Origin of the sequence: Pseudomonas sp. KUIN-1 (genome assembly GCF_009176725.1) — a bacterium.
GTDB classification, from domain to species: domain Bacteria; phylum Pseudomonadota; class Gammaproteobacteria; order Pseudomonadales; family Pseudomonadaceae; genus Aquipseudomonas; species Aquipseudomonas fragariae.
On the sequence record NZ_AP020337.1, the window covers coordinates 4,243,372 to 4,301,042 of the forward strand.

Below are 57,671 nucleotides of genomic sequence, written 5' to 3' on the forward strand. Positions count from 1 at the left end.
AGAGGCTTGCGTCGACCTTACAGCTCCGGATCTTCCGCGCCTGCGTAGATTTCCGAGTCCTTGTACAGATCATGCATGTGCCGCACCAGCACCATGATCACCGCGGCCACCGGCAGGGCCAGCAGAATGCCGGTAAAACCGAACAGCTCGCCACCCGCCAGAATCGCGAAGATGACCGCGACCGGGTGCAGGCCGATGCGATCACCGACCAGCAACGGCGTCAGCACCATCCCTTCGAGGGCCTGACCGATCATGAACACCGCCACGATCCCCATCATCGGGTACAGGTCACCGCCAAACTGGAACAGCCCGGCCACCAGCGCCGAACCGATACCGATCACGAACCCCATATAAGGCACGATGGCCGCCAGACCGGCAATCACGCCGATCAGCAGGCCCAGCTCCAGCCCGACCAGCATCAGACCGGCCGCGTAGATCACGCCAAGGCCGACCATCACCAGCAACTGACCGCGTATGAACGCGCCGAGCACTTCGTGGCACTCGCCCGCCAGCTTGACGATCTGAGCTTCACGCTGACGCGGCAGCAGGCCGCGGATCTTGCCGGTCATGATGTCCCAGTCACGCAGCAGGTAGAAACACACCACGGGAATCAGTACCAGGTTGGTCAGCCAGCCGATCAGCGCCAGGCTGGAAGCCGTCGCCTGGGACAGCACGATAGAGACGATGTCCCCGGCCTGGCCCATATGCTCGGAGATGGCGGCCTTGATCTTGTCGAACTTCCAGAACCCGTCTGCCAGCCCGAACTTGGCCTGGACCCATGGCAACGCCGCGTGTTGCAGCCAGTCGAGAATCTGCGGCGCCAGCTCGTAGAGCCGGAACAACTGCTTGGCCAGCATCGGCACCAGAATCAGCAGTAACGCCATCAGCACCAGCGTGAACAGCCCGAACACGACTACGACGCTCAGGGTTCTGGACAGTCCGGCGCGCTCCAGGCGATCCACCAGCGGATCGCCCATATAGGCCAGTAGCAGCGCCACCAGAAAAGGAGTGAGGATCGGGTGCAACAGCACCACGAATGCGACCAGCAAGGCCAGGCCGCCGATCCAGAACCAACGCCGCATATCAGTCATCAACATCCCTCAAGCCAATGGAAAAGCGTTCTTGCCGGGTTACCAGCGGAAATAAAGTTGTGGCGCGGACGCCGGAACAATCATCGGTGCGGGCGCAGGTGCCGGAACAGCAGCGGCTCCATTGGCTGGCGCAACCGGCGCAGTCGCATCGACAGGCGCAGCAGGCGGCGTTGCGGTAGCGGCTGCTTCGGCTGCAGGCACTTCCTGCAGCTTGGCCAGCGACAACTGCGAGCGTAGCTGATCAGTGCTGCCACTGACCTCAAACACCACTTTATCGCCTTCGACAGAACTCAGACGCACGCCGAACGGTTCGAGTAACTGAAGCAGTTGCGCATAGCGCTCCAGCGTCATGCCCTGAACCTGGATCAGCATGCCGGTCGACGCTCCCGGCTTGGCAACGAAGCGCGGCGCCAGACGCTCGCTTACCGACAGCAGCACAGCATCGGCCAGCGCCTCGGAGCTGGCGCCGGTCGCGCTGCCCTGTTCACGCTGATCACCCAGCCACAAGCGCCATTTGCCCTGCCACTGACCGCCATCTTCCTTAGCATGCACAGCCAGTATCGCGTCGGCGCCATAGCGCTCGGAGGCTTCCTTGAGCGGTGCAGGATCAGTGCCCTCCAGGGTCTTCGCATTACCGATGCCCTGCTCGCTCAAATCAGCCAGCGGCAGACGCAGCGGCAGTCCGCGGTGCTGAGCGGCCTGGCGCAAGGGTTCGGCGGCGGCCTGACCGTCGCCGACCAGATTCGAGCCTTCCACCGAATCATTCAGCCACCAGCCGAGAATCGACGGACGATTGCTGCCCCAGATCGACAGACCCGCATCGCGCAACGCGCGTTCGGTGGTTGCCGGATCGAAGTCGACCAGCAGGGTCTCCGGCGGTCCGGCCTCGTAACCGTACTGGCTGATGATCTGCTGCGGGTCCTTGCGCAGCGCGGCGATGGCCGAACCCTGCACGGCCTTGGCGTCGCCGGTCAGGCGCAGCACCAGGGTGTCGACGGCGGCCTGCGTGGCCCGCGTGCGCTCATCGGGCGACTGGCCATTGACCGGTTCGCGGACCTGATAAAGGTTGCTGACCGTCTCGGCAAGGCTGGGAAGGCTGATCAGGGACAGACAGCCGATTAGAAGAATTCTGGAAAAACGCATGGACAGTTCCCGAACGGAAAAAAGTGAAAAGAAGCTGTTTCAGCAGGTATGCAAGTCTGGGACAGACGTGAGCCCACCCATCATTCAGTTCGCGCATAAAGTACACCTTAAACGTCCAGGCTCGCACTCACAGGCCGCCGGGTTGAGTTTATTTGGTGCAACACCGCCCTGTTGTCGGCGCAAGGATGGCCCCTGATGAGCAAGCCTGATAAAATCGCGCGCCTTCGCAGACCGGCAATCGCCATGGCCCCAACATTACCACCGCATGACAGCGCGGTGCTGAACGGGCCCTAACGCAGCGGTCGATACCTCCGAATCCCCCCTAAAGGCCTGGATTTTCTATGAGCAAGCAACCCTCCCTGAGCTATAAAGACGCCGGTGTAGACATCGACGCCGGTGAAGCATTGGTCGAACGCATCAAGAGCGTCGCCAAGCGCACCAAGCGTCCGGAAGTCATGGGCGGCCTGGGAGGCTTCGGCGCCCTCTGCGAAATCCCGGCCGGCTACAAGCAACCGGTTCTGGTTTCCGGCACTGACGGCGTGGGTACCAAGCTGCGTCTGGCGCTGAACCTGAACAAGCACGACACCATCGGCATCGATCTGGTCGCCATGTGCGTCAATGACCTGGTGGTCTGTGGTGCAGAACCGCTGTTCTTCCTCGATTACTACGCCACCGGCAAGCTCAACGTCGACACCGCCGCTCAGGTCGTCACCGGCATCGGCGCCGGCTGCGAACTGGCCGGTTGCTCGCTGGTGGGTGGTGAAACCGCTGAAATGCCGGGCATGTACGAAGGCGAAGACTACGACCTGGCAGGCTTCTGCGTCGGCGTGGTGGAAAAGGCCGAGATCATCGACGGCTCGAAAGTCGCTGCCGGTGACGCCCTGCTCGCCCTGCCATCGTCCGGCCCGCACTCCAACGGCTACTCGCTGATCCGCAAGATCATCGAGGTGGCAGGTGCCGATATCGAAAACATCCAGCTGGACGGCAAACCGCTGACCGAACTGCTGATGGCACCGACCCGCATCTACGTGAAGCCGCTGCTCAAGCTGATCAAGGAAACCGGCGCGGTCAAGGCCATGGCCCACATCACCGGTGGCGGCCTGCTCGACAACATCCCACGCGTACTGCCGCAAGGCGCTCAGGCTGTGGTCGACGTCGCCAGCTGGCAGCGTCCGGCTGTGTTCGACTGGCTGCAGCAGCAAGGCAACGTTGCGGAAAACGAGATGCACCGCGTGCTGAACTGCGGCGTGGGCATGGTCATCTGCGTCGCTCAGGAGCACGTCGAAGCGGCCCTGAAAGTACTGCGTGACGCAGGCGAGCAGCCTTGGGTGATCGGCCAGATCGCCAGCGCTGCCGAAGGCGCCGCACAAGTAGAGCTGAAAAACCTCAAGGCGCATTGATGCCAGCCATCTGCGAAGTCGTGGTGCTGCTGTCCGGCACCGGCGGCAACCTGCAAGCGATGATCGACAGCTTCAAGGACGGGGCCAGCCCCGTCCGCATCCGCGCGGTGATATCCAACCGCGCAGATGCGTTCGGCCTGCAACGCGCCCGGGACGCAGGCATCGAAACCTGCGTACTGGATCACACCGCGTACGACGGCCGTGAGGCCTTCGATGCAGCGCTGATCGAACGGATCGACGCCTTTCAGCCACAGTTGGTGGTACTGGCCGGGTTCATGCGCATTCTCAGCGCGGGGTTCGTTCGCCACTATCATGGCCGTCTGCTGAATATCCACCCTTCCCTGCTGCCGCGTTACAAAGGCTTGCACACGCACAAGCGTGCGCTGGAGGCCGGCGACGCCGAGCATGGCTGCAGCGTGCATTTCGTTACCGAGGAACTCGATGGCGGCCCACTGGTCGTACAGGCAGTTATTTCGGTACAGTTGCACGACACGCCCGCAACGCTCGCGCAACGGGTCCATGTTCAAGAGCACCGTATTTACCCACTGGCCATTCGCTGGTTTGCCGAAGGCCGACTGAGCCTTGGTGAACAAGGTGCGTTACTCGATAGCCAGTTACTCCCGGCCAGCGGCCATCTGATTCGACATTAGGAGATACTATGCGTCGCGCTCTGCTCTTCGCTTTCGCTCTGCTCGCATTGCCTGCCGTACAGGCCGCAGACCTTCAACCCTTCTCCGCCAGCTACACCGCCGACTGGAAACAACTGCCCATGAGCGGCACGGCTGAACGCAGCCTGGAAGCCGGCGCCAATGGCACCTGGACCCTGAGCTTCAAGGCCTCGATGATGATCGCCAGCCTGACTGAAGTCAGCACGCTGAAGGTCGACAAGGACACCCTGCTGCCGCAGACCTACAACTTCGAGCGCAGCGGCCTGGGCAAATCCAAGAAGGTCGATCTGGCGTTCGACTGGAACACCAAGTTCGTCACCGGCACCGACCGTGGCGATGCGATCAAGCTGCCGCTCAACCGTGGCATCCTCGACAAGTCCACCTACCAGCTGGCGTTGCAACATGACATCGCTGAGGGCAAGAAGAGCATGAGCTATCAGGTTGTCGACGGTGATGAAGTGGACACCTACGACTTCCGCGTGCTGGGATCGGAAAAAGTCACCACCAAGACGGGCCAGGTCGATGCGATCAAGGTCGAGCGCGTACGTGACCCGACGCAAAGCAAGCGCACCACCGTGCTGTGGTTCGCCAAGGATTGGGATTACCTGCTGGTCCGCCTGCAACAGGTCGAAACCGACGGCAAGGAATACAACATCGTCTTGCTGGACGGCACCGTCAACGGCAAGGCCGTCAAAGGCAGCTGATTGCCCTGACCGCCCGCACCACAGAGCCCCGCTTTTCAGCGGGGCTTTTTATTGGCTGAAGGCATGCGACGCACGATAGTTACGATCATCGTTCCTCACGCTCCAGCGTGGGAATGCAGGCCTCGACGCTCTGCGTCGTCAATGAGGACGCGGAGCGTCCAGAAAGGCATGCGACGCGGAGCGTCGCACGATAGTTGAGGTTATCGTTCCGCACGCTCCAGCGTGGGAATGCAGGTCTCGACGCTCTGCGTCGTCAATGAGGACGCGGAGCGTCCAGAAAGGCATGCGACGCGGAGCACCGCACGATAGTTGCGATGATCGTTCCTCACGCTCCAGCGTGGGAATGCAGGTCTCGACGCTCTGCGTCGTCAAGAGGACGCGGAGCGTCCGGAAAGGCATGAGATGCAGAGCGCCGCACGATAGTTGCGATGATCGTTCCGCAAGCTCCAGCGTGGGAATGCAGTTCTCGACGCTCTGCGTCGTCACGAGGACGCGGAGCGTCTGGAACGGCGTTTTCACGTGCGTTCGGACGGCCTCGAAGCACATGAAACATCCTTCATTTTGCCTCCACCGCGCTGTAAGCCTCGCCATGCAAGGGCTGCAGAAGATCGATCAGTTTCTGACCACTGGGGAACCTGAACAGGCTATTTACTTAGGCAGCTAACAAATCCTATAAAAGAGTCCTGCGACACATCGCCGCAGTATCCAGAGGCCTGACCATCAAGGCCATCAAAGTCAGGAGCTTACTACTATGACTGTCAGAGTTACTGAACGCGACGACGCCCACCTCTCTCACGAAGCCGTTGCCGACGGCATCCAGATCTGGGATGTGCACCAACAGGACCAACTGGTAGGCATGTTCCACGTTGAGTCCGATGCCCTTCGCTATAAGGAAGAGCTGGAAGCGCTGGAAAGCCAGGGCAACCACTGAACAATTCTCAGAACAGGAAAAGACAAAACCCGCTGAATGCGGGTTTTGTTTTGACAACGCAATGACCGCGCCGCGGGCTTACCACATCAGATCGTCAGGCACCTGATACGCCGCGTATGGGTCGTCTGCATCCGGCGCTTCGGTCGGAGTGTTGAGCAGCACGATACGACGCGGGTCACGCTCCTGGATCTTCAGCGCAGCCTCACGCGGAATGATCTCGTAACCGCCGCCGTGGTGAACGATGGCCAGTGAACCGCTGCTGAGCTTGTTGCGCACCATGGCGTTGACCGGGATGCGCTTGACCTTCTTGTCGTCAACGAAGTTGTAGTAATCCTCGGTGATCAGCTTGGGCAGGCGCGACACTTCGATCAGTTGCTTGACCTGAGCGGTACGGGCTTTCTGCTCGACCTTCTCCTGCTGCTGACGGTTCAGCTCCTGGTCACGCCTGGCCTTCTCGGCCATGGCCTCCTGGGCCGCACGCTTTTGCGAGTCATCGGCCTGAGCCTGACCCTTGTGCACCAGACGCTGCTCTTTCTGCTTTTCTTTGCCGACCTGCTTGGCCTGCTTTTGGTTGACCAGACCTGCCTTGAGCAACTGATCGCGAAGGGAAAGGCTCATTGTCTACTCACTTATACCGTTACCGCACACTCAGCCGCAGCCGGGTGTGCTCTTTTCCTGACGTTTGGCTTCGCCCCACAACGCGTCCATTTCTTCGAGCGAGCACGCTTCGATAGGACGCTGCAGGTGACGCAAAGCCTGTTCAATGAATCGGAAGCGTCTGTCGAATTTGCTATTGGCCGAGCGTAGCGCAGTTTCCGGGTCGACCTTGAGGTGTCGGGCCAGGTTGACGACGCTGAACAGCAGGTCGCCGACTTCCTCGGCGATGCCCTCGGCGTCATTGTCGACCATGGCCTCGAGAATTTCATCGAGTTCTTCACGCACCTTGTCGACCACCGGCAAGGCCGCAGGCCAATCGAAACCCACTTGCGCTGCACGCTTCTGCAGTTTGGCCGCACGACTCAACGCGGGCAAGGCCCGGGGCACGTCGTCGAGCAGCGACAACTGCTCGGGCACACCGGCCTTTTCGGCACGCTCCTCGGCCTTGATTTCGTCCCAACGACGATTGACCTGCTCGTCGGTCAGGCGCGGCGTTTCTGCCGGCGCGTACAGCTCGCCGGTCGGAAACACGTGCGGATGGCGACGCAGCAACTTGCGGGTAATACCGTCGATCACATCGTCGAATTCAAACCGGCCTTCCTCTTTGGCCAACTGCGCATAGAAGACCACCTGAAACAGCAGGTCTCCCAGCTCGCCCTTCAGATGGTCGAGGTCGCCCTGTTCGATGGCATCGGCCACTTCATAGGCTTCTTCCAGCGTATGCGGCACGATGCTGGCGTAGGTCTGCTTCAGGTCCCACGGGCAGCCGGACTGCGGATCACGCAGCCGGGCCATGAGGTGCAGCAGGTCTTGAACTGTGTACATAGGCTTCCTTCGGTCGCAGCGGTTTAGCTTCAAGCTTCAAGCTAGAAGCCACCGCAATCTGCTTTAGCTTTAGCTTTAGCTTTAGCTTTAGCTTTAGCTTTAGCTTTAGCTTTAGCTTTAGCTTTAGCTTTAGCTTTAGCTTTAGCTTTAGCTTGCAGCTTGCAGCTTGCAGCTTATAGCTTATAGCTGCCCCTAGGGCGTCCTGTTCCTGCGCGTTTCAATGATGTTCGGCAACTGGGAAATGCGCCCCAGCAACCGCCCCAGCGCGTCCAGACCCGGAATCTCGATGGTCAGGGACATCAGCGCTGTGTTGTCTTCCTTGTTCGAGCGGGTATTGACCGCCAGCACGTTGATCCGCTCGTTGAGCAGCACCTGGGTGACGTCCCGGAGCAAGCCGGAACGGTCGTAGGCACGGATGATGATGTCCACCGGATAGGTGAGTACCGGCACCGGCCCCCAACTGACCTGAATGATCCGCTCGGGCTCGCGACCGCCCAGTTGCAGCACCGAAGCGCAATCCTGACGGTGAATGCTGACGCCACGACCCTGAGTGATATAACCGACGATCGCATCGCCCGGCAGCGGCTGGCAGCAGCCGGCCATCTGCGTCATCAGGTTGCCGACGCCCTGAATCTGAATATCGCCACGCTTGCCGGGCTTGTAGCCGGTGGCCTTGCGCGGGATCAGCTCCAGCTGTTCATTGACGCGATCAGGCTCAACCTGCTGCTGAGCCAGGTTGACCAGTTGCGCCAGACGCAGATCACCCGCACCCAATGCCGCAAACATGTCGTCGGCGGTCTTGTGATTGGCCTTGTCCGCCAGCTTGTCGAAATCGACCTGCGGCAACGCCAGGCGCGCCAGTTCGCGTTCGATCAGGGTTCTGCCGGCGGCGACGTTCTGGTCGCGAGCCTGCAACTTGAACCAGTGAACGATCTTGGCCCGCGCGCGCGAGGTGGTGATGTAGCCCAGGTTCGAGTTCAGCCAGTCGCGGCTCGGCGTACCGTGCTTGCTGGTGATGATCTCGACCTGCTCGCCGGTCTGCAGGCTGTAGTTGAGCGGTACGATGCGGCCATTGATCTTCGCACCCCGGCAGTTATGGCCGATTTCGGTGTGCACCCGATAGGCGAAGTCCAGCGGTGTCGCGCCCTTGGGCAGGTCGATGGCGTGGCCGTCCGGGGTGAAGACGTAGACGCGGTCAGGCTCGATATCAACCCGCAGCTGATCGGCCAGACCGCCGATGTCGCCCAGCTCTTCATGCCATTCGAGCACCTGACGCAGCCAGGAAATCTTCTCTTCGTAATGATTGGAGCCGGATTTGACGTCGGTGCCTTTATAGCGCCAGTGCGCACAAACGCCCAGCTCGGCCTCTTCATGCATGGCGTGGGTGCGGATCTGTACTTCCAGCACCTTGCCTTCCGGCCCGATCACCGCGGTGTGCAGCGAGCGATAGCCGTTTTCCTTGGGGTTGGCGATGTAATCGTCGAATTCTTTGGGAATATGCCGCCACAAGGTGTGCACGATACCCAGCGCGGTGTAGCAGTCGCGCATTTCCGGGACCAGCACACGCAACGCACGCACGTCATAGATCTGGCTGAACGCCAGGCCCTTGCGCTGCATTTTGCGCCAGATGGAGTAGATATGCTTGGCACGGCCGCTGATGTCAGCGGTCACGCCGGTGGCCTGCAGCTCGTTATCGAGTTGAGACATGACGTCGCTGATGAAGCGCTCGCGGTCCAGCCTGCGTTCATGCAGCAGCTTGGCGATCTGCTTGTATTGATCGGGCTCCAGGTAGCGGAAGGACAGGTCCTCCAGCTCCCACTTGATATGCCCGATACCCAGGCGGTGGGCCAGTGGCGCATAGATGTCGAAGACTTCGCGAGCCACACGGTTGCGTTTTTCGTCGTCGGCATTCTTCACCGCACGAATCGCGCAGGTACGTTCGGCCAGCTTGATCAGCGCAACGCGAACGTCGTCGACCATCGCCACCAGCATCTTGCGCAGGTTTTCCACCTGCGCCTGACTGCCGAGCACCAATGACTGACGAGGGCTGAGACTGGCGCTGATCGCGGCCATGCGCAGCACGCCGTCGATGAGTTTGGCGACCGTTGCGCCAAAGCGCTGCTCGACGTCCGGCAGCGCAATGAGACCTTCACGCACGCCACGGTAAATGACCGCAGCGACCAGCGAATCCTGATCCAGCTTGAGGTCAGCCAGGATCTCCGCGATTTCCAGACCGGTCTGGAAACTGGAGGTGCCCTCTGCCCAATGATTCTTGTGAGCCTTGTCGGTCTGCTCGGCTTCCCGGGCAAATTCACAGGCCTTTTTCATGACTTCCCGGTCCAGGACCAGGTCGACGCTGACAATATGATCGAGCCACGCGTCGAGATTGATACTGCCGTCTGTGTTTATCGGCTGGTTCGCTCTCACCTGTACCATGCTGCTTACCTTCCCTACGGCGCGATGAATAGCGCCATCAGTCGCCAGCCTTCTGAGCGAATGCCACTTGCCGGGCAAGCAAGGACCGGCATTCGCGGGCCAGTCGGATTAAATGAGATTCCTTGTCAGCAACGAACTCGTTCCAGTGAACGCCGCTCACTTACTCATTTCAAATAAAGCCATCGCCTCGACATGCGCCGTCTGAGGAAACATATCGAGGATTCCGGCACGTTTTAATCGGTAGCCCTGACGGATCAGTTCGACCGCGTCACGAGCCAAAGTTGCCGGGTTGCATGAAACATAAAGCAGTCGCCGGGCCCCCGTCTTTCTGATCTGGCGGACCACTTCAAAGGCTCCGTCACGCGGTGGGTCCAAGAGTACCGCAGAAAACCCCTCTGCCGCCCAGTCGGCCTGTGTCAGCGGCTGGGAAAGATCCGCCTGAAAAAACCGCACATTGTGCAGATCATTACTCATTGCGTTGACGGCTGCACGCTCGACCATGGTCGCAACGCCTTCGACCGCCACCACGTCCCTGGCCAGCCCCGCCAGTGGCAAGGCGAAATTGCCCAGACCACAGAACAGATCCATGACACGCTCATCTTTTGCAGGCGCCAGCCATTGCAGGGCCTGCTCGATCATCGCGGTATTGACCGCCGCGTTGACCTGAATGAAATCTCCCGGTCGCCAGGCCAGTTGCAGGTTCCACGGCTCCAGCCGGTAGCCCAGCGTATCGCCGGGGCTGGCCGGTTGCGGCTCGCCTTCGCCGTGTAGCCACAGCTGCGCGTCGTGCCTGGAGCAAAACGCCTGCAACAGCGCCAGGTCGGCCTCGGCAAGCGACGCGGTGTGGCGCAACAACACGGCAGTCGCAACCCCACTGAACAGCTCGACGTGACCCAGCACCTGCGGCATGCTGAAACTTTTCAGCATGCCAGGCAACTCATTCATGATCGGTTGCAAGGCTTGTACCAGCACTGGACAGTGTTCGATGCTGACGATGTCCTGGCTGGCGGCTGCGCGGAACCCCACATCCAGCCTTTTGGCCTTGGCATCCCAGCGAACCGCGACCCGCGCGCGTCGGCGATAGGCCAGCTCGGCACCACTCAAAGGTGCCGCCCATTCATCCGGCACCACGTTCGCCACGCGCAGCAACTGCTTGGCGAGCATGCGCTGTTTCAGGGCAAGCTGTTCCTCATGGGGCACATGCTGAACACTGCAGCCGCCGCAGCGACCGAAATACTCACAGGCCGGAGCGCGACGCATGGCGCTGGCAGTGAACACCCGCTCGGTGCGCGCCTCGACGACCTTGCCGCGCGCATTAAGTACGCGCGCCTCGACCTCTTCGCCCGCCAGACTGCCGGCGACAAACCAGGTTTTACCCTCGAGAAAGGCGATACCGCGACCGTCGTCGGACAGCCGCTCAATGGTCAGCCGCTGCTTTTTACCGGCAGGAATCTGTACGGTTTTAACGCCGCCCGCAGGCTGAAAGCGCAAACCTCTTTCATGCTTGGCCATCAGTTGGGCGAATCATAGACGCCGGTCGACAGGTAACGGTCGCCTCGGTCACAGATGATCGCCACAATCACGGCGTTTTCGACTTCCCGGGAAATACGCAATGCCCCGGCGACCGAGCCACCGGACGACACGCCACAGAAGATGCCTTCTTCGCGAGCGAGGCGGCGCATGGTGTCTTCGGCTTCGCTCTGGCCCATGTCGATGATGCGGTCGACACGGTCCGACTGATAGATTTTCGGCAGGTATTCCTGCGGCCAGCGGCGAATACCGGGGATCGAAGCGCCCTCCATCGGTTGCAGACCGACGATCTGCACGTCGGGGTTCTGCTCCTTGAGGTAGCGCGAGGTGCCCATGATGGTGCCGGTGGTGCCCATCGAGCTGACGAAATGGGTCACGGTACCGCCCGTCTGCCGCCAGATTTCCGGACCGGTGGACGTGTAATGCGCCTCGGGGTTGTCGCCATTGGCAAACTGATCGAGCACCTTGCCACGGCCTTCGGCCTGCATGCGCTCGGCCAGATCACGGGCACCTTCCATGCCGTCATCCTTGCTGACCGAAATCAGCTCGGCGCCATAGGCGGTCATCGCGGCCTTGCGTTCGGCACTGGAGTTGTCCGGCATGATCAGAATCATACGGTAGCCCTTGATCGCCGCAGCCATGGCCAGCGCGATTCCGGTATTGCCGGAGGTGGCTTCGATCAGCGTGTCACCCGGATGGATCTGGCCGCGCAACTCGGCGCGGGTGATCATCGACAAGGCCGGGCGGTCTTTTACCGAGCCAGCGGGGTTGTTACCTTCGAGTTTCAACAGGAGGGTATTGCTGGTATTACCCGCCATGCGTTGCAGACGCACCAGCGGGGTGTTGCCGACGCAATCGGCAATGGTTTGATACTGCAGGGTCATGGCGTCTTCGCAATCCAGACTGCGGGGGGTGCCTATCATAACGGCAAACGGCCAAAGCCCATATCACGCAAAGTGCGCTGCTTATTCCCAAAAAGAATAACCACCGATTTTTCCGCTGCCACCCCGCCCTGCATAGAGAGTTAGGTGCCCATGCCGACGGTAAATGGCTAAACTCATCCCCTTGTGCCGATACAGCAAGGCAGCCGATGCCTGATATCGACGGACTGATACGTGTTGCCGGAGGAAGAGCGTGCTGACCAAGCTGGGTATAAAAGGCCGTGTGCTGCTACTGACTATTTTGCCTGCCAGCCTGATGGCGGCGATGCTCGGTGGGTATTTCACCTGGATGCAGTTGAGCGAACTGCAAAGCCAGCTGCTGCAACGCGGCGAAATGATCGCCCAGGATCTGGCGCCCCTTGCCGCCAATGCACTGGGGCGCAAGGACAAAGTGCTGCTCAGTCGCATCGCCACCCAGACGCTGGAGCAGACCGACGTGCGCGCCGTGTCGTTTCTCGACACCGATCGCACGGTACTGGCCCACGCCGGACCGACCATGATCAGCCCGTCGCCGATTGGCAGCGGGTCGCAGTTGCTCAGCTCGACCGGCACCGACGCCACGCGCTACCTGCTGCCGGTATTCGGCAGTCAACGCCACCTGACCAGCCCGATCATTCCTGCCGAAGCCGACACCCTGCTGGGCTGGGTCGAGCTTGAAATATCCCATAACGGTACGCTGCTGCGCGGCTACCGAAGCCTGTTTGCCAGCCTGCTGCTGATCCTCACCGGGCTGGCGTTCACCGCAACCCTCGCGGTACGCATGAGCCGCACCATCAACGGGCCGATGAGCCAGATCAAGCAGGCCGTGTCGCAACTCAAGGACGGCAATCTGGAAACCCGTCTGCCACCGCTGGGCAGCCGCGAGCTGGACGAACTGGCGTCGGGCATCAACCGCATGGCGGCGACGCTGCAGAACGCGCAGGAAGAACTGCAACTGAGCATCGATCAGGCGACCGAGGATGTCCGGCAGAATCTGGAAACCATCGAAATCCAGAACATCGAACTGGACCTGGCCCGTAAGGAAGCGCTTGAAGCAAGCCGGATCAAGTCGGAGTTCCTGGCCAACATGAGCCATGAAATCCGCACGCCGCTCAATGGCATTCTGGGCTTCACCCATTTGCTGCAGAAAAGCGAACTGACGCCGCGCCAGTTCGACTACCTGGGCACCATCGAGAAGTCCGCCGACAACCTGTTGAGCATCATCAACGAGATTCTCGACTTCTCGAAGATCGAGGCCGGCAAGCTGGTGCTCGACAATATCCCGTTCAACCTGCGCGACCTGTTGCAGGACACCCTGACCATCCTCGCCCCGGCGGCGCACGCCAAGCAGCTGGAACTGGTCAGTCTGGTGTACCGCGATACGCCACTGGCGCTGTCCGGCGACCCGCTGCGTCTGCGGCAGATCCTGACCAATCTGGTCAGCAACGCGATCAAGCTCACCCGCGAAGGCACGATCGTCGCGCGCGCCATGCTCGAAGATGAAACCGAAGAGCACGCGCAACTGCGCATCAGTGTGCAGGACACCGGGATCGGCCTGTCCAGTCAGGATGTGCGAGCGCTGTTCCAGGCCTTCAGCCAGGCCGACAACTCGCTCTCGCGCCAACCGGGCGGTACCGGACTGGGTCTGGTGATCTCCAAGCGCCTGATCGAACAGATGGGCGGTGAAATCGGTGTCGACAGCACACCGGGCGAAGGTTCGGAATTCTGGATCAGCCTGAAACTGCCCAAGGCCCGCGAAGACAAGGAAGAATCACTCAATATTCCGCTCGGCGGCCTGCGCGCCGCAGTGCTTGAACATCATGACCTGGCGCGTCAGGCGCTGGAGCATCAACTGGAAGACTGCGGCCTGCAGACCATCGTGTTCAATAACCTGGAAAACCTGCTCAACGGCGTGACTGCAGCGCACGAGACGCCAGCGGCCATCGATCTGGCGGTACTTGGCGTGACGGCGCTGGAAATCTCTCCGGAACGGTTGCGCCAGCACATCTGGGACCTGGAAAACCTCAATTGCAAGGTCATGGTGCTGTGCCCGACCACCGAGCACGCGCTGTTCCAGTTGGCCGTCCACGATGTCTACACGCAACTGCAGGCCAAGCCCGCCTGCACGCGCAAACTGCAAAAAGCCCTGTCCGAGCTGATCGCGCCGCGAGCGGTGCGTGCCGACATCGGCCCGCCATTGTCGAGCCGTGCACCGCGAGTGCTGTGTGTGGACGACAACCCGGCCAACCTGCTGCTGGTGCAGACCCTGCTCGAAGACATGGGCGCTGAAGTGGTCGCTGTCGAGGGCGGCTACGCAGCGGTCAATGCCGTGCAACAGGAAGCGTTCGACCTGGTGTTGATGGACGTGCAGATGCCCGGCATGGACGGTCGGCAGGCTACCGAGGCGATCCGCGCCTGGGAGGCCGAACGCAACCAGAGCTCGCTGCCGATCGTGGCCCTCACCGCGCATGCGATGGCCAATGAAAAACGCTCACTGCTGCAAAGCGGTATGGACGACTACCTGACCAAGCCGATCAGCGAACGGCAGCTGGCGCAGGTGGTGCTCAAGTGGACCGGGCTGGCGCTGCGCAACCCTGCGCCGGAACGCCAGAATGAAGCGCTCGAGGTGCACGTCGGGCCGCTGGTGCTGGATCATGAAGAAGGGTTGCGCCTGGCTGCGGGCAAGGCGGATCTCGCCGCCGACATGCTGGCCATGCTGCTGGCCTCCCTGGACGCTGACCGCGAAGCCATTCGTGTGGCGCGTGCCAACCAGGATGTACACGCCTTGATCGAACGCATCCACCGTCTGCACGGCGCAACGCGTTATTGCGGCGTTCCCCAGCTGCGCAGTGCCTGCCAACGCGCCGAAACCCTGCTCAAGCAGAACGCCCCGCACACCGAAGAGGCCCTTAACGATCTGGACAAGGCCATCATTCGCCTGGAAGCCGAGGCGCGGGTCATGGCTTGAGCGTGCGGCGCGACACCTTTCGTGCCTGACGCTCCAGCGTGGGCGGAGCATGTTAGGATGCGCGCAATTTTGGAGGACCCATGGTCGAACACGATTTTCGCTACAGCATGCTCAACCCCCAGCACACACTGACCGAATGCCGCACGCTGGCGCCCGGTCGCTACCAGGTCACCGGCAACGGCGGCTCGATTCACGACAACGACCAGTTGCTGGTGACCATCAAAGGCAGCAAAAGCCTGCACATGCGCCTCACCGTCGAGAAAGTCCGGCACCTGATCAACCCGCCCGGCCAGTGGATTGCGGTGGCTAAAGGCCCGGTATTCGACGAGTTGGCGATCCATCAGTGGAAAGTGCATTGCGACAGCTGCGCCGCCGAACTGAACTTCGAGTTCATGGTAGAGAGCAAGCTGGGCGTCAAGGCGCAGAAACCGGCCGCTACCGCGCGCATCGCGGAGCTGGGCTGGAAAACCGATGGCGAGAAGCACTTCTGCAAGAAGTGCCAGGAGAAAGCGGCATGAAACAGTTTGCGCTCCTGAGCCTGATCGGCGGCGCGCTGCTGGTTGGTTGTACTGCTGACCCGCTGCCGATCCAGCAGGATCACAGCTATGTAACCGAGTGGATCGGCGAACGTCCGCTGATCGATAACAGTCGCTTGACCATGACGCTGGGTGCCGATGGCCGGGCGTATGGCAATGCGGGCTGCAACCATTGGTTCGCGCCCTATACGCTGAACGATCACAGCATCAGTTTCGGCCCGCTGGGCAGGACGCGCAAGATGTGTGCGCCGGCGTTGATGGAGCAGGAGCAGCGTTTTATCAAGGCGATGAGCAGTGTGCAGCGCTGGGATATCTCGCCCATCGAGCAGTTGCGTCTGTGGCCAACGCAGGGCAAGCCGTTGCGTTTCTGGCTGGAAGATAGCTGACGCTTGCGGTTTTCAGATAACTATCGCGCCAACGCTCTGCGTCGTCAGTGCCATCGTGGTCGAAAATCGCTTTAGAGCAGTCAGGCTAAAGGTACGACCCGAAAACTGATGACTATCGTTCCTCACGCTCCGCGTGGGAATGCAGTTCGTGACGCTCTGCGTCACACGGCGGTTCTGGGATGTCAGGTGGATTGGTGTTCGGCTCAAGTCACCTTTTCGCCCCTCGGCGAGTCACTTTGAAGGGGCCAAAGTGACCAAAGCCCCTGGCTCCGTTTCCGGCCCGACTTCGTCGGGTTCCTTCGCCCTGACACTGATCCGGGGGCCGCCGCAACGGGCCATCCATGGCCCGGTGCGGCTTGCTCGGCGTCCTGCCGAGCATCCCCCGGATCAGCGCCAGGACTCAGCCGTCACTTACGTCGCAATTTGCGTTGTCTGTACCATCGCGTTCAAAAAGCATTTCTGCGCCAACAAGTGCAGGCAAGGCATGACGTCGCGTCACGTCAGCCCTGACTATCGTCCCCACGCTCCGCGTGGGACACGCCGTTCGTGACGCTCTGCGTCACAAGTCGGCGCTACAACGCGCAGTCGAGATCGGGCCGCAATCAGCCCTCGCCGCGCAGTGTCTTGAGTTTCTGGATCACGGTCGCGGCTGATTGTTCGCCGAGCAGTTGTTCGCGCATTTTGCCCTTGTCGTCGATGATGTAGGTCACCGGCAGCGCCTCGGAGGGCGGCAGGCTGTATTGCTCGGCTGGGTCCTGAGCGAGCACGGTGAATTTGATGCCCAGTGCATTGGCAGCGTTTTTCAGTTCGTCGCCCTGCAGGTTGTCGAAGTTGACCCCCAGCACGGTGACTTTCTGGTCCTTGAGCTGTTCGGACAATGCATTGAACTCCGGAACCTCTGTACGGCAGGGGCCACACCATTCGGCCCAGTAGTTGACTACCAGCCAGTGCCCCTTGATGCGTTCGCTGGCGACCTTCTGGCCATTCTGATCATTGCCCAGGTCCACGCCACATCCGCTGAGCAGCAAGCTGCCGAAAAGTATCACCGCTGCTGTTAATCGCCTTGCCATTTGCTTGTTTCCTCGCCCCGTTCAACCTGCAATTACTTATACCCACGCCACGACTATTGACCATTCGATATGTCGGACAGTGCCATCGCTGGTTAGAATACGCCACCCACACAAGATGCGACGAGCAAATGACCGATCTGACGCTGTATCACAACCCGCGCTGCAGCAAGTCCCGCGGCGCGCTGGAACTGCTTCAGGCCCGCGGCCTGACGCCGGACATCGTCCTGTACCTGGAAACCCCGCCCGACGCCGACCGTGTGCGCGACCTGCTCGGCAAGCTGGGCATCGGTGCCCGGCAACTGCTGCGTACCGGCGAGGACGATTACAAGCAACTCAATCTGGCCGACCCGAGCCTGAGCGACGAGCAGCTGATCGCCGCCATGGCCGCTCACCCCAAACTCATCGAACGACCGATTCTGGTCGCTGGCGACAAGGCTGTCATTGGCCGCCCACCCGAGAACATTCTGGAGCTGCTGCCGTGAGCACACCCTACATTCTGGTCCTTTATTACAGCCGCAACGGCTCCACCAGCGAAATGGCCCGGCAGGTTGCCCGCGGCATCGAACTGGGCGGCATGGAAGCGCGGTTGCGCACCGTGCCCGCCGTTTCCGCCGACTGCGAAGCGACCGCCCCCGAGATTCCGGAAAGCGGCGCGCTGTACGCGACCCTCGACGACCTGAAAAACTGCTCCGGCCTGGCGCTGGGCAGCCCGACGCGCTTCGGCAACATGGCCGCGCCGCTGAAATACTTCCTCGACGGCACCAGCAACCTGTGGCTGACCGGCGCACTGGTCGGCAAACCGGCTGGCGTCTTTACCTCCACTGCCAGCCTGCACGGCGGTCAGGAAACCACGCTGATGTCGATGCTGCTGCCCCTGCTGCACCACGGCATGCTGATCATGGGCCTGCCCTACAGCGAATCGGCGCTGCTGGAAACCACCGGGGGTGGCACGCCCTACGGTCCCAGCCATCACGCAGGTGCCGACGGCAAGCGCGCGCTGGACCGTCATGAAACCGACCTGTGCCGCGCGCTGGGCCAGCGTCTGGCCAAGACTGCGGTGCAACTGGACGCGCCGCGCAGCTGAACCGGCAGAACGCCGGGGGCTTTCAGTTAAATCGTAAACTTGCAGGGCAAGGGTCGGTCTGAACCCTTGTCCTGCCTGTTGAATTTCTTTGGAGAACCGATGCACGACTACAAATGGCTGAACGAGTATTGCCTGAATCGATTCGGCTCCGCCAAAGCTCTGGAAGCTCATCTACCCTCCCCCAAGACACCCAGACAACTGCAAGCCATCAGCGCCGACCGCTACCTGTCGACCATGGCCCTGCGGGTTTTCCGCGCAGGCCTGAAACACAGCCTGGTAGACGCCAAATGGCCAGCGTTCGAGGAAGTGTTCTTTCGCTTCGACCCGGAGAAAGTCGTGCTGATGGGCGCCGATCATCTGGAGCGACTGATGCAGGACGCGCGCATCATTCGTCACCTGGGCAAGCTCAAGAGCGTGCCGCGCAACGCGCAGCTGATTCTGGACATCGAGCAGGAGCATGGCAGTTTCGGCAAGTTCATCGCCGAATGGCCGGTCGATAACATTACCGGCCTGTGGCAGTACATCGCCAAACACGGCAACCAGATGGGCGGCCTGTCAGCGCCGCGCTTTCTGCGCATGATCGGCAAGGACACCTTCATTCCGACCTGGGATGTGGTTGCCGCCCTGAACGCGCAGGATATCGTCGACCGTGTGCCGAGCAGCAAACGCGATCAGGCGATCGTGCAGGACGTCTTCAACCAGTGGCATGCAGAAAGCGGTCGGCCGATGTGCCAGCTGTCAGCCATGCTGGCGTTCACCGTCAACCACTGAGCATTGTCAGATATTCACCACATTGACGAACCGTGATGCTGCGGTTTCGTCGATGCGCAGATTGGTGAAGTCGAACAGGTTGCGATCGGCCAGCTGCGAGGGCTGCACGTTCTGCAGGGCGCGGAAGATGCTCTCCGTGCGGCCCGGTGTCTTGCGCTCCCAGTCCTGCAGCATCTCCTTGACCACCTGACGCTGAAGGTTTTCCTGCGAGCCGCAGAGGTTGCACGGGATGATCGGAAACTGCTTGAGGTCCGAGTAGGCCTGGATGTCCTTCTCGTGGCAGTACGCCAACGGACGAATCACCACGTTGCGGCCGTCATCGGCACGCAGCTTGGGCGGCATGGCCTTGAGCGAGCCATTGAAGAACATGTTGAGAAAGAATGTCTCGACGATGTCGTCACGGTGGTGCCCGAGCGCCATCTTGGTGGCGCCGATCTCGTCAGCGAAGGTGTACAGCGTGCCGCGACGCAGCCGTGAACACAGGGAGCAGGTGGTCTTGCCTTCCGGGATCAATTCCTTGACCACTGAATACGTGTCTTTCTCGACGACGTGGTACTCGATACCCAGTTCTTTCAGATAGGCAGGCAGCACGTGTTCAGGAAAGCCGGGCTGCTTCTGGTCCATGTTGACCGCCACGATGTCGAACTTGATCGGCGCGACCTTCTGCAGGTGCATCAGCACATCGAGCATGGTGTAACTGTCCTTGCCGCCGGACAGGCAAACCATGACCTTGTCACCCTCTTCGATCATGTTGAAGTCGGCAACCGCTTCGCCGGCCAGCCGACGCAGACGTTTCTGCAGTTTGTTCTGATTGACTGAAAGGGTGCCCATGTATGGAAATATCCGCTGACGGTAGCTTGAGAAAAGCCGGGCATTTTACCCGTAACCGACCATTCGTTAAATATGCTGCGATCGTGCTGTTCAGACAGGCGAACAGACTGGAGCAAAAATGACCACCGGGCGGCTGGCCTGTTCAGAGCTTAGCCACATTGCGGCATACTTGGCGCACTGGAGAACCCTAAAGCATGCCCGACCAACTCAATTCACGCGTCGAAACCTGTTACCAACAAGCCGAAGCCTTCTTCAAGCGCGCCTTCAAACGCCCGGTGGTCAGCTTCCAGTTGCGCGGTCAGAAGGCCGGTGTCGCTCACCTGCATGAAAATCTCCTGCGCTTCAACCCGCAGCTTTACAAGGAAAACGCCGAAGACTTCCTGCGCCAGACCGTACCCCACGAAGTCGCGCACCTGATCGCCCACCAATTGTTCGGTGGCAGCATCCAGCCGCATGGCGAAGAATGGCAATTGATCATGCGCGGCGTCTATGAACTGCCGCCCAATCGCTGCCACACCTACGCGGTCAAGCGGCGCAGTTTGATCCGTTACATCTACCGCTGCCCGTGCCCCGACAGCGACTTCCCGTTCACCGCGCAGCGTCACGGCATGGTTCGCAAGGGACGGCGCTACCTGTGCCGCCGCTGCCGCGAGCCGCTGGTGTTCAGCGGAGAGACGCGCACGGAATAGTCCTCCGATAAACAGCAGGCATAAAAAAACCCATCCGAAGATGGGTTTTTTATGGCCTGAAGGGTATCAGACGGTTTTGGTGGTGTTCACTGCAGCGCCTGGAGTCGGGCCTTCGGCAACGCCGAGGTCGTCTTCAGGGCGGGTTTCCAGAATGGCAGAGCCACCGGAAGCCAGCTCGGACTGCAGCTTGTCGGTGTCCAGCTCGCCGACCCACTTGGCAACCACAACGGTGGCAACAGCGTTACCGACCAGGTTGGTCAGGGCGCGGGCTTCGGACATGAAGCGGTCGATACCCAGAATCAGCGCCAGACCAGCCACCGGCAGGTGGCCTACAGCCGACAGGGTCGCAGCCAGTACGATAAAGCCGCTACCGGTTACGCCGGCAGCACCTTTGGACGACAGCAGCAGTACCAGCAGCAGGGTGATCTGATGCGTGATGTCCATGTGCGTGTTGGTCGCCTGAGCGATGAACACGGCGGCCATGGTCAGGTAGATCGACGTACCGTCCAGGTTGAACGAGTAGCCCGTCGGGATAACAAGACCGACCACAGACTTCTTGGCACCCAGGCGCTCCATCTTGATCAGCATGCGCGGCAGGGCCGATTCCGAAGAAGACGTACCCAGTACGATCAGCAGCTCTTCACGGATGTAGCGAATCAGCTTGAAGATGCTGAAGCCGTGAGCGCGGGCGATCGCGCCCAGTACAAACACGACGAACAGTGCGCAGGTGATGTAGAAGCAGATCATCAACTGACCCAGTTGCACCAGCGAGCTCACGCCGTAGGCACCGATGGTGAAGGCCATGGCACCGAACGCACCCAGCGGGGCCAGTTTCATGATCATGTTGATGATGTTGAACATCACGTGGGCGAAGCGATCGATGAAGTCCAGAACCGGCTTGCCGTAGGCACCCAGGCGATGCAGCGCGAAGCCGAAGATCACCGAGAACATCAGGACTTGCAGGATATCGCCGTTGGCAAACGCGCCGACGATGGTGTTCGGAATCACGTTAAGGATGAAGCCGACGATACTCTGGTCCTGACCGGCAGTGACGTAGGCAGCGATCTTCGAAGCGTCGAGCGTGCTGACGTCGATATTCATGCCGGCACCCGGCTGAACCACGTTGACCACGATCAGACCGATCAGCAGGGCGATGGTCGAAACGATCTCGAAATACAGCAGCGCATAACCGCCGGTCTTGCCGACCGACTTCATGCTCTGCATGCCAGCGATACCACTGACGACGGTACAGAAGATGATCGGGGCAATAACCATCTTGATCAGTTTGATGAACCCGTCACCCAGCGGTTTTAACGCCTTGCCGGTGTCCGGGTAGAAATGACCGATCAGGATACCGATGACAATCGCAACGATTACCTGAAAATAGAGGGATTTGTAGATGGGCTGACGAGTCGTCATTGCAGTTTTCCTCAAGGGCGTCGTCGGGCATCTTCACCTGATGCACGCGAGCCTATAAAGCGCTAACCCTCCTGCACTGGAGGGATTTGTTTTGTCGAGCTGCGCAAGGCAGGTCTCTGCCATGTAGATAGCAATACGCGTGCCATGGAGTCATTTTGATATCAAACCCCCGCATTACAAGGCGCACACTGGTAACGGTAGTCGGGATTCAACAGGAGAGGTGGCGGTTTTCCGCCGTATGGTGGGAAAAATGGGCACACAGTGGCGGGTATCCGCCTTCTTTCGCCGGTGACGGGAGCGCTCGGTGACGCGCAGAGGTGTGACGCAGAGCGTCACGAACGGCATTCCCACGCCGGAGCGTGAGGAAGGATAGGTGTCCGGGTGAACACGATCGTCACTGCGCCAGAAAATGAATCCTGAACGCCGCGCCGCCCAGCGGGGAATCGCCCAGCGTCAGTTGCGCGCCGTAGCTTTCGATAATGTCCTTGACCACCGCCAGGCCGATGCCTTGCCCGGGGTTCTGGCGGTCCAGCCGTTCGCCGCGTTCGAGAATGCGGGCACGCTGGCTCTGCGGGACGCCGGGGCCGTCGTCTTCGACGCACAGTTCATCGCCGGTCGTTGAACGCGTGAAGCTGACGCGCACTTCGCTCAGGCACAGCCGATAAGCGTTTTCCAGCAGGTTGCCGAGCATTTCCAGCAACGCGCCCTCTTCCATATGCACCTGGCAGTGCTCGGGCAGGTCCAGCGTGGCCTTCACCTGTTTGTCGCGATACACCTTGTCCAGCGTGTTGCACAGGCTTTCGACCACGGGTCGCAGCATCACGTGATGCCGCACCAGACCGCTCTTGCGCAGGCTGGCCCGCTGCAGTTGATAGCCGATCTGCTGGCTCATGCGTTCGATCTGCGATTGCAGCACCCATGCCTGCTCGACATCCTCGGGGCGCTTGGCGATGTTCTCGCTTACGCCCTGCAAGACCGCAAGCGGGGTTTTCAGGCTATGCGCCAGGTCGTCCAGAGAGTCGCGGTAACGAATCCGCTGCTCGCGCTCGCTGCGCAACAGGCGGTTGAGCGAGTCGGTCAGGCGCAGCAGTTCGCTGGGGTGTTCTTCGCTGAGGCTGTCGCGCACACCGGCTTCCACCTGATCGAGTTCCTGGCTCAAGCCGCGCAAGGCCCGCAGCCCCCAGGTCAGGCCCATCCACAGCAACCCGAGCAGCACCGCCAGTGCTGCGCCAAAGCCCAGATAAAGCTTGCGGCGCAGACCGTCGATGGTTTCCTGATAGCCGCGCAACGGTTGCACGGCAACGATACTGAATGCGGCATTGCGCCCGCCGAGCAGCCGGATCTCGACGTCATAGACGAAATACTCATCGCCATTGATTTCCTTGATCTTGGTGAACTCGCTGCCCTGCCCGTCGTATTGCGGGCGGTAGTCGATGTTCTCGCCTTCGGTCGACAACGAGCGCCAGACCATCTGCCCCTGGCGGTTATAGATGTAACCCAGCAGACGGCTGCCGGGCAGATTGAATTGTTCGCCCGGCAATACTGAGGGCATCAACAAATGGTCGTTTTCGACGCGAGCCGCCGAAATCATGGTGGTGACATCAGAAGCCAAGCGTTGCTCGATCGCTCCGCGCAGCGCCAGGCTGAACGCCCCCTGCAGAGCAGGCAGCATCAGCAGCATGAAGATTACCGCCAGCGTGGCGGCGCCCAGCATCAGGCGCAGGCGAAGCGAACGAATCACGTACAGCGCTCATTGAACAGATAGCCCATGCCGCGCACGGTTTCGATAGGTTTGAAGGCCACGCTGCTGTCCAGTTTGCGACGCAGACGACCGACCAGCACTTCGATCACGTTCGGGTCGCGCTCGTCGTCATCAGGGTACAGCTGCTCCATCAGGCGCTCCTTGGGCACCACTTGCTGATGATGGAGCATCAGGTACTCAAGAATGCGGTATTCATAGGCCGTCAGCGCCAAGGGTTGCTCGGCCAGTGCCGCGTGCTTGCGATTGAGGTCCAGCAACAGCGGGCCTGCCGTGATGGTTGACTGAATGAAGCCGCTGGAACGCCGTAACAAGGCGTTCAGCCGTGCCTCCAGCTCTTCGAACTGGAAGGGCTTGACTACGTAGTCGTCAGCCCCGGCCGCCAGGCCTTCGACCTTGTCCTGCCAATTGCCGCGCGCGGTCAGGATCAGGATCGGAAACGCCTTGCCTAGTGCGCGCAGCTGGCGAATCAGGTCCAGGCCGCCAATGCCCGGCAGGCCCAGGTCGATCACCGCCAGGTCGTGATTGAATTGCGCGACCTGATACAACGCTTCTTCAGCGTTGGCCACCGCTTCCACCACATGCCCGGCTTCGGTCAGACGGGTTCGCAAGTGGTGGCGCAGCAGCGCTTCATCCTCAACTACCAACAACTTCATGCAGCTCTCCCAGGCACAATCGCAGCCTCAAGACAAAGAATGAAACGACATCGTCGCATCAGTACTCAACAGGCGGGCGCTGACGGGCACGTGTTGTGTCACATCATAGCTGCCCAGCAGGATTTCGCGGCTGACAGGCGCACCATTGTGAGTGCCCGTCAGACTGCCGTAAACCGGTGGCGAATAAAGCGTCCCCACCGAGACGTTGGAATGCGCCTGCTCCCCGAGCGCGTGCCCCCAGCTGTTGGTATCGTCAAGCCTTTCGCTGGTCTTGCTGAACTCGATACGGGCCACGTCAAGCCGACCATCACCCGCCTGCACCGCAGCACTGCCACCCAGAAAAGCCAGGGCCAGGAAAAACTTGTTGAGATTCAACATATCGACTCCTTTTGCGCTCGGGGACGCTGTCAAGGTATGGGCCAACAGTAATCGCGCCGGGCTGAACCCCGACTGAACACTGCATGAACCGGCGCTGAACAGTCATCCACACCCTGTGCAGCAGAATCGGCTATGGTTATTTGCCAACTCAAACATCAACAAGGAGCTGACCATGCGTGTGTGGATTGCAATGATCATGATGGGCCTGACCGGCCTCGCCCAGGCGGCGATCAAGACCGAGCAGATCGATTACAAAAGTGCCGACGGCACCAAGCTGGTGGGCTATTACGCGTACGACGACGCGGTAAAAGGCCCGCGCCCTGGCGTCCTGGTGGTCCACGAGTGGTGGGGCCTGAATGACTACGCCAAGCGCCGCGCCCGCGATCTGGCTGCACTGGGTTACAGCGCAATGGCCATCGACATGTACGGCGAAGGCAAAAACACCGAGCACCCGAAAGACGCGATGGCCTTCATGCAGGCCGCGCTGAAGGACAGCGATGCCGCCGACAAGCGCTTTGACGCCGGGCTGGAGCAATTGAAGAAGCAGCCACAGACCGATCCGAAGAAGATCGCAGCGATCGGTTACTGCTTCGGCGGCAAGATCGTGCTCGATGCGGCACGCCGCGGTGAACCACTGCTGGGCGTGGTGAGCTTCCACGGCGCACTGGTCACCAACACTCCGGCTAAACCGGGCATCAAGGTGCCAATGCTGGTCGAACACGGCGCCAAGGACAGCATGGTCACCCCTGAAAACGTCACCGCCTTCAAGAAGGAAATGGACGACGCCAAGGCCGACTACAAGTTCGTCAGCATCGACGGCGCCAAACACGGCTTCACCAACCCCGACGCCGACCGCCTGAGCCACGGCGAACACGGCGGCCCGGACATCGGCTACAGCAAATCCGCCGATGAGAGCTCCTGGGCGGACATGAAAGAGTTCTTCAAGAAGATATTTGGTTGAGTGTCGGATGCTCCTTCTACACGGAGCGTCGGCACGATAGTCGGGATCATCGTTCCTCACGCTCCAGCGTGGGAATGCAGTGCTCGACGCTCTGCGTCGCAAAAGAGGACGCAGAGCGTCCAGAAAGGCATGCGACGCGGAGCGCCGCACGATAATTACGATCATCGTTCCTCACGCTCCAGCGTGGGAATGCAGGTCTCGACGCTCTGCGTCGCAAAAGAGGACGCAGAGCGTCCGGAACGGCATGACGACGCGGAGCGCCGCACGATAGTTGCGATCATCGTTCCTCACGCTCCAGCGTGGGAATGCAGTGCTCGACGCTCTGCGTCGCAAAAGAGGACGCAGAGCGTCCAGAAAGGCATGCGACGCGGAGCGCCGCACGATAGTTGCGATCATCGTTCCGCACGCTCCAGCGTGGGAATGCAGTGCTCGACGCTCTGCGTCGCAACAATGCGTTAATACCAGCGCTGAATATCGATCAAACCGCGCTGCCCCTCATAATCGCGGGCGCTGGAGTATCTCCAGTGCTCACCGACATCCACATAACCTCTCTTTACCGGGTTATGGTGAATGTAATCGAGCTTCTGCCGCATCACCTTTTCATTCCACACAAGCTCGGCATGGGCTCCTTCCTGCCAGACCTGATAAACCCTGTCACTCTTGTGCAGGCGCTTGACGAACCGCAGACGCTCCAATGTGCTGTCGGCATTGGCGTTCTCAAGTGCTGCGATTATCTGTCGAGCCGTAAAAGACTTGAAACTACTCACACACTTGTCCAGAGCGGGCGCTTGGGCCACGAAGTGCAAATGGTTTTCCAGTACGACATACCCGAATAGCTGCAGTCCCTGATGAGCCTGTTGATAGCGCCAGGCATTGAACAGAATGTCTACCAGAACAGGCCGGGTAAAAAGCGGTAACCACTCCACCACTGTGCAGGTCAGGAAGTGAGGCTTTTCAGGTTCGGTGATGGTGTATCTGCTTCGACCCATGTGTTCATCCTTGAATCATCAGAGGCGCGAAAGGTACCTTCCGACCGAGTACGTGGAAATAATGAGAGTGTGACCAGTTTTTTTGCTCTGAATCGCCAAGAGGACGCAGAGCGTCCAGAAAGGCATGCGACGCGGAGCGACGCACGATAGTTGAGATGATCGTTCCGCACGCTCCAGCGTGGGAATGCAGGTCTCGACGCTCTGCGTCGCCGAGAGGACGCAGAGCGTCCAGAAAGGCCTGCGACGCGGAGCGCCGCACGATAGTTACTGCTAGTGCCCTTCCCTCCAACCCGTTCCCCCGGCAAAATGCCGCCCATGACTGAACTATCCCACCTCCCCATCTGCTGCCCGGAACTGATCCGGCATTGGCCGCTGCCACAAGCCTTGCCGGGAGCAGTACTGGTGAGTGGACATTTTGATCCGCTCAAGCTGGCAGACGGCGACTTTCAGCGTTGTGAGCTGCAAATGCCGGCGAGCATTCAGCGCTCGGTGGCCAAGCGTCAGACTGAATTTCTCGCCGGTCGTCTCTGCGCACGCGAAGCCATGCGTCAGCTCGATGGCCGTCTGCACGTTCCTGCAGTGGGCGAAGACCGCGCGCCGGTGTGGCCCTCGGATGTCTGCGGTTCGATCACTCACAGCACCGGCTGGGCCGCTGCCGTGGTTGCGCACAAGCAGCAGTGGCGCGGGTTGGGGCTGGACACGGAAAACCTGCTGAGCCATGACCGCGCCTCGCGGCTGGCCGGGGAAATTCTGACGGCGGCCGAGCTGGCAGAGATGGCGGCGGGTCCGGAAGATCAGATCGCACTGCGCGTGACCCTGACTTTTTCGATCAAGGAAGCGCTGTTCAAGGCGCTCTACCCCATCGTGCACAAGCGTTTCTATTTCGAAGACGCACAACTGCTGGAATGGTCCGCCGATGGCCACGCCCGGCTACAACTGCTGATCGACCTGTCCAGCGAGTGGCATGCGGGCAAGGAGCTGGACGGTCAGTTCAGTGTGCAGGACGATCACCTGTTGAGCCTGGTCGCCGTCGAAGGCTGATCAGCCGGGCAGCGGACAATGCTCGCAACGCCCAACCCACTCGACCCGATGACTCAAACAGCACACACGCCGTTGCCTGCGTGGTTCACCACCTCGCGCCTGCGGCACATAACGCACGGTCTGAAACAGAGGATTGGTGCGCCCGTCCGGCCTTTTCTTCTCGCTTAACAGCGCCAGCCCCGCAGCCAGCGACGCATCACTGCAGGTAGCCAGCTGCGCAAGGCAGCCTTCCAGATAATCTCCGGCGCTGCTCCACAACACAGCAGCCGACAGTCCGCCATAAGCGCTCAGAGAAGTAATGAAGGGCTGCAGATTGTCATCGAGCAATCCGGCAAAGCGCTGAAACGGATCAACCGCAATACCCCGCCAGACGCTTCCCTCCCCTGCCAGCCTGATGCCGCTCGGCACCCCACGCTCATCCAGCGCCAACGCCACTTGCTCCAGCTGTAACGGCCAATGCCAGTCATGCACCAGGCTGGCCACCAGCACCGGCGGAATCAGTTGCATGAAGTAAAACTTGGCCCACTGCGACACCAGCACCGGCAATTGATCGGGCATCAGTTGCGGCCCGTAAACAGTCAGCAGTATCTGATCAAGACGCTCGGGGCGCAGCAGATCAGGCAACGTCATCACCGGGCGCGGATCATCCGCCGTCAGCAAGGTCCGCCCGAACCGCGCAAATGGCCCGGCAAACAACGGCAAGCTCAACGCGGCACCTGCGTGCGCGGCCAGGACAGGCTGAAGCACGCTCCGCCCAGGCTGACGCTGTGTCCGATCAGCGCGCGGCCTTCATGCCAATGGATGATCCGCCGTACGATCGACAGACCCAGCCCATGCCCGCCCGAGGCACGGGTGCGGCTGTCATCGATGCGCATGAACGGCGTGAAAATCTGTTCCCAAGCCTGCTCCGGCACGCCAGGACCATCGTCGTCCACGTCGATACGGCACTGCTGCGCTTCCAGCCGATAACTGATACGCACCTCGTTGTCGGCATGGCGCAGCGCGTTGCTCACCAGGTTCTGCACGGCGCGATGCAGGTAGCGTGGCTCACCCTCGACCCAGGCAGCCTCGCCCTCTTCGGCCCTCAGGCATTCGCCCCGCGAAACCCGCACATCGGCACGCAATGGCGCCAGTTCGGCGATCACCTGATCGATCAGCGCATCCAGATCGACACGCTGGAAATTCAGGGTCGGCGCGCCCTGCTCAAGGCGCGCGTAGGTGAGCATTTCATCGACCAGCTTGTCGAGGTCCTGAATATCGCTGTCCATGCCACGCATGTATTTGCGCCGCGCCTCGGGAGTGGCGGCGTCGCTGACCATCTCCAGACCGAAACGCAGACGCGCCACCGGCGTGCGCAATTCGTGGGACACCGCGCGCACCAGTTCACGCTGGATCATCAGTGAGCGCTGCAGGTGTTCGGCCATGCTGTTGAACGCCGCCGCCACACGCCCCACCGAGTCGGAGCCTTCAGTCGGCACGCGGCTGTGCAGGCTGCCTTGGGCAATCTGCGTGGCCGCCGCTTCCAGCTCCAGCACCCGTCGCTCCAGACGCCGCACCAGCAAGTACACCACCAGACCGATCAGACACAGGCCCATCAAGGCGATCAGCAGCAGCCAATGCAACGGATAAGGATTCATCTGGTACAGCGGGCCGATTTCCAGCACCCAGTTGGTGTCGACGATCCCGGCCAGCACGCGGATCGAATCGCCGCCCTTGCCCAGCGCCATGACCGTATCGCCCTCATAGACGCGGCGGCGCTGGTCATCGTCCAGATCCGCCTGATCCAGCGCCAGCAGGTGCAGGTCGAAACCGAACCCCTTGTCGCTGCGCAGGGCCTGCAGGCGCGCCGGTTGCTCGTCGACTGGAAAGCGCACCAGTTCATCGATCAGCAGGTAAATAGTGGCTCTCGCCAGTTGTTCGGTGATCTGCTGCACTTCGCCGGTCAGCAACAGTGGCTCCTTGTCGCTCAACTGACGATAAACCCTGGCAGCGTGCGGCCCGATCTGTTCGACCACTACCTTGCCGCGCGCCAGTTGCCCCAGTGCGCTGCTGTCGAGGTGAGCCTGTTCAAGGGTTTGCAGACTCAGGGGAATGCCCAGCAGGCGCTCCCAGACTGCCAGGGCGCGGCGCCGTTCGATGCCGTCGAGGGGCAGCAGATTGTCGGCCATGATCGTAAAGGTGCCATGGGCCAGGCGCTCGCGGTACTGCTCGCCGCGCGACTGGTTGAGCACATGCAGGGCCAGCACGCCGAGCAGCGCGACCAGCACCAACACGCCCAGCACGCCACCGTAGATGCGCAGAAAGATCGAATTCATCAGGTCAGCCGCTGAACACGTGGCCGCTCATGTCCTGCGCCGCTTCGGGCACAAACAGATAGCCCTTGCTGCGCACGGTCTTGATCAGACGCGGATGAATGGGATCGTCGCCGATCTTCGGGCGGATACGCGAGATACGCACATCGATGGAGCGATCCTGCCCGTCGTACCCCACACCGCGCAGCGCGGTGAAAATCTCTTCGCGGGACAGCGTGCGCCCGGCGTTGGCCACCAGCAGCCACAGCAGGTCGAACTCGGCACCGGTCAGCTCGATGCTCTGCTCGCGAAGCCAGGCCTCACGCAGTGCGTTGTCCACCACCAACGGCCCGAACACCAGACGGCGCAGCTCGGCAGCCGGCACCTGCGGCGCTTCACTGCGGCGCAGCAGGGCTTTGATACGCGCCAACAGCACGCGCGGATGCACCGGTTTGCAGACGAAATCGTCGGCGCCGGTGTCGAGTCCTTCTATATGGTCGGTGTCGTCAGTGCGCGCGGTGAGCATCAGAATCGGCCCGTCGTAGCGGTCACGCACGCTGCGGCAGATGCTGAAACCGTCCTCGCCGGGCAGCATCAGGTCAAGAATCACCAGATCCGGCTGCTCGGCGATGATCCGCGCTGCCGCCAGCGCGCCATCGCCTTCGATGCTCACGCGCAGGCCGTGGTTCTGCAGGTAATCGCTGGTCAGTTCGGCCAGTCGCTGGTCATCCTCGACGATCAATACGTGCCAGGTGTGTGGTTCCACAGCCATCTTTCCTTGTCGTTATCGACCGCTTTTTGTTTTTGCAACGCAGGGGTTGCGGCATCGCGTCGCAGGCGAGTGTAGCAACCCCTGCGCGGATCACACGACACCGCAGGCGGCATAGCACATGACATGCCAGAACGGCCTTGCAGCTGCGTTTTTTTGTGATAGGGTTCGCGCCCTCAAAAATCAGCAGTGCATCGCCGGTGCCTACAGAAATCGGTGACAAACGGTCACGATCCAGTAGTTATGCGGCCTACACGCATGGTGTGCGATTCATACACAAACTACACACACTTTATCCACAAGCGGTGCGTTGCAATTCATGTCCAAAACGCATTATCTTGTAGCCCGGCGACCAGACACACCCTACATGTGGGGTTTTGAATAAAAACGCCAGCACAACTCAAATGGGAAATTCAAGCATTTTTGTTGCGTCTGAGGGGTTGAACTTCAAGCCAGTTTAGGCACCAAGACCCTCGTGTGTGAGCCAGAGCTATCCCGTACACGTTTTGCAACATCGAACACGCACTCTTGATCAGATTTTCGAAGGATCGGGCATAGCCCGGTCCTTTTTGGCTTCAAAACCTGGAAGCGGCGACAGACCCCGCTTTCACCTTCGTTTTGGAGCCCTTTGGTCGCCTTTTGCGACTGACTGCTCTAAACGAAATGGTGGGCAGCAATGCCCGAACAAACTTAAAGAACGTGGAGTCACACATGCAAACAGACACAACTCGCGAGAACTCGCCGACCGGCGCGCCGCAGCCAAGCCAGACCCAGCAGGATCTGTCTGCCACTGCCCCCGGTCAACTGCGCGTGATCAAGCGTAACGGTACTGTCGTTCCTTACACCGACGACAAGATCACCGTTGCCATCACCAAGGCGTTTCTTGCAGTTGAAGGCGGCAATGCTGCTGCCTCGTCGCGCATCCATGACACCGTTGCCCGCCTGACCGAACAGGTCAGCGCCACGTTCAAGCGTCGCATGCCTTCGGGCGGCACCATCCACATCGAAGAAATCCAGGATCAGGTCGAACTGGCGCTGATGCGTGCCGGCGAGCAGAAAGTAGCTCGCGACTACGTCATCTACCGTGACTCGCGCGCCAAGGAGCGTGCCGTTCGTACACCCGAGGAGCAGGTCCAGGCTCACCCGTCGATCCGCATCACCCGCGCCGACGGCAGCTTTGCGCCGCTGGACATGGGTCGTCTGAACACCATCGTTACCGAAGCGTGCGAAGGCCTGGCTGAAGTCGACGCCGACCTGATCCAGACCGAAACCCTGAAAAACCTGTACGACGGCGTGGCGCTGAAAGACGTCAACACCGCACTGGTGATGACCGCCCGTACCCTGGTCGAGCGCGAGCCGAACTACTCGTTCGTCACCGCCCGCCTGCTGATGGACACCCTGCGCGCCGAAGGCCTGGGTTTCCTCGGTGTCGCCGACAGCGCCACCCACCACGAAATGGCCGACCTGTACGCCAAGGCGCTGCCTGCCTACGTCACCGCCGGTATCAAGTTCGAACTGCTCAACCCTGTGCTGGCCGAATTCGACCTCGAAAAACTCGGCAAGGCGATCAACCACGAGCGCGACCAGCAGTTCACCTACCTGGGCCTGCAAACCCTGTACGACCGTTACTTCATCCACAAGGATGGCGTGCGTTTCGAACTGCCGCAGATCTTCTTCATGCGCGTGGCCATGGGCCTGGCAATCGAAGAGAAAGCCCGTGAAGACCGCGCCATCGAGTTCTACAACCTGCTGTCGTCGTTCGACTACATGTCGTCGACTCCGACCCTGTTCAACGCCGGTACCCTGCGTCCACAGCTGTCCAGCTGCTACCTGACCACCGTGCCGGATGACCTGTCGGGCATCTACCACGCGATCCACGACAACGCCATGCTGTCCAAATTCGCAGGCGGCCTGGGCAACGACTGGACACCGGTTCGTGCGCTGGGCTCCTACATCAAGGGCACCAACGGCAAGTCGCAAGGCGTCGTACCGTTCCTGAAAGTGGTCAACGACACCGCCGTTGCGGTCAACCAGGGCGGCAAGCGCAAAGGCGCTGTCTGTGCCTACCTGGAAACCTGGCACATGGACATTGAAGAGTTCATCGAGCTGCGCAAGAACACCGGTGATGACCGTCGTCGTACCCACGACATGAACACCGCCAACTGGATCCCTGACCTGTTCATGAAGCGTGTCTTCGATGACGGCCCGTGGACCCTGTTCTCGCCCTCCGAAGTACCGGACCTGCACGACCTGACCGGCAAGGCCTTCCAGGAGCGTTACGAGCACTACGAAGCGCTGACCGAATACCCAGGCAAGATCAAACTGTTCAAGACCATCCAGGCCAAGGATCTGTGGCGCAAGATGCTCTCGATGCTGTTCGAAACCGGCCACCCCTGGCTGACCTTCAAGGACCCGTGCAACCTGCGCAGCCCGCAGCAGCACGTGGGCGTGGTTCACAGCTCGAACCTGTGCACCGAGATCACCCTGAACACCAACAAGGACGAGATCGCGGTCTGCAACCTGGGCTCGATCAACCTGCCGAACCACATCGTCGACGGCAAGCTGGACACCGACAAGCTCAAGCGCACCGTCGATGTAGCCGTGCGCATGCTCGATAACGTGATCGACATCAACTACTACTCGGTACCGCAGGCCAAGAACTCCAACCTGCGCCACCGTCCGGTCGGCCTGGGCATCATGGGCTTCCAGGACGCGCTGTACCTGCAACATATCCCGTACGGTTCCGATGCTGCCGTGCAGTTCGCCGACACCTCCATGGAAGCGGTCAGCTACTACGCGATCCAGGCGTCCTGCGACCTGGCCGACGAGCGCGGTGCCTACGAGACGTTCCAGGGTTCGCTGTGGTCCAAGGGCATCCTGCCGCTGGATTCGCAACAGATCCTGATCGAACAGCGTGGCGAGAAGTACATCAGCGTCGACCTGAAGGAAACCCTGGACTGGGCGCCGGTACGTGCCCGTGTGCAGAAAGGTATCCGTAACTCGAACATCATGGCCATCGCACCGACCGCCACCATCGCCAACATCACTGGCGTGTCGCAGTCGATCGAACCGACCTATCAGAACCTGTATGTGAAATCGAACCTGTCCGGCGAATTCACCGTGATCAACCCGTACCTGGTTCGCGACCTCAAGGCCCGCGACCTGTGGGACTCGGTCATGATCAACGACCTGAAGTACTACGACGGTTCGGTGCAACAGATCGAGCGCATCCCGCAGGAGCTCAAGGAGCTTTACGCGACTGCTTTCGAAGTGGACACCAAGTGGATCGTCGACGCGGCAAGCCGTCGTCAGAAGTGGATCGACCAGGCTCAGTCGCTGAACCTGTACATCGCTGGCGCTTCGGGCAAGAAGCTGGACGTGACCTACCGCATGGCCTGGTACCGTGGTCTGAAAACCACTTACTACCTCCGTGCCCTGGCCGCGACCAGCACCGAGAAGTCCACCGTCAACACCGGCAAGCTCAACGCAGTATCGAGCGGCGGCCACGGCCCGGACGACTCGGCGATCACCGCCCCGCGCCCAACCGAAGCAGCACCGGCCGGCCCGGCCCCAGTGCCAAAGGCTTGCGCGATTGACGAGCCGGATTGTGAGGCTTGCCAGTAAGGCAACCCACCTCGCCCCCACAGGAGAAACACAACCCTGTGGGAGCGAGAGGCCAACAAGCCTGACGCTGTACCTGTAGGAGCGGACTTGTCCGCGAAGAGGCCGGCAAGGATACACATCCCCTTGCCACCCTCCTCCTCACCCAAAGGCCCCGAAAGCCAAAAATTCATGTTCCTTGCGCGCCACACCTGAAAAGCAAGCAACACACCCTCTAGATCCAACAGGCCAGTCCACCCGACTGACCCTCAAGCAGGAGAAGTACACCATGCTGAGCTGGGACGAATTCGATAAAGAAGACGGCGAAGTAGTCGCCAAAGCGACCAACGCCGGCCACGCCAACGAAGCCAACATGGACCGCCTCGACAGCGCCGGTGGCCTCGCAGCCCAGGAAGCGCGCGCCGTAACCGCCGCCGACTCCGCTGCCCTGATCCGCGCCAAGAAAGCGCTGGACGCACTGGACGTCGCTGAAGGCCTGGCCGAACTCGAAGGCGCCAGCGCCCGCGTCGCCGTTGACGAAAAAATGATGATCAACTGCCGCGCCGACCTCAACCAGCTCGTGCCTTTCAAGTACGACTGGGCCTGGCAGAAGTACCTGGACGGTTGCGCAAACCACTGGATGCCGCAAGAAGTCAACATGACCGCCGACATCGCCCTCTGGAAAAACCCGGAAGGCCTGACCGACGACGAGCGCCGCATCGTCATGCGTAACCTGGGCTTCTTCTCCACTGCCGACTCGCTGGTTGCCAACAACCTGGTGCTGGCCGTGTACCGCCTGATCACCAACCCAGAGTGCCGCCAGTACATCCTGCGCCAGGCCTTCGAAGAGGCGATCCACACCCACGCCTACCAGTACTGCATCGAATCGCTGGCCATGGATGAAGGCGAGATCTTCAACATGTACCACGAGATCCCATCGGTCGCTAAAAAAGCAGCCTGGGGCCTGAAGTACACCCGTTCGATCTCCGATCCGAAGTTCGAAACCGGCACCGTCGACACCGACAAAGAGTTGCTGCGCAACCTGATCGCTTACTACTGCGTACTGGAAGGCATCTTCTTCTATTGCGGCTTCACCCAGATCCTCTCCATGGGCCGCCGCAACAAGATGACCGGCGTCGCCGAGCAGTTCCAGTACATCCTGCGCGACGAGTCCATGCACCTGAACTTCGGCATCGACGTGATCAACCAGATCAAAATCGAAAACCCACACCTGTGGGATGCCGAGATGAAAGAAGAAGCCACGCAGATGATCCTGCAAGGCACCCAGCTGGAAATCGAATACGCCCGCGACACCATGCCCCGCGGCGTACTCGGCATGAACGCAGCGATGATGGAAGACTATCTGAAATTCATCGCGAACCGTCGTCTGAGCCAGATTGGCTTGAAGGAAGAGTATCCAGGGACGACCAACCCGTTCCCTTGGATGAGCGAGATCATGGACCTGAAGAAAGAGAAGAATTTCTTTGAGACTCGGGTTATTGAGTATCAGACGGGTGGGGCGTTGAGCTGGGATTGATTTGCATCCCGCGGAATTGCAATAAAAGCTGAACCCATCTCATCAAAAATGAAACGGGTTCTGAGAAAAGGGCTGCCAACTGGCAGCCTTTTTTATTTTTGTTTCGGCAGAAACGTGAGGTTTGACTCGGTTAATTCCGGTCGAACGCGACTCCGGCCGAGCCTCGCCTGTTTTTGCCTTGCCTGACCTTCCTCTCGGCCATCATCCCAGACGGCAAAGACCAGGACGACGGGTGATGGCAAAGGGAAGGTCAAACGAAACTAAACGGTTTCCAAAGACAATCTGGTTTGGCTGGCCCTCCCCTTATTGGTAACTGCCTCAAGGATCGCCCGCCCCAGCTCGCGAATGTCCGGCTCTTTCACAATGGAGTGATGAGTTCCCATGATAGAGATGACTTGCAACTGCTCCTTGGGCATCAGCGCCTCCCAACCCATGCTGATATCACTACGGTTTTCTCCCATTGCTGAGAATAAAGTGACACGCACCGGTAGCGCGGGCGGCCTGTAACGGTAGAGCGCCAGACCGATACTGCGGATCAGTGCCAGGTATCTTTTTGCAAGATCACTCTCTATACCTTCAGGAAGCAGACCTTGAACTTGCGTATAAGCCAACAAGGCCTCGAAATCCCGAGCAGCAGCCAAGTGTCTGACAGGCCCCTGACGTACATCCGGCGGCAGAAGTCTCAACAAGGCCTCGATCTCGTCGAAATCCGGCCTCTCATCGAGATGAGCGTACCCACCCTCCTGCGCATCAAACAAATGCCGATAGTCGCTGGTGGTGTCGACAAGCCCGAGGAATTCTACCGTAGCACCGGCCCCTGTCAGTTGATGGGCAATTTCATAGGCGATCGTTCCCCCGGCAGACCAGCCGGCCACGCGATACGGCCCCTGTGGCTGTATATGGCGGATACCCTCAATGTAGCGTGAGGCCATTGCCTCGATAGTGGTGAGGTGTTCCTCTCCACTTTGCAGTCCGCTCGCCGAAAATCCATACACCGGAATGTCAGAGGGAATTTGCTTTGCCAACTGTTGGGCATAGCCGATATCCCCTGAGCCTTCATGAATGAGGAACAACGGATGTTGAGCCCCCTCTTTGCGAAGGGTGGTTAGATTCGGATGCAGAGCCTTGTTCAAACCGCTATGGCAAGACGCGGCAAGTTCACAGATTGTCGGGTGCATGAACAGATCGCCTAATGCCACTTCGACCTCGAAGCGCTGACGCAGGCACGAAACCAGTTGCACCGCCAGCAGCGAATGCCCGCCCAGTTCGAAGAAGTGGTCATGGCGACCCACCCGCTCCAGCCCCAGCAATGCCTGCCAGATCTCCGCCAGCGCATGTTCGATTTCACCTACCGGCGCCTCGTAACCACGACTGGCATAAGCGTCATCCTCCGGTGCTGGCAATGCCCGTCGATCCAGCTTGCCGTTCGGCGTTAGCGGGAAACGCGCCAGCGTTACAAAGGCACTCGGAATCATGTACTCCGCCAGCCCTTGCGACAGTTGCTCGCGCAACTGTGCCGCCGACAACACGGCGCCTTCCTGCGCCGTCAAATACGCCACCAGGCGTTTGTCTCCGGAACAGTGCTCGCGCGCCAGTACCACCGCCTCCCTGACCCCGGGGCAACCCGCAAGCTGCGACTCGATCTCGCCCAGTTCGATACGGTAGCCCCGGAGCTTGACCTGATCGTCGTTACGCCCCAGGTACTCGATATTGCCGTCTGCCAGCCAGCGCCCCAGATCGCCGCTCCTGTACATCCGCGCTGTCGGCTGGGAACTGAACGGATCCTCCAGGAAACGCTCCGCCGTCAATTCCGGCCGATTCAGATAACCACGGGCAACCCCGATACCGCCGATATGGATCTCGCCGCTGACCCCGATGGGTACCGGCTGGCCGTGCGCATCCAACAGGTAAATCTGTGTATTCGCTATCGGACGGCCGATCGGAACGATACCGATATCCTGCTCTGCCACGTAATGCCATGCAGTAACGTCAATGGCTGCTTCGGTGGGGCCGTACAGATTGTGCAACTCGCTTTTCGGGAAATGTGCCTGGCCTTGCAATAGCAAAGCATGCGGCAGCGCTTCACCACTGCAAAGTACTCGCTTGAGCGTCGAACACCGCCCTGCTGGCGTCTGATTGACGAAGGCCTGCAGCATGGAAGGAACAAAGTGCAGCATGCTGATGCTTCGGCGCTCGATCACCTCCATCAGGTAGTGAGGGTCTTGATGCCCGCCGGGGCGGGCCATGACCAGTTGTGCCCCGGCCAGCAGAGGCAGGAAGATCTCCCAGACCGATACGTCGAAGCCAAAGGGAGTCTTCTGCAAGACACGATCGTCGGCTCCAATCCGGTATTCGCTCTGCGCCCACCACAACCGGTTGACGACGCCGTCATGCTGGTTGGCCACGCCTTTGGGTTTACCAGTGGAACCCGAGGTATAGATCACATAGGCCAGGTGCTGCGGCGTGATGGCCGGCACTACAGGATTGTGTTCAGGTTCAACTTCCCAGTCGCCCTCTTGCAGATCGAGGGTCCGCACCGCCAACTCACCCAGCAACGTCCGGGTCTCGCCCTGCACCAGCACCGCCACCGGCGCGCTGTCCTCCAGCATGTAGCGCAACCGCTCCGACGGATACCCAGGATCCAGCGGCACATACGCACCGCCCGCCTTCAGAATACCCAGCAAGCCCACCACCATTTCCAGGCTGCGCTGCGCACAGATCGCGACCCGATCATCCGGCTGGATACCCAGGCCGATCAGATAATGTGCCAGTCTATTCGCCCGGGCATTGAGTTCGCCATAAGTCAGACTTCCGGTTTCATCAACCACCGCCAGGGCATCCGGTTGTTGCGCCGCCTGCTCCTCGAACAGTTGATGGAGCAACGTGTCCGCCGGGTAGGCCGCTACCGTATCGTTGAACGATTCCAGTACCTGCCGACGTTGCTCGCAGGACAGCAGCGGCAGTTCTCCGACCGACTGTTGATCATCCGCCACCATGCCTTCCAAGAGCACTTGCAGGTGCCCCGCCATCCGCTCGATCGTCGCACGCTCGAACAGATCGCTCGCATATTCCAGAGAGCCGATCAACCCGCCATCCGCCTCGACCAGCGCAAGCGACAGGTCGAACTGGGCCGTCGTGTGCGGCGCTTGCAGCGGCTCCAGGCTCAGCTCCGGCAGGCTGAGTTCGCCGCCGCCCGGGGTATTGTTCAGCGCCAGCATGACCTGGAAGATCGGGCTATGGCCCAAGCTGCGCGGTGGTTGCAGCGCCTCCACCACCTGCTCGAACGGCAGGTCCTGATGCGCATGCGCCGCCAGCATGACCGCCTTGACCTGCTCCAGCAACGCCGCCACGCTCAGGCGCCCTTGCGGCCGGATGCGCAGCGCCAGTGTGTTGACGAAGAAGCCGATCAGCGACTCCAGTTCGCTGCGCGGACGATTTGCCACCGGCGTGCCGATCACCACATCGTCCTGCCCGCTGAAACGGCTCAACAGACTCGACCAGCCCGCCAGCAAGGTCATGAACAGCGTCGCACCGTGACGCTGACCCAACTGCCGCAACCCTGCCGTCAATACCGGGCTCAGGGCCAGGCTCACCCGTCCGCCGGCATAACTGCGCAACGGTGGGCGGCGATGGTCGGTTGGCAGCTCCAGCAAGGCCGGTGCGCCGCTCAGGTGCTGCCGCCAGAAATCGACCTGCTTTTGCAGGGTTTCGCCCTGCAACCATTGCCGCTGCCACGCCGCGTAGTCGACATACTGGAAGGCCAGTGCCGGCAGAGGGTCGGCCAGTCCCTGGCTGAAGGCCCGGTACAACGTACCGATTTCGTGCAGCAGAACGCCCGTCGACCAACCGTCCGAAACGATATGGTGCTGCGTCACCAGCAGGATGTGCTCCGTCTCCGACAGTTGCACAAGCCGTCCGCGAATCAGCGGACCGCTCGACAAATCGAATGGCGCCAGCGCCTCCTCGCCAGCGAGCTGCTGCACCGCCTCGTGTTGCGCTGCGCTGTCCAGAGCGCGCAGGTCATGAGTGACCAAGGCGAACCCCTGGGTTGCCGGCGCGATCACCTGGATCGCCTGGCCCTCGTGCAAGGCAAAATGGGTGCGCAGTGCTTCGTGGCGCGCCACGATCCGGTCCAGCGTGGCCTGCAAGGCCTCGCTGTCCAAACGGCCGCGCAAGCGCAGTCCCGCCGGGATGTGATAGGCGGCTCCCGCCGCCCGGTCCAGTTGATCAAGGAACCACAAGCGCTGCTGCGCCCACGACAGCGGCAATGGCAGATCGCGGTCGACCAGCGTCAACGGCGTCTGCGCCGAGAGCCGGGCGTTCGCCACCTGACGTGCCAGACCTTGCAGCGTCGGCTCGGCGAACACATCCCGCAGTGCTACCTCGACTTCGAAGCGCTGACGCAGACGCGAAACCAGTTGCACCGCCAGTAAAGAATGGCCACCCAGCTCGAAGAAGTGGTCATGACGACCCACACGTTCCAGCCCCAGCAACGCCTGCCAGATCTCCGCCAGCGCATGCTCGACTGCACCTGCCGGCGCCTCGTAATCACGGCTGGCATAAGCGTCGTCCTCCGGCGCCGGCAATGCCCGACGATCCAGCTTGCCGCTCGGCGTTTGCGGGAAACGCGCCAGCGTTACGAAGGCACTCGGAATCATGTATTCCGCCAGCCCTTGCGACAGCTGCTCGCGCAACTGCGCCGCCGACAACACGGCGCCTTCCTGCGCCGTCAGGTACGCCACCAGGCGTTTGTCGCCGGGACGGTGCTCGCGCGCCACTACCACCGCCTCCCTGACCCCGGGGCAAGCCGCCAGCTGCGACTCAATCTCGCCCAGCTCGATACGGAAACCCCGGAGCTTGACCTGATCGTCGTTGCGCCCCAGGTACTCGATATTGCCGTCCGCCAGCCAGCGCCCCAGATCGCCGCTCCTGTACATCCGCGCTGTCGGCTCGGCACTGAATGGGTCGTCCAGGAACCGCTCCGCCGTCAGTTCCGGCATATTCAGATAGCCACGGGCAACCCCCGCACCGCCGATATGGATCTCGCCAATGACCCCGATCGGTACCGGCTGGCCATGTGCATCCAGCAGGTAAATCCGTGTATTCGCGATCGGACGGCCTATCGGAAGTGAATGACCCGCTTGAACAGCGCTGTCGCACAGGTAAAAAGTAGAGTCACCCGCCGCTTCCGACGAACCGTAGAAATTCAGTATCGTGGCCGAAGGTAACCAGGCGCGAGTGCGAGCAAGCAGGGAGGACGAAAACACCTCGCCACTGCAAACGATCAGCCGCTTTTCTGGCGAAACTTGTCGGTTCTCTATTCTCGACAGTTCTTCCAGCAGTGAAGGGACAAGAACCAGACGGGTCAACTGATGCTCTGTAACCGCCTGCCATAGCTGTAGCGGATCCCTGGAGGCCAGCGGCGACACGATATGCAGTTGCGCGCCAAACAGTAAGGGCATCAGCGTTTCAGTCACCGAATCAAGAAAACTGATCGACGTTTTTTGTGCATGCTTTTCGAGTCGCTGACCACCGAAAGTGTTATGCATCCAGTAAAGACGGTTAACCATGGCCTGATGTGGACCGCCCACGCCTTTGGGTTTACCGGAGGAACCCGAGGTATAAATCACATAGGCCAGGTGCTGCGGCGTGATGGCCGGCACCACGGGATTGTGTTCAGGTTCAACCTCCCAGTCGCCCTCTTGCAGATCGAGCGTCCGCACCGCCAACTCGCCCAGTAACCTCCGGGTCTCGGCCTGCACCAGCACCGCCACCGGTGCGCTGTCCTCAAGCATGTAGCGCAACCGCTGCTCCGGATACGCAGGGTCAAGCGGCACATATGCACCACCTGCCTTAAAAATACCCAGCAAGCCCACCACCATTTCCAGGCTGCGTTGCGCACAGATCGCGACCCGATCATCCGGCTGGATACCCAGGCCGATCAGATAATGTGCCAGTCGATTCGCCCGCGCGTTGAGTTCGCCATAGGTCAGGCTTCCGGCGTAATCGACCACCGCGAGGGCATCCGGTTGTTGTGCCACCTGTTCCTCGAACAGTTGATGGAGCAACGTGTCCGCCGGGTAGGCCGCTGCCGTATCGTTGAACGACTCCAGTACCTGCCGACGTTGCTCGCAGGACAGCAGCGGCAGTTCTCCGACCGATTGCTGGTCATCCGCCACCATGCCTTCCAGAAGTACCTGCAGGTGCCCCGCGATCCGCTCGATCGTCGCACGCTCGAACAGATCGCTCGCGTATTCCAGAGAGCCGATCAAACCGCCATCCGCCTCGACCAGCGCAAGCGACAGGTCGAACTGGGCCGTCGTGTGCGGCGCTTGCAGCGGCTCCAGGCTCAGCTCCGGCAGGCTGAGTTCGCCGCCGCCCGGGGTGTTGTTCAGCGCCAGCATGACCTGGAAGATCGGGCTATGGCCCAGGCTGCGCGGGGGTTGCAGCGCCTCGACCACCTGCTCGAACGGCAGGTCCTGATGCGCATGCGCCGCCAGCATGACCGCCTTGACCTGCTCCAGCAACGCCGCCACGCTCAGGCGCCCTTCCGGCCTGATGCGCAGCGCCAGTGTGTTGACGAAGAAGCCGATCAGCGACTCCAGTTCGCTGCGCGGACGATTCGCCACCGGCGTGCCGATCACCACATCATCCTGCCCGCTGAAGCGGCTCAACAGACTCGACCAGCCCACCAGCAAGGTCATGAACAGCGTCGCACCGTGACGCTGGCCCAACTGTCGCAACCCCGCCGTCAATGCCGGGCTCAGGGCCAGGCTCACCCTTCCACCTGCGTAACTGCGCAACGGTGGGCGGCGATGGTCGGTTGGCAGCTCCAGCAAGGCCGGTGCGCCGCTCAGGTGCTGCCGCCAGAAATCGACCTGCGTTTGCAGGGTTTCGCCCTGCAACCATTGCCGCTGCCACGCCGCGTAGTCGACATACTGGAAGGCCAGTGCCGGCAGAGGGTCGGCCAGCCCCTGGCTGAAGGCGCGGTACAACATGCCGATTTCGTGCAGCAGAACGCCCGTTGACCAACCGTCCGAAACGATATGGTGCTGTGTCACCAGCAGGATGTGCTCCGTCTGCGACAGTTGCACAAGCCGTCCGCGAATCAGCGGCCCCCTCGACAAGTCGAACGGCGCCAGCGCCTCCTCGCCAGCGAGCTGCTGCACCGCCTCGTGTTGCGCTGCGCTGTCCAGAGCGCGCAGGTCATGAGTGACCAGGGCGAAACCCTGGGTCTCCGGCGCGATCACCTGGATCGCCTGGCCCTCGTGCAAGGCAAAGTGGGTGCGCAGTGCTTCGTGGCGCGCAACGATCCGGTCCAGCGTGGCCTGCAAGGCGTCGCTGTCCAATCGGCCGCGCAAGCGCAGCCCCGCCGGGATGTGATAAGCGGCTCCCGCGGCCCGGTCCAGTTGATCGAGGAACCACAAGCGTTGTTGCGCCCACGACAGCGGCAATGGCAGATTGCGATCCACCGGCGTCAACGACGTCTGCGCCGATAGCCGGGCGTTCGCCACCTGACGTGCCAGACCTTGCAGCGTCGGCTCGGCGAACACATCCCGCAGTGCCACTTCGACTTCGAAGCGCTGACGCAGGCGCGAAACCAGCTGCACCGCCAGCAACGAATGGCCGCCCAGTTCGAAGAAGTGGTCATGACGCCCTACCCGCTCCAGCCCCAGCAACGTCTGCCAGATCTGCGCCAGCGCATGCTCGATTTCACCAGCAGGCGCCTCGTAACCACGACTGGCATAAGCGTCGTCCTCCGGTGCTGGCAATGCGCGTCGATCCAGCTTGCCGTTCGGCGTTAGCGGGAAACGCGCCAGCGTTACAAAGGCGCTCGGGATCATGTACTCCGCCAGCCCTTGCGACAGTTGCTCGCGCAACTGTGCCGCCGACAACACGGCACCTTCCTGCGCCGTCAGGTACGCCACCAGGCGTTTGTCGCCGGGACGGTGCTCGCGCACCAGCACCACCGCCTCCCTGACTTCGGAGCAAGCCGCCAGCTGCGACTCGATCTCGCCCAGCTCGATACGGAAACCCCGAATCTTGACCTGATCGTCGTTGCGCCCCAGGTACTCGATATTGCCGTCCGACAGCCAGCGTCCCAGATCGCCGCTCCTGTACATCCGCGCTGTCGGCTCGGCACTGAACGGGTCATCCAGGAACCGCTCCGCCGTCAGTTCCGGCATATTCAGATAGCCCCGGGCAACCCCCGCACCGCCGATATGAATCTCGCCGCTGACCCCGATGGGCACCGGCTGGCCGTGTGCATCCAATAGGTAAATGCGTGTGTTGCCGATGGGGCGGCCAATAGGAATCGAGCGCGAATTGTCGGACAGCGCATGGATCTCATAGGTGCTGGCAAAGGTCGTTGTTTCCGTTGGTCCATAGCCATTGATCAGATGCCTCGGGCGATGGGCGCGGGACAAAACCTTCGCAACGCTCACTGGATCGAGCACATCGCCACCGACCAGGAGATATCGCAGCTTTGAGAAGGCAACGGCGAGTACATTGACATATTCATTGAACAATCCAGCAGTCAACCATAAAGCGGTCACGCCACCTTCAATCAATACATGGTTCAAGCGCGCGGGATTGAGCAGCGTCGCCTGAGACACAACCAACAGTTTCGCCCCATTGAGCAGCGCACTCCAGATTTCCCAGGTCGAAGCGTCGAAGGCCGTATTGGCGCCATGCGCAACGCAATCCTCTGTGGTGATCCTGGCATAAGGATTATTGATAACCAGACGCAGCACACTGCGGTGCTCAATCAGCACGCCCTTCGGCACTCCCGAGGAGCCGGATGTATACATCACATAAGCCGGCATTCCCGACGCCAGCCCCGGGGCATCAAGATCCGGATTGCCACACGGCAGCCCACCGGTCCCTGAGGACAGGTCCACGCTGTCCATCACGACCTGCGGCACATTCACCGCCGGCAGGCATTCCTGCAGCGCCTCTTGCACCAGCACTGCTACCGGCGCGCTGTCTTCCAGCATGTAGCGCAATCGCTCAGGCGGATACCCAGGGTCCAGCGGCACATACGCACCGCCCGCCTTCAGAATACCCAGCAAGCCCACCACCATTTCCAGGCTGCGCTGCGCACAGATCGCGACCCGATCATCCGGCTGGATACCCAGGCCGATCAGATAATGTGCCAGTCGATTCGCCCGGGCGTTGAGTTCGCCATAGGTCAGGCTTGCGGTTTCATCAACCACCGCCAAGGCATCCGGTTGTTGCGCCGCCTGCTCCTCGAACAGTTGATGGAGCAATTTTTCCGCCGGGTAGGCCGCTGCCGTATCGTTGAACGACTCCAGTACCTGCCGACGTTGCTCGCAGGACAGCAGCGGCAGTTCTGCGACCGCTTGCTGGTCATCCGCCACCATGCCTTCCAGAAGTACCTGCAGGTGCCCCGCCATCCGCTCGATCGTCGCACGTTCGAACAGATCGCTCGCGTATTCCAGAGAGCCGATCAACCCGCCATCCGCCTCGACCAGCGCAAGCGACAGGTCGAACTGGGCCGTCGTGTGCGGTGCTTGCAGCGGCTCCAGGCTCAGCTCCGGCAGGCTGAGTTCGCCGCCGCCCGGGGTGTTGTTCAGCGCCAGCATGACCTGGAAGATCGGGCTATGGCCCAGGCTGCGCGGGGGCTGCAGCGCCTCCACCACCTGCTCGAACGGCAGGTCCTGATGCGCATGCGCCGCCAGCATGACCGCCTTGACCTGCTCCAGCAACGCCGCCACGCTCAGGCCCCCTTGCGGCCGGATGCGCAGCGCCAGTGTGTTGACGAAGAAGCCAATCAGCGACTCCAGTTCGCTGCGCGGACGATTTGCCACCGGCGTGCCGATCACCACATCGTCCTGCCCGCTGAAACGGCTCAACAGACTCGACCAGCCCGCCAGCAAGGTCATGAACAGCGTCGCACCGTGACGCTGACCCAACTGCCGCAACCCTGCCGTCAATGCCGGGCTCAGGGCCAGGCTCACCCTTCCGCCTGCGTAACTGCGCAACGGTGGGCGACGGTGGTCGGTTGGCAGCTCCAGCAAGGCCGGTGCGCCGCTCAGGTGCTGCCGCCAGAAGTCGACCTGCGTTTGCAGGGTTTCGCCCTGCAGCCACCGCCGCTGCCACGCCGCGTAGTCGACATACTGGAAGGCCAGTGCCGGCAGAGGGTCGGCCAGCCCCTGGCTGAAGGCCCGGTACAACGTACCGATTTCGTGCAGCAGAACGCCCGTCGACCAACCGTCCGAAACGATATGGTGCTGCGTCACCAGCAGGATGTGCTCCGTCTCCGACAGTTGCACAAGCCGTCCGCGAATCAGCGGCCCCCTCGACAAGTCGAACGGCGCCAGCGCCTCCTCGCCAGCGAGCTGCTGCACCGCCTCGTGTTGCGCTGCGCTGTCCAGAGCGCGCAGGTCATGAGTGACCAGGGCGAAACCCTGGGTCTCCGGCGCGATCACCTGGATCGCCTGGCCCTCGTGCAAGGCAAAGTGGGTGCGCAGTGCTTCGTGGCGCGCAACGATCCGGTCCAGCGTGGCCTGCAAGGCGTCGCTGTCCAATCGGCCGCGCAAGCGCAGCCCCGCCGGGATGTGATAAGCGGCTCCCGCGGCCCGGTCCAGTTGATCGAGGAACCACAAGCGTTGTTGCGCCCACGACAGCGGCAATGGCAGATTGCGATCCACCGGCGTCAACGACGTCTGCGCCGATAGCCGGGCGTTCGCCACCTGACGTGCCAGACCTTGCAGCGTCGGCTCGGCGAACACATCCCGCAGTGCCACTTCGACTTCGAAGCGCTGACGCAGGCGCGAAACCAGCTGCACCGCCAGCAACGAATGGCCGCCCAGTTCGAAGAAGTGGTCATGACGCCCTACCCGCTCCAGCCCCAGCAACGTCTGCCAGATCTGCGCCAGCGCATGCTCGATTTCACCAGCAGGCGCCTCGTAACCACGACTGGCATAAGCGTCGTCCTCCGGTGCTGGCAATGCGCGTCGATCCAGCTTGCCGTTCGGCGTTAGCGGGAAACGCGCCAGCGTTACAAAGGCGCTCGGGATCATGTACTCCGCCAGCCCTTGCGACAGTTGCTCGCGCAACTGTGCCGCCGACAACACGGCACCTTCCTGCGCCGTCAGGTACGCCACCAGGCGTTTGTCGCCGGGACGGTGCTCGCGCACCAGCACCACCGCCTCCCTGACTTCGGAGCAAGCCGCCAGCTGCGACTCGATCTCGCCCAGCTCGATACGGAAACCCCGAATCTTGACCTGATCGTCGTTGCGCCCCAGGTACTCGATATTGCCGTCCGACAGCCAGCGTCCCAGATCGCCGCTCCTGTACATCCGCGCTGTCGGCTCGGCACTGAACGGGTCATCCAGGAACCGCTCCGCCGTCAGTTCCGGCAGATTCAGATAGCCACGGGCAACCCCCGCGCCGCCGATATGGATCTCGCCAATGACCCCGATCGGTACCGGCAGGCCCTGTGAATCCAGCAGGTAAATCCGTGTGTTCGCGATCGGACGGCCGATTGGAAATACCGAAGACCGATAACAGTCGATATCGTCATCCAGTCTATGCCAGGCCACCACGTCGCTACACTCCGTGGGCCCGTAACTGTTAATGAATTCGGGCCTCGGCTCGGGAAGCATTTCCAGCCTGGCGACTTGAATAGGCTCTCCGCCCAGTACCACCCGGCGAATGCTGTCGAGCTGTCTTGAATCGTTTGCATCGATGAGCGTGTTGAACGCACTGGGTGAAAGATTGATATGGGTAATACGCTCGCGTTGAATCTGCTCCAGCAGCACTTCGGGAATGAAAGCTTCTCTGGCCAGGTGCAGTGTTCCACCGACCAATAACGGACCGAGAATATTTTTTTGCGTCAGATCGAAGCTATAGGAGGAAACAAGCAGCACGGCATCATCGGACGCCAGCTTCAGCTCGGCCAGATACCAGTGCATCAGGTTTAGAAAGCCCCTTTGCTCGATCAACACGCCCTTGGGTTGGCCGCTCGAGCCTGAGGTATAGATCACATAGGCCAGATGATCCGGCTTGACGGCTCGCGCCAATGGATCATGGTCAGCCTCAGCTTCGCAGCACCCGCCTTCCAGGTCCAGCAGCGGCACCGCCAACTCGCCCGGCAACGCCCGGGTCGCGCTCTGCACCAGCACCGCCGCCGGCGCGCTGTCTTCCAGCATGTAGCGCAACCGCTGCTCCGGATACGCCGGGTCCAGCGGCACGTAGGCAGCGCCCGCCTTCAGGATCCCCAGCAAGCCCACCACCATTTCCGGGCTGCGTTCTACGCAGATCGCCACCCGGTCATCCGGCCCGATGCCCAACCCGATCAGATGATGCGCCAACTGGTTGGCGCGCGCATTCAGTTGCGCATAAGTGAAGGTGCGCGCCTCAAATACCAGCGCAATCGCTTCTGGCGTCTTTTCCACTTGCGCTTCGAATAACTGATGGACGCAGGCGCCTTGCGGATAATCCACGGCCGTCGCATTCCACTCCTGCAGCAACTGACGCTCGGATCGCGGCAGCATCTCCAGACTGCGTAGCAACGACTCAGGTGAGTGTTCCAGCGCGTCGACAAGACTCTCCAGCGCCGTCTCCATGTAAGCACATACCCGCTGCGGATCGATCCCCGCCGTGGCTTGAACGGTCAGCGCAAAGCCCTCGCCCAGATCGTCCACAGCCAGTGTCAGCGGATAGTTGGTTCGCTCATTCCAGCCCAGGACCTCGATTCCGCTCCAGGCGCGGTCTCCCTGGTCCGAGACTTGCGGCTCGGCGCTGTGGCGGTAATTCAGCAGCGCGCTGAACAGCGGCAACGGCGGAGCAATGGCGCTGCAGCGTTGCGCCAGCGCCAACGACGCATGTTCGTGACCGAGCAGCGCGGTCAGGCGGGCATGCGTGGCCTTCACCCCCTCTCGCACACCTTGCTCACCGACGTTCAAGCACAACGGCAAGGTGTTGATGAACATCCCCAACGAGCGGTCGGCACCATCGCCACCCTGCATGCGTCCCAGCAACACCGTACCGAACACCACGTCTTCCTGGCCCGACGTGCGCCCCAGCACCTGCGCCCAGGCCAGATGATGCAGGCTGGCAGCACTAACGCCCAGGCTCCTGGCTTGCCGACGGATCCTGCCCGCCAGATCTGCGGAAACCGCCTGCCTGGCTTGCTTGATGTCCCGACCGTCGCCCTGCACATCGTGCAACCCGAATGGCAGCGTCGGTTCTGTCACCTGACCGAGCATTTCCTGGAAGAACGCTTCATGCGCCGCTTGGCTTACGCCCAATCGCGCCTGCGCCACATGATTGCGATAGGGTACCGAATCCGGCAGTCCGGCTGCCTGCCCCAGCAGATCCGCCTGCACCTCATGTTGCACCACTTCCAGCGCCATATGGTCCAGCACCATGTGGTGAAACAGCAGAATCGCCACCCAGCGACTATTCGCTTCGTCGTAGGCGTAAGCCATCTTCATCAAGGGCGCTTTCGTCAAATCCAGCCGGTAATGCCTGGGGTCGAAGCGCTCCTGGAGTTGCTGTTCGATGTCTCCGTCGGCCGCCTTCAGCGCCAACGCCTCCACGGCCAATGGCGCTTCGCGCCAGACTGTCTGAACCGGCTCGTCAAGCCCCTCCCACAGCACTGCTGTTCTCAAGATGTCATGCCTGGCAATCACGCCCTGAAGTGCCCGGACAAACGCCTTCAAGTGATCTTCGCTTGGCAGCGCAAAACGCGTATTCAGCAGATAGGGGTCACCCTCGACCGACGCAAGGTGGTGGAACAACACCCCTTCCTGCAGTGGCGCCAGTGCATAGATATCCTGGACGTTCGCCGTCCCGCCTGGCACAGCACGCACAATCCGCTCGATGGCGTCCTCGCTCAGGTCCGCGAGCGGTAACATCGACGGTGTAATTCGTGTGCACCCGACCACGATTCCGTTGGCGGGTACTTCCACCTCATGACCGTTACCCAATACCTCGGCAAACGCCGAAAGGGTTGGCTGGGCAAACAGCATCCGCACATCCGCCGACAGTCCCGCTTGACGCATCCGGCCCATCAGACTGACGGCCAGTAGCGAATGCCCACCCAGCTCGAAGAAGTGATCGTGGCGACCCACACGTTCAACACCAAGCAGCTCTTGCCAGATTTCGGCAAGCGCCGTCTCCACCGTCCCGCACGGCGCTTCGTAGCCGCGGCTCACATAAGCGTCAGCCTCCGGCACAGGCAACGCCCGGCGATTCAGCTTGCCGTTAGGTGTCAGCGGCCACCCCGGCAATTTCACATACGCGGCCGGCACCATGTACTCCGGAAGACTCGCCTGCAAGGCCGCCCGTAGCGTCTGCACCGCAATAGTCTCTTTCGCTTCTCGCGTCGTGTAATACGCGATCAGACGTTTATCACCCGGCGTGTCTTCCCGGGCAATCACCACCGCCTCTCCGACACCAGGGCACCCGGCCAGCTGCGCCTCAATCTCGCCCAGCTCGATACGGAAGCCACGGAGCTTGACCTGATCGTCGTTGCGTCCCAGGTATTCGATATTGCCGTCCGCCAGCCAACGCCCCAAATCGCCGCTCCTGTACATCCGCGCCGTCGGGTCGTTGCTGAAACGGTCTTTCACGAACCGCTCTGCAGTCAGCGCAGCACGATTCAAATAGCCGCGCGCGAGCTGTATACCCGCGATATAAATCTCGCCGCAGACGCCAACCGGGACCGGTTGCATGTGCGGGTCCAGCAGATACATCCGGGTATTGGCGACCGGCCGGCCGATCGGCACGATCCCCGCATGCAGGTCGGGCACACAGTGCCAGTAGGTGACGTCGACAGCGGCTTCAGTGGGGCCATACAGGTTATGCAATTGCACATGTGCAAAGCGTTGCTCGAAGTGCTTTTGCAAACTATAGGGCAACGCCTCGCCGCTACAGAACACCTGCCGCAATGTGCTACAGGCCAGCGGGCCAGCCTGATTGAGGAAGCTCTGCAACATGGACGGTACGAAATGCAATATCGTGACACCCGAGTCTGCGATCAACCCGGCCAGATACTCGGGGTCCTGATGACCTCCCGGACGCGCGATCACCAATTGCGCACCCGCGAGCAAAGGTAGAAAAAATTCCCAGACCGACACGTCAAAACCGAACGGTGTCTTTTGCAAGACGCGGTCTTCGCGACTCAGCCGATATTGGTCCTGTGCCCACAACAGGCGGTTCACAATGGCGCGATGCTCGATCATCACGCCCTTGGGCTGACCGGTCGAACCCGAGGTATAGATCACATAAGCCAGGTGCTGTGGCGTGACCGTCGGCAACACACGATCATGCCTGGCTTCAGCCGCCCGGTTCACGCTTTGCAGATCCAGCACCGGCATTGCCAGCGCCCCCAGCAAGTCCCGGGTCGTACGCTGCACCAGCACCGCCACCGGCGCGCTGTCCTCCAGCATGTAGCGCAACCGCTCCGGCGGATACCCAGGGTCCAGCGGCACGTAGGCACCGCCCGCCTTCAGGATCCCCAGCAAGCCCACCACCATCTCCACACTGCGTTCCACACAGATCGCCACGCGGTCGTCCGGAGCAATGCCCAGTGACAGCAAGACATCAGCCACCTGATTGCTGCGTTCGTTGAGGTCCGCGTATGTCACACGCTCGTTGCCGCACACCAGTGCAAGCGCTTGAGGCTGCTGCTGCGCTTGCTGTTCGAAAAGTTGATGGACCAATAGATCCTGTTGCCAGGCATGATGTGTCGCGTTGAACTCGACAAGCACTTGCCGACGTTCGGTTTCGCCCAAAAGCTCGATCGCGCCCACAACCTGGCGCTCGTTCTCGACCATCGCACGCAGCACCCGTTCCAGATACGCCACGTAGCGTTGGGCCGTCTCGCGGTCGAACAGCGCCGTCGCATATTCCAGCGAACCGACGATCCGTCCCTCCACCTCCGCCAAGTCGAGGGACACATCGTACTTGGTGGTGCGTGCTACCGAATCCAGCAGCGTTAGCTCCAGCCCCGCCAACGCCAGTTCTGCCGGCGGCGTGTTCTGCCACGACAGCATCGCCTGGAACAGCGGGCTATGGGACAAGCTGCGCACCGGCTTGAGCAACTCCACCACCTGCTCGAACGGCAGATCCTGGTGTTCATACGCCGCCAGCGTGCAGGCCTTGACGCGACTCAGCAATGTCTCGACCGTCGGATCGTTCGACACATTCACGCGCAACGCCAGGGTATTGACAAAAAACCCGATCAGGCCCTCGACCTCAGCGCTCATCCGGTTCGCCACCGGCGAACCGATCACCACCTCATCCTGCCCCGACAAACGACTCAATACCGTCGCCCAGCCCGCCAGCAATGTCATGAACAGGGTCGTGCCGTGCCGCCGACTCAGCGCCTTGAGCTCGTGGCTCAGCGTCGCATCCAGCACCACGGGCACCGCATCGCCCGTATAGTCCTGCTGCGCCGGACGGACACGATCAGAGGGCAACATCAGCAATGCCGGCGCATCGAGTAGAGCGGTCTGCCAGTAGGTGCTTTGCTTGTGCAATACCGCACCGCTCAACCAGCCTCGTTGCCACACCGCATAGTCCGCGTACTGGATCGACAACTGCGGCAACGGGTCTGCCTCAGCTTGGCAACCGCTCGCGTAGAGTGCTCCCAACTCGCGCGTCAACACGCCCATCGACCAGCCATCCGATACGATGTGGTGCATCGTCAACAGCAACACATGCTCTTGATCGCCCAGCCGAACCAGACTCCCTCGAATCAGCGGTCCCTGCTGAAGATCGAAGCGCCCGACGGCTTCTTCGTCCATCAGTCGTGCCAACTCACTCGAGCTATCGGCATGCGTCGTAAGATCGTACTTGCGCAACGGGCAGCCTGTTTCCTCGGGATGGATGCACAGCTCTACGGCCTGATCCCCGGTCTGGACAAACGTTGTGCGCAGTACTTCGTGACGCGCCACAATGCGGTTCAACGCACGCTGCAAGGCGGCCTCATCCAGCGCGCCGACGATGCGCAGCCCCGCCGGTATGTGGTAAGCAGCGCTGGCACCTTCCATTTGCGCCAGAAACCACAACCGTTGCTGAGCAAACGACAGCGGCAGTCGCGCCTCTCGTGACGTTTGCACAATCTGCGGCAGCGTATTGTTTTGTGCCTGCGCCACCACGCAGGCAAGCGCCTCGAGCTGCGGATGGGCGAATAACGCGGCCAGTTCCAACTCCACGTTCAAACGCTGCCGGACCAGGGAGATAAGCCTCATCGCCAGCAGCGAATGCCCACCCAGCTCGAAGAAGTGATCATTGCGCCCCGCCCGATCAACACCGAGCAGCTCCTGCCAGATATCCGCCAGCGCACGCTCGACTTCGCCTGCCGGCGCCTCGTAGTCACGACTGGCATAAGCGTCGTCCCCCGGCGCCGGCAATGCCCGCCGATCCAGCTTGCCGTTCGGTGTCAGCGGCCATTCGGACAATTTCACATAGGCCGCTGGCACCATGTATTCCGGCAGCCTCGCCTGCAAGGCAGCACGTAACGTCTGTGCCGTAATCGCCTGTGCAGCTTCCTGCATCGTGTAATACGCCGTCAGACGCTTTTCACCCGGCGTATCCTCCTGGGCAATCACCACCGCGTCCCTGATGTCCGCGATCTGTCTCAGTTGCGCCTCGATCTCGCCCAGCTCGATACGAACTCCCCGGAGCTTGACCTGATCGTCATTGCGCCCCAGGTACTCGATGTTGCCGTCCGCCAACCAGCGTCCCAGATCGCCGCTCCTGTACATCCGCGCCTCCGGTTCGGCACTGAACGGGTCATCCAGAAAACGCTCCGCCGTCAGTTCCGGCCTGTTCAGATAACCCCGGGCAACCCCTGCGCCGCCGATATAAATCTCGCCGCTCACCCCGATAGGCACCGGCTGGCCGTGCGCATCCAACAGGTAAACCTGCGTATTGGCTATCGGACGGCCTATGTGCAATACCGACTGCGTTGCATCGATCAGACCGGATGTGGCCACAACCGTGGTCTCGGTCGGACCATAGTTGTTGATCAGCGCAACCCGACTATCCGGATTGGGAAACTGACGCAACCGGTCTCCACCGATCAGCAACGTTTGCAGCGACGCCGGCTCGATCCCTTGGGCGAACGCAATCTCGGCAATCGGCGTAGGCAAGAAGCTCACATCCAGTTCTTGCCGACGCCACCATCCCAGCAGCGCATCGACATCATTGCCAAGCGCTTGTCCAGGCAACAGCGACAGGCTGGCTCCCACGCACAGCGCTGGCCATAGCTCCCAGACGCAAGCATCGAAACCGACGCCCGCCACGCTCGAAACCCGCTTGCGATGGGTCAGATTGAACGCCTCGCAATGCCACGCCACCAGGTTCACGAGATTGCGGTGCTCGATCATCACGCCCTTGGGCTGGCCGGTCGAACCCGAGGTATAGATCACATAAGCCAGGTGCTGTGGCGCGACCGTCGGCAACACGCAGTCATGCTCGGCTTCAGCCGCCCGGTTCACGCTTTGCAGATCCAGCACCGGCATCGCCAGCGCACCCAGCAAGTCCCGGGTCGTACGCTGCACCAGCACCGCCATCGGCGCGCTGTCCTCCAGCATGTAGCGCAACCGCTCCGGCGGATACCCAGGGTCCAGCGGCACGTAGGCACCGCCCGCCTTCAGAATCCCCAGCAAGCCCGCCACCATCTCCACACTGCGCTCCACACAGATCGCCACGCGGTCGTCCGGAGCAATGCCCAGCGACAGCAAGACATCAGCCAACTGATTGCTGCGTTCGTTGAGGTCCGCGTACGTCACACGCTCGTCGCCGCACACCAGTGCAAGCGCTTGAGGCTGCTGCTGCGCTTGCTGTTCGAAAAGCTGATGGACCAATAGATCCTGTTGCAAGGCCTGATGTGTCGCGTTGAACTCGACAAGCACTTGCCGGCGTTCCGCTTTCCCCATAAGCGCAAGCTGGCCAATCGGCGTCGATTCATGAGCGGCAACCGACTCCAGGAGCAGCGTAATGCGGTCCCGAATCCGCTCAACTTCGTCCGGGCGAAAGCAGGCCAGATTGAAGTTGAAGTCAACGACTACGTCTTCATCCGAATAGTAATCGCAGATAGCGATTGAGAGCGGCGTCTGATCGAAGCCGCTGTACATCCTGATCGCCTTCGAAGGGGCGCCGCCAAAGACAAAGTCTGCGTCAAATTTTTCGAATGAAAGCGTTATATCGAAGATCTGCTTACGCCTGGAATGGCCAATATTCAGAGCGCGATTCAGTTCGGCAATCGGGAAGTGCTCGTGACGGTAGCAGCGTCGCAATTCGGCGGCCACATCGCCCATCAATTCGAGCAGGGAACGATTGGGGTCAACCCGTACGCCGACCGGGATGACGGAAGAAAACATCCCGATCGTCTGCTTCTGGCGGGCCGTCGTGCGGTTATGAAGGGGCATGCCGATGATGACTTCTTCTGCACCACCGACGCGTGAAAAATAGGCACTGACGACTGCAAAGAATACCGTGACAGGAGAAAGGCCATGCTCGGTGGCAACCGCGGCCACAGCATTGAACAGGTCACGCTTGATCGTCGAGCGAATATGACCGCTCTTGCACATCGAACCCACGGCATGGTCGCCGGACCACTGCAGCAGGGATGGCGGTATGTGTGCGTAACGTTCGCGCCAAAACAACCGGTCACGCTCCAGACGCGGTGAATTCAGATAGGCCTGGTCTTTGGCCAGGAAGTCGCTGTAGGAAGGGCCTTCCTCGAACGCGTCGATGCCCACCAGTAAATTGTTGTAGGCCTTTTCGACTGCATGGCAAAACAGCGTCACCCCTGCGCCGTCCATGACCAAATGATGGTAGCGGCCCAGCCAGTAGTGACGGGATGCACTGCACCGTACGAGCTGCGCCTCCCAAAGAATGCCTTCCAATGGATTGAACGGTCGGGAAAATGCGTGTTGAAGGTATTCCTGCGCTCGTTCGACACTGTCACCGTAGTCTGAAAAATCGACGAGCGCGAGTGTGATATCGACAGATGGCAGCACCCTCTGCCGGGCTATATCACCGTCCTGGAACAAGGCAAGCCGTAGCGCATCGTTATGCTTGGCAACGAGCTTGATAGCCTTCTCGAACATCGGAATATCGAGATCACCTTTGATCTCCAGCGTCATGCCGATGTTGTACAGCGGTATGTCCGAATTCGCTATCTGACCGAGCCAGACACCCTGCTGTACAGAGGATAGTTCATACGAGACATTGGAGTTGTTCGATACGTGTTGATGTGACGACGTCATGCGTAAACATCCCTGATTTTAATATCCTTTCGGGAGTCGAGTGACGATGTTCGCGGCCCTGCCGAATTCCTGTAGTGCTGGCCGAATTCCATACAGAACTCGGTAGTTACAGCACAAGTTGGTCGCAGATAAACCGGATGTCAGAACCTGGCTTGCCCTGTCTGCATGACTGCCATAGGGGCTTGGGAGAATGTCATCGATGTGCCGACAGTACCGGCTAGTAGCACCTTGATACTTCCGGCCTGCGGGTTTCTGTTTTGCCCTAAGTCGTGAACGGCCCGAACCGACGAAAAAAAGACGCTGACCCCGGATAAGCTGCTAGACCTGCAATAATAGCGTTGACACTTACAAAGAGAAAAACAGAAATAAAGTGCTTGTCCCGCATTACCAGTGCAACCATCCCGCATTCAATAAACCGTTTTCGCTTCATTTGTCACAGCAAAAAGCGGGCATATAACCTTACCTGGAGGCGCTGGGTTGATCGGTGGGCTCGGGGTTTGAACTTTGCTCAAGGCGCTGCTCGATTGGCTGGCCAGCCGCTTGGTTTCATTGAAGCCTGTCATGCTGAACAGTCCGAAGTCCGTAGGTGCCCCCGTGCCCAAGTAGCCCGTTAGCGGCATCAGACCATAGAGTCCCCCGTGCGCAACGTGCGCACAGATGATCCAGCAACGCACCCAGCTGGAAATCGAATACGCCCGCGACACCATGCCCCGCAGCGTACTCGGCATGAACGCACCGATTATGGAGGACTATCTGAATTTCATCGCTAACCGCCGCCTGAGCCAGATTGGCTTGAAGGAAAAGTGTCCAGAGACGACCAACCCGTTCCCTTGGATGAGCGAGATCATCGCCTTGAAGAAAGAGAGGAATTTCTTTGAGCACTCGGGTTATTGAGTATTAGACAGGTGGGGCGTTGAGCTGGGATTGATGATCTCGCTTGTAGAACCGTGTTAAGACCTGAAGCCATTTCATCCTGCATGAAATGGTTTCTGCGAAAAGGGTTGCCAATTGGCAGCCTTTTTTTCTCTTAGACGGAACGGGGAAATCTAAACAGAATATTTAGAAAACACAGAACCATTGATTGATAGATGACACATTTCAGTTATTAATGCTGCATCGCCCACATCAAATATCCCGTATCAAAATCAAACGGCACCACCCACAATTGCAGCCCCTCCGAAAACTCAAAAACTGGCAACGCCTCCTGAAACGATGCCCGCTTCGGATAAATCAGCACCAGATCCCCCTGTCCGCCTAGATACTTCTGCCCATACGCAAACAGCTGGTAAAAATCCGCCTGGCTTAGACCATAATTTTTGCTACCAAGCTCGCTGTCCAGCCGTTTCCACTTGGTATCCAGAACCCAGCTCTTCTCC

Annotated in this window: 34 protein-coding genes and 1 pseudogene (1 of these 35 running past the window's edge); 16 read left to right on the top strand and 19 right to left on the bottom strand. The window is 60.7% G+C overall.

Annotated elements, in window-relative coordinates; all coding sequences use genetic code 11:
* Window positions 1-17: 17 nt before the first annotated feature.
* Together KUIN1_RS19025 and KUIN1_RS19030 are read right to left on the bottom strand one after the other, a co-directional pair.
* Window positions 18-1,091, bottom strand: coding sequence for an AI-2E family transporter (locus tag KUIN1_RS19025; RefSeq protein WP_003404282.1), 1,074 nt, complete (start codon window positions 1,089-1,091; stop codon window positions 18-20).
* Window positions 1,092-1,130: 39 nt separating this feature from the next.
* Window positions 1,131-2,234 (bottom strand): DUF2066 domain-containing protein, encoded by a 1,104-nt coding sequence (locus tag KUIN1_RS19030; RefSeq protein ID WP_011268587.1) that lies wholly within the window; start codon window positions 2,232-2,234, stop codon window positions 1,131-1,133.
* Window positions 2,235-2,575: 341 nt separating this feature from the next.
* Here KUIN1_RS19030 and purM point away from each other — a divergent pair, with 341 nt between their 5' ends.
* From purM to KUIN1_RS19075, 4 genes are all read left to right on the top strand, one after another.
* The gene (gene purM, locus KUIN1_RS19040) at window positions 2,576-3,634 is read left to right on the top strand and encodes a phosphoribosylformylglycinamidine cyclo-ligase (RefSeq protein WP_011268588.1); all 1,059 of its coding nucleotides are present in this window, start codon (window positions 2,576-2,578) and stop codon (window positions 3,632-3,634) included.
* On the top strand, window positions 3,634-4,284 hold the full coding sequence (gene purN / locus KUIN1_RS19045; RefSeq protein WP_003404287.1) for a phosphoribosylglycinamide formyltransferase: 651 nt from the start codon (window positions 3,634-3,636) through the stop codon (window positions 4,282-4,284). The genes purM and purN overlap by 1 nt, the downstream gene beginning before the upstream one ends.
* 8 nt (window positions 4,285-4,292) lie before the next feature.
* On the top strand, window positions 4,293-5,006 hold the full coding sequence (locus KUIN1_RS19050) for a DUF3108 domain-containing protein (RefSeq protein ID WP_003369623.1): 714 nt from the start codon (window positions 4,293-4,295) through the stop codon (window positions 5,004-5,006).
* Window positions 5,007-5,757: 751 nt separating this feature from the next.
* On the top strand, window positions 5,758-5,937 hold the full coding sequence (locus KUIN1_RS19075) for a hypothetical protein (RefSeq protein ID WP_002554613.1): 180 nt from the start codon (window positions 5,758-5,760) through the stop codon (window positions 5,935-5,937).
* Window positions 5,938-6,015: 78 nt separating this feature from the next.
* On the opposite strand, the gene KUIN1_RS19080 is transcribed toward KUIN1_RS19075, so the two are convergent.
* The 5 genes from KUIN1_RS19080 to cysM all read right to left on the bottom strand — a co-directional run bounded on the left by KUIN1_RS19080 (window position 6,016) and on the right by cysM (window position 12,269).
* A complete protein-coding gene (locus KUIN1_RS19080; RefSeq protein WP_003407712.1) occupies window positions 6,016-6,555 on the bottom strand; it encodes a DUF2058 domain-containing protein in 540 nt (179 codons plus the stop codon).
* Window positions 6,556-6,585: 30 nt separating this feature from the next.
* The gene (gene mazG / locus KUIN1_RS19085) at window positions 6,586-7,419 is read right to left on the bottom strand and encodes a nucleoside triphosphate pyrophosphohydrolase (RefSeq protein ID WP_003407715.1); all 834 of its coding nucleotides are present in this window, start codon (window positions 7,417-7,419) and stop codon (window positions 6,586-6,588) included.
* A 192-nt stretch (window positions 7,420-7,611) separates the two neighbouring features.
* A complete protein-coding gene (gene relA, locus KUIN1_RS19095) occupies window positions 7,612-9,855 on the bottom strand; it encodes a GTP diphosphokinase (RefSeq protein ID WP_011268592.1) in 2,244 nt (747 codons plus the stop codon).
* Between the two features lie 156 nt (window positions 9,856-10,011).
* Window positions 10,012-11,367 carry a 23S rRNA (uracil(1939)-C(5))-methyltransferase RlmD gene (rlmD, locus tag KUIN1_RS19100; protein ID WP_152092179.1) on the bottom strand — a complete coding sequence of 452 codons (1,356 nt, stop codon included), beginning with the start codon at window positions 11,365-11,367 and terminating at the stop codon, window positions 10,012-10,014.
* Window positions 11,367-12,269 carry a cysteine synthase CysM gene (gene cysM / locus KUIN1_RS19105; protein WP_003407727.1) on the bottom strand — a complete coding sequence of 301 codons (903 nt, stop codon included), beginning with the start codon at window positions 12,267-12,269 and terminating at the stop codon, window positions 11,367-11,369. The genes rlmD and cysM overlap by 1 nt, the downstream gene beginning before the upstream one ends.
* Window positions 12,270-12,519: 250 nt before the next feature.
* Here cysM and KUIN1_RS19110 point away from each other — a divergent pair, with 250 nt between their 5' ends.
* The 3 genes from KUIN1_RS19110 to KUIN1_RS19120 all read left to right on the top strand — a co-directional run bounded on the left by KUIN1_RS19110 (window position 12,520) and on the right by KUIN1_RS19120 (window position 16,195).
* Complete coding sequence (locus KUIN1_RS19110; protein ID WP_152092180.1) at window positions 12,520-15,273, top strand: response regulator; 2,754 nt, start codon at window positions 12,520-12,522, stop codon at window positions 15,271-15,273.
* Window positions 15,274-15,353: 80 nt separating this feature from the next.
* Complete coding sequence (locus KUIN1_RS19115; RefSeq protein ID WP_003407729.1) at window positions 15,354-15,791, top strand: hypothetical protein; 438 nt, start codon at window positions 15,354-15,356, stop codon at window positions 15,789-15,791.
* Window positions 15,788-16,195 carry an META domain-containing protein gene (locus tag KUIN1_RS19120; protein ID WP_003407731.1) on the top strand — a complete coding sequence of 136 codons (408 nt, stop codon included), beginning with the start codon at window positions 15,788-15,790 and terminating at the stop codon, window positions 16,193-16,195. Before KUIN1_RS19115 ends, KUIN1_RS19120 begins: the two co-directional genes overlap by 4 nt.
* 602 nt (window positions 16,196-16,797) lie before the next feature.
* Here the strand turns inward: KUIN1_RS19120 and KUIN1_RS19135 are convergent.
* The gene (locus KUIN1_RS19135) at window positions 16,798-17,265 is read right to left on the bottom strand and encodes a TlpA disulfide reductase family protein (protein WP_011268596.1); all 468 of its coding nucleotides are present in this window, start codon (window positions 17,263-17,265) and stop codon (window positions 16,798-16,800) included.
* A 128-nt stretch (window positions 17,266-17,393) separates the two neighbouring features.
* On the opposite strand from KUIN1_RS19135, the gene arsC reads away from it, so the two are divergent.
* The 3 genes from arsC (at window position 17,394) to KUIN1_RS19150 (ending at window position 19,120) form a co-directional block, all read left to right on the top strand.
* On the top strand, window positions 17,394-17,747 hold the full coding sequence (gene arsC, locus KUIN1_RS19140) for an arsenate reductase (glutaredoxin) (RefSeq protein WP_003314592.1): 354 nt from the start codon (window positions 17,394-17,396) through the stop codon (window positions 17,745-17,747).
* A complete protein-coding gene (gene wrbA / locus KUIN1_RS19145) occupies window positions 17,744-18,349 on the top strand; it encodes an NAD(P)H:quinone oxidoreductase (RefSeq protein WP_003363251.1) in 606 nt (201 codons plus the stop codon). Before arsC ends, wrbA begins: the two co-directional genes overlap by 4 nt.
* 99 nt (window positions 18,350-18,448) lie before the next feature.
* A complete protein-coding gene (locus KUIN1_RS19150) occupies window positions 18,449-19,120 on the top strand; it encodes a DNA-3-methyladenine glycosylase I (RefSeq protein WP_003314590.1) in 672 nt (223 codons plus the stop codon).
* A 6-nt stretch (window positions 19,121-19,126) separates the two neighbouring features.
* Here KUIN1_RS19150 and ttcA read toward each other — a convergent pair whose 3' ends face one another.
* The gene (gene ttcA / locus KUIN1_RS19155; protein WP_152092181.1) at window positions 19,127-19,951 is read right to left on the bottom strand and encodes a tRNA 2-thiocytidine(32) synthetase TtcA; all 825 of its coding nucleotides are present in this window, start codon (window positions 19,949-19,951) and stop codon (window positions 19,127-19,129) included.
* 194 nt (window positions 19,952-20,145) lie between these two features.
* Here ttcA and KUIN1_RS19160 point away from each other — a divergent pair, with 194 nt between their 5' ends.
* On the top strand, window positions 20,146-20,640 hold the full coding sequence (locus tag KUIN1_RS19160; protein WP_152092182.1) for a SprT family zinc-dependent metalloprotease: 495 nt from the start codon (window positions 20,146-20,148) through the stop codon (window positions 20,638-20,640).
* Between the two features lie 66 nt (window positions 20,641-20,706).
* Here the strand turns inward: KUIN1_RS19160 and KUIN1_RS19165 are convergent, their stop codons facing one another.
* From KUIN1_RS19165 to KUIN1_RS19185, 4 genes are all read right to left on the bottom strand, one after another.
* Complete coding sequence (locus tag KUIN1_RS19165) at window positions 20,707-22,059, bottom strand: dicarboxylate/amino acid:cation symporter (RefSeq protein ID WP_003407743.1); 1,353 nt, start codon at window positions 22,057-22,059, stop codon at window positions 20,707-20,709.
* A 394-nt stretch (window positions 22,060-22,453) separates the two neighbouring features.
* Window positions 22,454-23,800 carry an ATP-binding protein gene (locus tag KUIN1_RS19175; protein ID WP_024652776.1) on the bottom strand — a complete coding sequence of 449 codons (1,347 nt, stop codon included), beginning with the start codon at window positions 23,798-23,800 and terminating at the stop codon, window positions 22,454-22,456.
* Window positions 23,797-24,474: a response regulator gene (locus KUIN1_RS19180; RefSeq protein ID WP_003314580.1), complete on the bottom strand. Its 678-nt coding sequence runs from the start codon at window positions 24,472-24,474 to the stop codon at window positions 23,797-23,799. The genes KUIN1_RS19175 and KUIN1_RS19180 overlap by 4 nt, the downstream gene beginning before the upstream one ends.
* A gap of 27 nt (window positions 24,475-24,501) precedes the next feature.
* The gene (locus tag KUIN1_RS19185; RefSeq protein WP_003407754.1) at window positions 24,502-24,852 is read right to left on the bottom strand and encodes a hypothetical protein; all 351 of its coding nucleotides are present in this window, start codon (window positions 24,850-24,852) and stop codon (window positions 24,502-24,504) included.
* Between the two features lie 172 nt (window positions 24,853-25,024).
* Here KUIN1_RS19185 and KUIN1_RS19190 point away from each other — a divergent pair, with 172 nt between their 5' ends.
* Window positions 25,025-25,813, top strand: coding sequence for a dienelactone hydrolase family protein (locus KUIN1_RS19190; RefSeq protein ID WP_003407755.1), 789 nt, complete (start codon window positions 25,025-25,027; stop codon window positions 25,811-25,813).
* A 455-nt stretch (window positions 25,814-26,268) separates the two neighbouring features.
* Here KUIN1_RS19190 and KUIN1_RS27810 read toward each other — a convergent pair whose 3' ends face one another.
* On the bottom strand, window positions 26,269-26,802 hold the full coding sequence (locus KUIN1_RS27810; RefSeq protein ID WP_011268600.1) for an REP-associated tyrosine transposase: 534 nt from the start codon (window positions 26,800-26,802) through the stop codon (window positions 26,269-26,271).
* Between the two features lie 315 nt (window positions 26,803-27,117).
* Between KUIN1_RS27810 and KUIN1_RS19220 the strand changes: the two genes are divergently transcribed.
* Window positions 27,118-27,843 (top strand): 4'-phosphopantetheinyl transferase family protein, encoded by a 726-nt coding sequence (locus tag KUIN1_RS19220; protein ID WP_197739785.1) that lies wholly within the window; start codon window positions 27,118-27,120, stop codon window positions 27,841-27,843.
* On the opposite strand, the gene fhuF is transcribed toward KUIN1_RS19220, so the two are convergent.
* From fhuF to KUIN1_RS19235, 3 genes are read right to left on the bottom strand one after another with little or no spacing between them, the layout of a single operon-like run.
* Entirely contained in the window at window positions 27,844-28,590 is a 747-nt protein-coding gene (gene fhuF, locus KUIN1_RS19225) for a siderophore-iron reductase FhuF (protein ID WP_003407757.1), read from the bottom strand.
* Complete coding sequence (locus KUIN1_RS19230; protein WP_003407758.1) at window positions 28,548-30,158, bottom strand: ATP-binding protein; 1,611 nt, start codon at window positions 30,156-30,158, stop codon at window positions 28,548-28,550. Before KUIN1_RS19230 ends, fhuF begins: the two co-directional genes overlap by 43 nt.
* A gap of 4 nt (window positions 30,159-30,162) precedes the next feature.
* Complete coding sequence (locus KUIN1_RS19235; RefSeq protein WP_003407760.1) at window positions 30,163-30,906, bottom strand: response regulator; 744 nt, start codon at window positions 30,904-30,906, stop codon at window positions 30,163-30,165.
* Between the two features lie 708 nt (window positions 30,907-31,614).
* Between KUIN1_RS19235 and KUIN1_RS19240 the strand changes: the two genes are divergently transcribed.
* Complete coding sequence (locus tag KUIN1_RS19240) at window positions 31,615-34,527, top strand: ribonucleoside-diphosphate reductase subunit alpha (RefSeq protein ID WP_011268604.1); 2,913 nt, start codon at window positions 31,615-31,617, stop codon at window positions 34,525-34,527.
* Window positions 34,528-34,792: 265 nt separating this feature from the next.
* On the top strand, window positions 34,793-36,040 hold the full coding sequence (locus tag KUIN1_RS19245) for a ribonucleotide-diphosphate reductase subunit beta (protein WP_003393710.1): 1,248 nt from the start codon (window positions 34,793-34,795) through the stop codon (window positions 36,038-36,040).
* Window positions 36,041-36,300: 260 nt separating this feature from the next.
* Here the strand turns inward: KUIN1_RS19245 and KUIN1_RS19250 are convergent, their stop codons facing one another.
* On the bottom strand, window positions 36,301-56,295 hold the full coding sequence (locus KUIN1_RS19250) for a non-ribosomal peptide synthetase (protein WP_152092183.1): 19,995 nt from the start codon (window positions 56,293-56,295) through the stop codon (window positions 36,301-36,303).
* A gap of 654 nt (window positions 56,296-56,949) precedes the next feature.
* Here KUIN1_RS19250 and KUIN1_RS19260 point away from each other — a divergent pair.
* Window positions 56,950-57,196: pseudogene (locus tag KUIN1_RS19260) on the top strand (ribonucleotide-diphosphate reductase subunit beta); the annotation flags it as partial.
* 204 nt (window positions 57,197-57,400) lie between these two features.
* On the opposite strand, the gene KUIN1_RS19265 reads toward KUIN1_RS19260, so the two are convergent.
* Window positions 57,401-57,671 carry the final stretch of an McrC family protein gene (locus tag KUIN1_RS19265; RefSeq protein WP_011268608.1) on the bottom strand. It continues 986 nt past the right edge of the window, so 271 of the gene's 1,257 nt are visible here — the last part of the coding sequence; the start codon falls outside the window, past its right edge; the stop codon is at window positions 57,401-57,403.

Excerpts from the sequence above, each read along its gene's own strand:
- KUIN1_RS19135 (WP_011268596.1), bottom strand. The coding sequence starts at position 17,265 with ATGGCAAGGCGATTAACAGCAGCGGTGATACTTTTCGGCAGCTTGCTG.
- KUIN1_RS19230 (WP_003407758.1), bottom strand. The coding sequence starts at position 30,158 with ATGAATTCGATCTTTCTGCGCATCTACGGTGGCGTGCTGGGCGTGTTG.
- KUIN1_RS19075 (WP_002554613.1), top strand. The coding sequence starts at position 5,758 with ATGACTGTCAGAGTTACTGAACGCGACGACGCCCACCTCTCTCACGAA.
- purN (WP_003404287.1), top strand. The coding sequence starts at position 3,634 with ATGCCAGCCATCTGCGAAGTCGTGGTGCTGCTGTCCGGCACCGGCGGC.
- KUIN1_RS19240 (WP_011268604.1), top strand. The coding sequence starts at position 31,615 with ATGCAAACAGACACAACTCGCGAGAACTCGCCGACCGGCGCGCCGCAG.
- KUIN1_RS19190 (WP_003407755.1), top strand. The coding sequence starts at position 25,025 with ATGCGTGTGTGGATTGCAATGATCATGATGGGCCTGACCGGCCTCGCC.
- KUIN1_RS19245 (WP_003393710.1), top strand. The coding sequence starts at position 34,793 with ATGCTGAGCTGGGACGAATTCGATAAAGAAGACGGCGAAGTAGTCGCC.
- KUIN1_RS19185 (WP_003407754.1), bottom strand. The coding sequence starts at position 24,852 with ATGTTGAATCTCAACAAGTTTTTCCTGGCCCTGGCTTTTCTGGGTGGC.
- ttcA (WP_152092181.1), bottom strand. The coding sequence starts at position 19,951 with ATGGGCACCCTTTCAGTCAATCAGAACAAACTGCAGAAACGTCTGCGT.
- KUIN1_RS19235 (WP_003407760.1), bottom strand. The coding sequence starts at position 30,906 with ATGGCTGTGGAACCACACACCTGGCACGTATTGATCGTCGAGGATGAC.
- KUIN1_RS19150 (WP_003314590.1), top strand. The coding sequence starts at position 18,449 with ATGCACGACTACAAATGGCTGAACGAGTATTGCCTGAATCGATTCGGC.
- KUIN1_RS19160 (WP_152092182.1), top strand. The coding sequence starts at position 20,146 with ATGCCCGACCAACTCAATTCACGCGTCGAAACCTGTTACCAACAAGCC.
- KUIN1_RS19165 (WP_003407743.1), bottom strand. The coding sequence starts at position 22,059 with ATGACGACTCGTCAGCCCATCTACAAATCCCTCTATTTTCAGGTAATC.
- cysM (WP_003407727.1), bottom strand. The coding sequence starts at position 12,269 with ATGACCCTGCAGTATCAAACCATTGCCGATTGCGTCGGCAACACCCCG.
- KUIN1_RS19180 (WP_003314580.1), bottom strand. The coding sequence starts at position 24,474 with ATGAAGTTGTTGGTAGTTGAGGATGAAGCGCTGCTGCGCCACCACTTG.
- relA (WP_011268592.1), bottom strand. The coding sequence starts at position 9,855 with ATGGTACAGGTGAGAGCGAACCAGCCGATAAACACAGACGGCAGTATC.
- KUIN1_RS19025 (WP_003404282.1), bottom strand. The coding sequence starts at position 1,091 with ATGACTGATATGCGGCGTTGGTTCTGGATCGGCGGCCTGGCCTTGCTG.
- KUIN1_RS19120 (WP_003407731.1), top strand. The coding sequence starts at position 15,788 with ATGAAACAGTTTGCGCTCCTGAGCCTGATCGGCGGCGCGCTGCTGGTT.
- KUIN1_RS19030 (WP_011268587.1), bottom strand. The coding sequence starts at position 2,234 with ATGCGTTTTTCCAGAATTCTTCTAATCGGCTGTCTGTCCCTGATCAGC.
- KUIN1_RS19115 (WP_003407729.1), top strand. The coding sequence starts at position 15,354 with ATGGTCGAACACGATTTTCGCTACAGCATGCTCAACCCCCAGCACACA.
- arsC (WP_003314592.1), top strand. The coding sequence starts at position 17,394 with ATGACCGATCTGACGCTGTATCACAACCCGCGCTGCAGCAAGTCCCGC.
- KUIN1_RS19250 (WP_152092183.1), bottom strand. The coding sequence starts at position 56,295 with ATGACGTCGTCACATCAACACGTATCGAACAACTCCAATGTCTCGTAT.
- purM (WP_011268588.1), top strand. The coding sequence starts at position 2,576 with ATGAGCAAGCAACCCTCCCTGAGCTATAAAGACGCCGGTGTAGACATC.
- KUIN1_RS19050 (WP_003369623.1), top strand. The coding sequence starts at position 4,293 with ATGCGTCGCGCTCTGCTCTTCGCTTTCGCTCTGCTCGCATTGCCTGCC.
- KUIN1_RS19080 (WP_003407712.1), bottom strand. The coding sequence starts at position 6,555 with ATGAGCCTTTCCCTTCGCGATCAGTTGCTCAAGGCAGGTCTGGTCAAC.
- KUIN1_RS19220 (WP_197739785.1), top strand. The coding sequence starts at position 27,118 with ATGACTGAACTATCCCACCTCCCCATCTGCTGCCCGGAACTGATCCGG.
- rlmD (WP_152092179.1), bottom strand. The coding sequence starts at position 11,367 with ATGGCCAAGCATGAAAGAGGTTTGCGCTTTCAGCCTGCGGGCGGCGTT.
- KUIN1_RS27810 (WP_011268600.1), bottom strand. The coding sequence starts at position 26,802 with ATGGGTCGAAGCAGATACACCATCACCGAACCTGAAAAGCCTCACTTC.
- mazG (WP_003407715.1), bottom strand. The coding sequence starts at position 7,419 with ATGTACACAGTTCAAGACCTGCTGCACCTCATGGCCCGGCTGCGTGAT.